Here is a 56,488-nt window from a genome sequence, read left to right on the forward strand (position 1 = left end):
CCCGATACAGGTGATCCGCGCGACGGTGGCCGGGTCGCCGAACAGGTACATGCCCAGCGCTGCGGTGCCGACCGCGCCGATGCCGGTCCACACCGCATAGGCGGTTCCCATCGGCAGTTCCTTGAGGGCGAGGGCAAGCATGCCGACTGACGCGGTCATGCTGATGAGGGTGAGGACGGAGGGGACGAGGCGGGTGAAGCCTTCGGTATATTTGAGCCCGACGGCCCAGCCGACTTCAAGCAAACCCGCGATGAACAGCAACAACCAAGCCATGGAACGGCCTCCTGATGAAAGTACAGGGCCGTCCCTGCAAGCAAAGGTCTCCCTTTGCCGGATGATGATGATTTGGAGGTCGTCCTCGCAGGGGTTATATGGGACCCACGCAGCCGGATCGCAACGCGGCCGATGGTCGCCACTTCGGCCAGTTTCCCGCCCAAAATCCCTTGATTGCGCCCGTTTTCCCTGCCACAGGCACGTTTATGTCCGATATCGCCCTTTCCGCCGACTCAGCCGCGCGTTCCCCGCTTGCCAATGAGGTCGCCCGCCGCCGCACTTTCGCGATCATCTCGCATCCTGACGCCGGCAAGACCACGCTGACCGAAAAGCTGCTGCTGTTCGGCGGCGCCATCAATCTGGCGGGCCAGGTCAAGGCCAAGGGCGAGCGCCGCAACACGCGCTCCGACTGGATGAAGATCGAGCGCGACCGCGGCATCTCCGTCGTCACCTCGGTGATGACCTTCGAATTCCAGGGCCACGTCTTCAACCTCCTGGATACGCCGGGCCATGAAGACTTCTCGGAAGACACCTATCGCACGCTGACCGCGGTCGACAGCGCCGTGATGGTGATCGATGCCGCGAAGGGCATCGAGGCGCGGACGCTGAAGCTGATCGAGGTTTGTCGTCTCCGCGACATCCCGATCATCACCTTCGTCAACAAGATGGACCGCGAGAGCCGCGATGTGTTCGATCTGCTAGACGAGATCGAGAAGACGCTGGCGCTCGACACCACGCCGATCAACTGGCCGGTTGGCCGCGGCCGCGATTTCATGGGCACTTATGATATCGAGACTGGCGGCATCCGCCTGTTAGAGGGCGGCGGCGCCAAGACCGGCGCAGCCGAGAAGATCAAGATTGCCGATCTGGCCGGCCGCAACCCCAATCTCGATGCCAGCGAGGTCGCCGACGAACTCGAACTGGTGAAGGAAGCCTCGAAGCCGTTCGATCTGCAGTCGTTCCGCGAGGGTCATATGACGCCGGTCTATTTCGGCAGTGCGCTGCGCAATTTCGGCGTCGGCGATCTGCTCGAAGGTCTCGGCCGTTTCGCGCCGTCGCCGCGTGCGCAGGAGAGCAACCTGCGCAAGGTCGAGGCCGACGAGCCCCGGATGTCGGCCTTCGTGTTCAAGATCCAGGCGAACATGGATCCCAACCACCGCGACCGCATCGCCTTTGCGCGGCTGTGCTCGGGCAAGCTGACAAGGGGCATGAAGGCCAAGCTGGTGCGCACCGGCAAGAACATGTCGCTGTCGTCGCCGCAATTCTTCTTCGCGCAGGACCGCGCCATTGCGGACGAGGCCTATGCCGGCGACGTGGTCGGCATTCCCAATCACGGCACGCTGCGGATCGGCGACACGCTGACCGATGGCGAGGACATCACCTTCATCGGTGTGCCGTCCTTCGCGCCGGAAATCGTGCGTCGTGTGCGCCTCGGCGACGCGATGAAGGCGAAGAAACTGAAGGAAGCCTTACAGCAGATGTCGGAAGAGGGCGTCGTACAGGTGTTCCGTCCGCGCGACGGCGCGCCGGCTTTGGTCGGCGTCGTCGGCCCGCTGCAGCTCGACGTGCTGAAGGCACGGCTGGATGCGGAATATCAGTTGCCGGTGAGTTTCGAAGTCTCGGAATTCTCGCTGGCGCGCTGGATTTCGTCCGAGGACAAGAAGAAGCTCGAAACCTTCATGTCCAACAACAATTCCGGCGTCGCCGACGACGTCGACGGAGATCCGGTGTTCCTGGCGAAGAACGACTTCTATCTGAACTACACCAAGGAACGCGCGGAAGGGATCGTGTTCTCGGATATCAAGGACGTGAAGAAGCAGGGGTGAGGCGACGCGTTGGACGTCGGCCTCTCGTATGCCGACGCAGATGTCTCCCGACAGAGCCAGGACGATCCGCCGGGTCGCTCCGGCGGATCTCAACCTGCTAGCGGTACGCAATACATGAACCGCTTGAGAGAACCGTATCGCTGAACTCTTAAAGAAAGATTCCTGCGCGCTAGGCGTGTCAGAAAATCTTGTGGGATGAAGCAACGCAATCGGTCGCTGCCCCCAATATAGTTGTCGCGGACTGGATACGAAATTCGTACGACCTTGAGGCACAGCCTCAGGTGCCGGATTCCACAATCCTTTTGATGTTCCCTAATCCCAACTCCGCTTCCTCGTCGATCCGCGCAATCATTTCCGCTGTTGGTGCCTTCGGCCGCGCGGGGTTGCGCACAGTACGCGTGAACTTCGTCCCGCCATCGACCTCGGCGCAGACATATTGCACGACGATCGGGCCGGTGACGCTCATATGCGTCAGGCCGATCCACAGACGCGGGCGTTCGCAGGCGATCACAAGCCAGTCCAGCGCGACCGGGCCCGACCGCGTCGACCAGTGTTCGTGAAACGTGTCGCCGAAACGCATCGGGCGATCCTCGCACTCGATGTCGTGCGAGGAGGGCAGCCATTGCGGCCATGATTTGGGATTGGTGACGTAGTCGAACACAGCTTCCGGCGCAGCCGCGATCACGATGGAGTGGCTGCGCTCGAACGGATGCGCCGGTGTCTTGGGTGTGGTCATGGCTGGCAGTTCCTCCGCGGTCTGTTCGCGCAGTTGTGAACGGTCTTGTTCTTGATGAATGCGCAACGGCGCTGCGTATTGTGTGGAGGCTTTGTCGGGGAAGATGGGTACGCGGGTCAAGCCCGTGTATGACGTATGAGTTGGGCGGTAGACTCTCCCCACGTCTTGGCTGTGCAAAGCGCAAAGCGCGGCTTCGCGAGATGACCCGGCCATCCATCTTCCCTTGTGAGCCGGGCGGCTGACGATGTATTCGCGGCTTTTGACGTCGGGCGTGACGAACCCGGTTCCCGTCAATCGACTCGCATTTGAGGCATTTCCGGTCAAATTTGATAGTGTTCTCTGGCTACGAGGTACCGGTGCCCAAGCCGTGCGTCACGACGACCTGGGCCTATTGGAAAGTTTGAGCGAGATGAATGGGGTCATCGTCAGAACTACGCTCCAACTGATAACGCCGGGAATATTGTTTGTCTTCGGAGCTGCCTTCGTCTGCGCGTGGCTCGTCGAGAAGAAGCGCAACTACCTGCTCTTACTGGCCAGCGCGTGCGTCCTGTTTGCCCTCGGTGCGATGTCGCAGATTTTGAGTTGGCCGCCCGGCGCGGGGCCCAATGCCATCGTCTCGGGCGCGCTCTACACGTCGGCGGTTATCGCCGCCGTGGAGGGCATTCTGGTGCGTTCGGGGAAGGGGCTCGGTCCGGTCATCGATATGGCGATCCTTGCCGGCTTCGTTCTTCTGCTCGCCTATTTCTTTTATATCGATCGCAGTCTCATCGCCCGGGTCTACATCCAGAATTTCGGCTACGGCCTCCTGATGCTGATCGCAGCGGGGCGGCTCACCGCATTGGCGCGCGGGCCTTATGTCGATCGGGCTCTGTTCTGGGTGCTGTTGCTGTTCGGGTTGCATTTTTTTCCGCGAACCATGCTGACTGTCGGATTTTCCGCGCCGATCGACAGAACCGCGTTCAGCAATTCGATGTTTTGGCAAGCACTCCAGCTTTCGCTCGCCGTGCTCGGCGCCGGTCTGGCGCTGGCCATCCTCGCCGCGGCGGTGTCCGACATGATCGACGATCTTCGTCGCGAACGCGATCTCGATCTGTTGACCGGCATCCTGAACCGGCGCGGCTTTCAAGAACGGGTATCCGCCCATCTGCGCAAACACGGACCGAGCCGTGCTGCGCTCGCTCTGTGCGACATCGACAACTTCAAGAGCATCAATGACACCCTCGGCCATGACGTCGGGGACGATGTCCTCGGAGAGGTGGGGCGAATGCTGCGCAACGCGTCGCGCAAACGCGACATCGTCGGGCGGCTGGGCGGCGAGGAATTTGCAGTGTTCCTTCCGGATACGGACGAACAGGAAGCGGTTGATTATGCCGAACGGTTGAGGATCGCGATCGAGCAGAACAGCTTTGCCGTCCCGGGTGGAGCGAGGCAGGTCACTGCGAGCTTCGGCGTGGGGACGTTGCAGCCGGGAGATAGCTGGCCGAGCCTGTACAAACGGGTCGATGGGCGACTTTACGAAGCGAAGCGGACCGGTCGCAACCGCACGATTTCCCGCACGCTAAGCGCCTCTGCCGACGCGCCAGTCGCTGGATCCGGATACGCGCTTCCGCAGCTGCAGAGCCAGGACGGCGCCCGGCTCTGACGTCGAATTCGTTCCGCAAGTATGGGGTGAGTCATCCAGCTTTGCGTCAGACGATTCAGTTGCGATGTATTCCATGTGCTGTGCAGTACGGTCGCTATGTCGGTAATGACTCGCCGGTCTGCTCGCGCACAATATAGTCGGCATACCAATCCGGCCAGTTCTCGTCATGTTTGCCGCCCGTGCGCTTTTCGTGTTCGCCATGGGCGATCGCCGCTCGCCGCAAGGCGGCTGCAAGGTCAGTGGATGAGTTGAACGTCGTGGCACTGGCATCGATGCGTCCCGGCAATCGCGCGGTGATCTCCTGAAACAGCCAGCCGTTGCCGTCCGGGTCGCTGAATGATGCGAAGGAGCGATAGCTGGCCCGCGCGGGATCCGGGCCATTCATCCGAAGCCGTCCGAACAAATAGGGCTCGTCCGGCCCGACATTGACATCTCCGGCGTGGAAGGCGTCGCTCACCTTGACACCGCGGCCGAGCAGGTCCGCACGGGCCGCGTCGATGTCGGAGACGATCAGATACAGACCCTGCGCCGAGCCCGGCGTCGCGGCGGTGACGTTCTTGCCGAAGATGACCGAGCAATCCGAACCCGGCGGCGTGAACTGGATCACGCGATAGTCGTCGCCGACCACGAAGTCGGCGTCGAGCCTCCAGCCGAGATTTGCGTAAAAACTCTTGGCCGTGTCGACATTCGACACGGGAATGACGACGATTTCGAGCTTCATGGTGACGGAAGTATCACGATGCACCTGGGGACTGCTCATGTCGGTCTCCTGAGGTCGGGGTGTGATGATGACGACGTGTGGTGCCGGGCTGTGCGCAGGCGCAACAATGTCTGCAATCGGTCGTCTGGCCGGCGTTCCGTTTGTTGGTCTGCTCGTGCAGTTGTGACCCATCCCGATCTTGATGACGCCACACGCCCATATCATTTCAGGTGAGGGCGCATTTGCAAGGGTGTCCGAATGACACGGAACCTCACGTTATTGTTGATCGTCAGCGTGTTGGTGGCATTCGCTGGCCAAGCGGAGGCGCGGCGGCTGCGCGCGGGCGATGCAGTACCTTTCTCGCACAGGCCGTGCAGCGTGCTTGATGGCGAGCCGTGCACGCCGTCCACCTGTAGCGTGTTCGATCACGGGCCGTGCATTCCCGAGATCGATTATCCGATCGGGCAAAACCTGCAGGTCACCGTGCTAAGCGTGCCGCCGGGCGATCAGCAGGCTCTCTACCGCCGGCCTGATCATGATCTCGATACGATCGGCGACCTGTTCGCTACCTTGCGGTCGTGCTGGTCGCCGCCCGCGACGGACGATGCGCGTGCAGGCATGCAGATGTCGGTGATGTTCTCGTTCAACACGGCGGGCAGGCCGATCGCGCCGCCGCGCGTGACCTTTGCCAGCAAGGATGCGCCGCAGGACACGCGCGACACCTATCTCAAGGCCATCAACGCTTCGCTTCATAGCTGCCTGCCGCTGAAACTCACCAAGGGTCTTGGCGGCGCGGTCGCCGGCCGGCCGATCATGATCCGCTATGTCGATAATCGGGAGTTGGAGAAGCAGTCCGGGAAGTAAGCTGCTTCCTAACCTCGCCCCGCATTTGCGGGGAGAGGTCGGAGTCGGCGCGTAGCGACGGCTCCGGGTGAGGGGCCTTGAATGGCGGGGGCAGGACGCGGAATCTCGGGTCTGCAGTATCGAGATCCGAGGGTGCTTCTTCGTGGCTGGCTTTGTGCCATGCCCCTCACCCGAAACACGCGCTGCGCACGCGTTTCGACCTCTCCCCGCGCAGAGCGGGGAGAGGTTAAGAGAGTGAACCACTGCGCCATCCGCCGCGACGAAGGGGAAGGCACTCCGGAGGCGGCGATGTTTGGACGCAGGCTTGTATTGATTGCGACGACGGTTGGCGTTGTCGGTGCGCTCACTGGCGGCAGCGCGCTGTTGTTCTGGCCCGAGCCCGACAACTGGACCGAGGAAGCCAAGGCCTGCGTCGGCGACAAGTATGTCGGGTTCTGGCAGGACAACGGCAAGTATTCGTTCAAGATGGATTTCGAGAACAACTGCGCCCGCAAGATCGCCTGCGGCATCGACGTCACGGTAACCAACGCCAAGGGCTCGGTGAAGGACCACGGCATGGTGATCATCCCCGCACGCGGCCAAACGCCGAGCGAGGCGAGCTACAGCATTCCGACCTCGTCGTCGTCCGGCATGGCGCAAACCGCGCGAAACTGCCGGTTCGTGTGAGGGGCTTTCTTACCTCGCCCCGCCTAGCGAAGCTTCGCTTCGCGCGGGGCGGGGAGAGGTCGCGCGCATCTCAGCGCGCGGGTGAGGGGCCTTGTACGGCGTTAAGCAAGCGTGGACTCGCGGGTCGTTCAGCGGAACCTGAGGGAGCGTGTTTGTGGCAGGCCTCGAGCCATGCCCCTCACCCGCCGCGAAGACGCGGCGACCTCTCCCCGTAAAGAACGGGGAGAGGTTAGACCTCAATCGATCCTGATCTTCGCCGCCTTGATCACCTCGGCCCATAGCGCTTTCTCGTCGGCCATGCGCTTGCGGAGCTGATCGGGCGTGGTCGGCGAGGGCGTGATGAGCTGCAGCTTCAGCTTCTCGATCACGGCGGGCTCGGCCAGCGTCTGCGTCACCTCGGCATTGATCGTCGCCACCACATCCTTCGATAGCCCGCCCGGGCCGACCAGCGCATTCCAGGCGTCGGACTGCACGTCGATGCCGCTCTCGGTCAGCGTTGGCACATCCGGCAGGAACGGCGAGCGCTTCGCGGTGGTGACGGCGAGGATTTTCACGGCGCCGGTGGCGAGTTGTGGCGTCACGCCGATGGCGGGCAGGCACGCGACCTGCACGTCGCCGCGGATCAGCGCGGTGGTTGCAGCGGGCGAGGACGGATAGGGGATGTGCACCATATTGGCGCCGGCCTTCTGCGCGATCGCTTCCATGCAGAGCTGCGACAGTGTGCCGACGCCGATCGAGCCGTAGCCGAGGCCCTTCGGATCGGCTTTGGCCTTGGCGAGGAATTCCGCGACCGTATTGACGCCGAGGCTGGTCGGCACCGCGAGCACGCTCGGGAGCTGCGTCAGCAAAGTGATCGGCGCGATGTCGGTGTCGGGATTGTAGGGCAGCTTGGCAAACAGCAGCGTGTTGATGGCGAGCGGGCCGCCGAGCGAGATGCCGATGGTCGAACCGTCGGGCGTGGATTTCGCGATGGCGTCGGTGCCGATATTGCCGGAGGCACCTGGCTTATTCTCCACGACGAAATTGGTGCCGGGATGCCGCGTCTGCAGACTGTCGGCGAGCACGCGACCCACGATGTCCGGGCTCGCACCGGCGCCGAACGGCACGATGATGCGAACAAGCTTGGGCGGCCAAACGGGCGCCTGCGCGTGCGCTGCGAAGGGCAGCATCGCGAACAGCAGCGCTGCGAGCGCAAGGTGAAGGCGGGTAGGTGTCGTGTCGTTTCGCAGCATTGCGTGCGTCCCCTGAAAAGTGATACCCGGAAACCCTCTGACCGGCGCCAAAGGCGGCTAAAATCCGCTGGCCGGGCGGGACCATAGTGGGAATTTCAGGGCGGGCAACCCATCCGGCACGCAACCGCCCGGGCGAGAGGACTGAACATCATGGGACTGATCGTGATGATCCTCGGCCTCGTGCTGTTTCTCGGCATTCACCTGTTCATTATCAGGCGCGAGGCGCGTGCGCAGTTGATCGCGCGTCTGGGCGAGAGCGTCTACAAGCTCGGCTTTGCGCTGATCTCCGCTATCGGCCTCGCGCTGATCATCTGGGGCTTCGCGCAATATCGCGCGACCGGCTGGATCAATGTCTGGACGCCGCCGCTGGCGATGAAGCACATCACCGTCGCCCTGATGCTGCCGGCGGTCATCATGGTCACCGCGTCCTATATCCGCGGCCGCATCTACACCACGCTGAAACATCCGATGCTTGCCGGCATCAAATTGTGGGCCGCCGCGCATCTGCTCGCCAATGGCGATCTCGGCTCGATCATCCTGTTCGGATCCTTCCTGGCCTGGGCGGTGATCGATCGCATCTCGATGAAACATCGCGCTGACGCCGGCGGTCCGCCGATCCCGGTGGGCGGTCCGATGAATGATGCGATTGCGGTCGTGGTCGGCGTCGTCGCCTATATCGCTTTGGGTTTCGCCTTCCATCCGGTGGTGATCGGCGTTCCCGTGTTCGGAGCTTAAGTTCATGTCAGTTCAGTCGGCCATTAAGCGCAAGACCGCACCGGATATTCTCGCGCGCAAGAACGGCGAGCCGATCGTGATGCTCACCTCGTATCATGCGCATACGGCCTCATTGGTCGATCGCTATTGCGACGTGATCCTCGTCGGCGACTCGCTCGGCAATGTGATGCATGGCTTTGAGACGACAATCCCGGTGACGCTGGAGATGATGATCCTGCAGGGTCATGCTGTGATGCGCGGTTCGAAGCAGTCGCTGGTCGTTGTCGACATGCCGTTCGGCTCCTATGAAGCTTCGAAAGAGCAGGCGTTTCATTCCGCCGCGCGCATCCTGAAAGAGACCCATTGCGGCGCCGTGAAGCTGGAAGGCGGAGCGCGTATGGCCGAGACCATCGCGTTCCTCACCGAGCGCAGCATTCCGGTGATGGCGCATATCGGTCTGACGCCGCAGTCGATCGCGGCGCTCGGTTCGTTCCGCTCACAGGGCAAGGAAGAGGCCGAAGCGATTGCGCGCGGCGAGAACGTGCCGGGGCCAATTCAGAACGATGCGATTGCTGTCGCGCAGGCCGGCGCGTTCTCCGTCGTCATCGAAGCAGTCGCAGAACCACTCGCGCGAAAGATCACCGAGACGATTCCGATCCCGACCATCGGCATCGGCGCGAGCCCGGCTTGTGACGGTCAGGTATTGGTGCTCGAAGACATGCTCGGCCTGTCGGCGCGGGTGCCGAAATTCGTCAAGCGCTACGGCAATCTCGGACCCATGATCGAGGCCGCCATCGAAGGCTACGCCACCGATGTGCGCTCGCGGGCATTTCCGGGGCCGGAACATGTCTATGGCGGCAAGCCGAAGGGCTGACGCAGGTTTGACGCAAGAGGGACGCAGGATTTCCGCAGGAATTTTGCGGCCCGGCCGGGGTTGAAAGAGCAGGGGCAATGCGAAGGATGTTGATGATGAAGGCCTTGAAATTCCTAAGCTTTGTCGCCGTTTTGGCGCTGCTTCCCGCGGTTTCGCACGCGGAGCCAGCCAAAAAGGAGCGGAAGCCCCATTATCGTGTCGAGGAGCCGCGCCCGGTCGTAAACCCGCTTAACGACACCCGCGGTAATGCGGCGCTGGGCGGCAACAATGCCAATTCGGCCTTCGGCGACAACAGCGCCGGGTCCAATGCCAATGGCCGCACCAGCGGCGGCGCCGGCGGTATGAACTGACGCCTTCAGGCGCCAGCCAAATTAAGCATTTCGGGATAACGCTTTGATCGCGCTGGCTTTGCCTTGCCAGCGCCATAACGCTAGGGTATCGCCGCCGCCATGCCGGAGCGTATATGCCCGGCGCCGCTCGGGGTGAGCGCGGCCCATCGGGGACAGGATACCTTTAAGTGTCTGAATTATTTAATGAAGTCGACGAAGACCTGCGTCGCGAGCAGCTCAAGAAGATCTGGGAGAAGTATTCGCTCCTGATCATCGCAGTCGCGATTCTGATCGTGGTCGGCGTCGGCGGCTGGCGTGGCTACAGCTATCTCGAGGCCAAGAAGGCCGCCGTGGCCGGTGCGGCGTTCGACCGCGCGGTCGAGCTGGCTGAGCAGAACAAGCATGCCGAGGCGGAAGCCGCCTTCACCAAGCTCGCGGCCGAGGCGCCGTCCGGCTACCGCACGCTGGCGCGTTTGCGCGCCGCTGCCGAGGCTGCTTCGCGCGACCCGCAGGCTGCCGTGAAGCTCTATGACGACATCATCGGCGACCGCACCGTTCCAGCACCCGAGCAGGATCTCGCGCGTATCCGCGCCGGCAGCCTGTTGCTGGAGACCTCGCCCTATGAGGCGATGCAGACCCGTCTGGAGCCGGCGACGACCAATACCAGCACCTATCGCCATTCGGCGCGCGAGCTGCTGGCGCTGTCGGCATGGAAGGCCAACAACGCCGTGGCGACGCGGCAGTGGCTGGACATGATGTCCAACGATGCGGAGACGCCGGCGAGCCTGCGCACCCGTGCCGAAGCACTGCAGGCGCTGCTGCCGCCCGCGGCGAAAAGCTGAGCAAGACAAGAGCCGAATTAAAGCTGACCTGAAGCCGATCGTTCAGATCACGAGTTGAGTGAGAAGTCGTCCATGCGCCCGATGCAACGCCTCGTTTCCGCCGCCGTCCTGATCGCGCTGTCCAGCGCGCTCACGGGCTGCGGCAGTATGACCGGCTGGGATCCGTCCGACATGCTCGACTTCCTGGACACCAAGAAGAAGCTGCCCGGCGACCGCAAGCCGGTGTTCCCCGACGGCGTCCCCGGTCTTGAGCAGGGCGTGCCGCGCGATCTCTACAAGGAGAATGTCGAGCGCCAGCGCGCGCAGGAGGCTGCGCCCGTCGCAGCCGCCCCACTGCAGCCGCCGCCGGGCGCGCCGGAGCCGAAGGGCCGCAAGGCGAAGAGCCGTGGCTCTGTTCAGGTCGGCACCGTCCGTCAGGACGGCGCAGCGCCCGCCGATCCCGATGCCGCGCCGACAGAGGAAGGCAGCACGGCTGCCGCACCGCCTCCGCCGCAAGGCAAGAAAGTCGCCCGCCGCCGCAGCACCACCGCGCCGCCGCCGGATGAGCCGGCAGCAGCCGCGCCGGCCCAGCAGGCCACCACACCATTCCCGGCACCAGTGCCGTCGGGTAGTTTCTCGCGCTGAGTTCGCGCGCCCTCTCATTGACAGGCTGTCCGTAAAGGGCGCACGGATCACCTATGTCTTATACCATTGCCATCATCGGCCGACCCAATGTCGGCAAGTCCACGCTGTTCAACCGTCTGGTCGGGCAGAAGCTTGCGCTGGTCGATGACACCCCGGGCGTCACCCGCGACCGCCGCGAGGGCGAGGGCAAGCTTGGCGATCTCGAATTCACGCTGGTCGACACTGCCGGTCTCGACGAAGGCCCGAAGGGCTCGCTGACCGCACGCATGCAGGAACAGACCGAGACGGCGATCGCGCTGGCGGACGCGCTGTTCTTCGTCATCGATGCGCGCATGGGCCTGACGCCGAACGACCGCGCCTTTGCGGATTTCGCGCGCCGCGCCAACAAGCCGGTGCTGCTGCTCGCCAACAAGAGCGAGGGCAAGCACGGCGAAGTCGGCGCGATGGAATCCTATGCGCTGGGTCTCGGTGATCCCATCCAGGTCTCCGCCGAACACGGCGAAGGCCTTGGCGAGCTCTATGACGCGCTGCGCGTGCTGATGCCGGAGCCGGTCGAAGAGCCTGAAGAATTCGACGATGACGACGTCATCATTCCAGAGGAAGAGATCGAGACGCGGCCGATCCGCGTCGCCATCGTTGGGCGCCCCAATGCCGGCAAGTCGACGACCATCAACTATCTGCTCGGCGAAGAGCGCCTGCTAACCTCTCCGGAAGCCGGCACCACGCGCGACAGCATTTCGGTCGAGCTCAACTACAAGGGCCGCGACTTCCGCATCTTCGATACCGCGGGTCTACGCCGTCGGTCGCGCATCGAGGAGAAGCTGGAAAAGCTGTCCGTCGCCGACACGCTGCGTGCCGTGCGCTTCGCCGAAGTCGTCGTGCTGATGATGGACTCGCAGAACAAGTTCGAGGAACAGGATCTGCGCATCGCCGATCTGGTCGAGCGTGAGGGACGCGCGCTGGTGCTTGCGGTCAACAAATGGGATCTGGTCGAGAAGCAGGGCGGCCAGATTGGCGCGCTGCGCACCGATGCCGATCACTTGTTGCCGCAGATCAGGGGGGTGCCGGTCGTAGCGATCTCCGGGCTGATGGGAGAGGGTGTAGAACGGCTGATGAAGGCGATACAGGATGCCTACGCGGTCTGGAATCGCCGTATTCCCACCGCAGGCCTCAATCGCTGGTTCGAGGATGCGATCGACAAGAATCCGCCGCCGTCGGTATCGGGTCGCCGGCTGAAACTGAACTACGTCACCCAGAACAAGGCACGGCCGCCAAGCTTCGTGGTGTTCTGCTCGCGCGCCGATGCGGTGCCGACGAGCTATCTGCGCTATCTCACCAATACGCTGCGCGAAGCCTTCGACCTGCCGGGCACGCCGATCCGCATCACGTTGCGCGAGAAGGCGAACCCGTTCGCGCACAAGCGCAAGCGGCCGAACTGATCGACCAGCAGGAAAAAACGCCGGATCGCGGTGCACGCGATCCGGCGTTTTTATTTTGTGTCCTATCGCTCGCCGGTGAGTCCGAACGGATTGGCGTGCCTCTGCGTCGGCGGACGCTCTGATTTGCGCCACGGCAGGATCATCGACACCCGATCGCGGTAGCGGCGATAGTCGTCGCCGAACAGCTCGACCAGATCGCGCTCTTCCAGAAAGATCCCGACGAAGATGTAGGCGGTGGTGACGGCCGCAAACAACAGATGTCCGACCGTCATGAGCGGCGTCGCCCAGAAGGCGATGATGAAGCCGAGATAGATCGGGTGGCGCACGAACTTGTAGTAGAGCGGTGTGCGAAACACCGGCGCAGATGGCTTCTGGTCAGACAGATTCTGCACCACCTGCTGCACGCCGAACAACTCGAAATGGTTGATCAGGAACGTGCTGGTGAAGACGAGGACCCATCCGAACAGGGAAAGCCCTGTCATGGCCATGGCCAGTTGTGGATTGTCGATCTGCCAGACGATCGCCGGCATCGGGCGCCACTGCCAGAATAGTAGCAACAAGCTCAGGCTCGCGAACAGCACATAGGTGCTGCGCTCGACCGAAGCCGGGACATATTGCGTCCACCACTGCTTGAACGACTTCCGCGCCATGACGCTGTGCTGGATTGCAAACAGCGACATAAGAGCGAGATTGACGAGCACAGCTTCCAGCCACGGAACCTGCGTTCCCGCGTTGATGTCTTTCGGTACCATCATTCCGTCGACGAAACCGATGGCGTAAAGGATCGTGATGAAGAAGATCGCGTAGGACGCGAGCCCGTAGATGAGTGCAATGAAGCGGGTCATGGAACTATCCTTTGCTGGTTGTCTTGTCGATTGAACCAAGCGTTTCCTTAGCCGGCCCGCCCGGGAGGACCCGCGCGCGCTTCGGGTTGCCTGCTGCGCGGCTGGCTGGGGAGGAGAGATGCCTCGGCCACGCGCTCGCCCGACGGCATGATCGGCGATAGATGAATGAGATTCGGCCGCAACTGACAGCGCGCGGGCTGATCACGGCGGATTTGTGCCGCATTGTGATCGGGCAGGCTGCCAGAGCAAGCACTCAGGGCGCCGACGGCGACGAGCACGCCAGCTGTAAGTATCCGAATGCGGAAGCTCACCATTTGTCGGATCGCGCGCATGATGGTTTCCCGGTGCAGCGTATCGATCTGCGCGCGGTGGCCGTCGAAAGCGATCGATTCATCTGCGAGATGTTGAGTCGGGTCCGGTTGGGGCAGCGACACTTGACCCGACTCAAGAGCGGTATCGACGTCTTGCATATCGCGCTGCGCATGCTTGCTACTGAAGAAGCGGTGCGGGTCGGTTCGGAGCGGACTCTCGAGGAACTCGGCCACCGCGGCGCGTGATATTCCTGCCTTGGATAGCGATCTGTCGTCGATGCTGATTAGCCGCGCAATGGCGCGCCGCATCAACAGTGCTGCAATCAAGCGGAAGCTACGATCGGCGGCTTTGGACAGCCGTTTCTTGATCATCATCGTCTCCATCGGATACAATGCGCCACATGCCGCGCATGGTTGGGGCAGCGGACGATGATCGGAGGTTCAGGACCTCACATGATCGAGACACCGCCATCATTTGCAGCGACGCCGGATATTGATCGCGGTGGGGATTTGCTCGCAGATATGCTGCGGTCGATCCGGCTCAGCGGATCGGTATTTCTGAACGCCAGCCTGACCGAGCCCTTCGGCCTCATTAGCCCGAAACATTTCGACGAACGCACTCCGATGGCGCATTTGCGCCATGTCAGCATTTTTCATTTGATCGCGGCGGGCGAATGCACCGTCGAACTCGCCAGTGGCGAGCGAGGCACCATTGCTGCGGGCGACGTTCTGCTGATGCCGTTCGCCGACACGCACAGGTTCTACAGCGGCGACGGCGCGGAGTTGTGTTCCGCGATGGAACTGGTGCGGGCCGGTCCACTATCCGGCATGTGGACGATCGAGCATGGCGGCGGAGGGCGGGAGACCCGCATGGTCTGCGGCTTCATCGAATCGTCGGAACTGCTGCATTCCCCGGTCTTTCGGACCCTGCCGCCGATGCTCATCGATCGCGCTGGCGACGACAAGGTGAGCGCGGTTCTCGCCACGACGGTGCGCGAAATTCTCTCACTGACCGAAGACGCGACGCCCGGCAGTGAGATCATGCTCGGCCGGCTGATGGAGCTGCTGTTCGTGGAGGTGCTGCGTCGCTACGCTGCGGGATTGCCGCCCAGCGCGCATGGCTGGTTCGCAGCACTGAACGATCCCGTGCTCGGGCGTGCGATGTGGCATGTCCATGGCAACCCGGGCCATCGCTGGACGGTTGACGATCTGGCCCGCGAATGCGGCACGTCTCGCACGGTGCTCGCCGAGCGCTTCAACGAGGTGTTGGGCCAGGCTCCGATCGAATATGTCACCAGCTGGCGGATGCAGTTGGCAGCGGAGCGCATGCGAACGGGTGCCGACAGCCTTGCCGTCATCGCCAGCGATGTCGGCTACGACTCCGAAGCGGCCTTCAATCGTGCCTTCAAGCGCGTGACCGGAATAGCGCCGGGTCGCTGGCGTGACGGCGCGAAGTCGGCGAAGCCGTATCCCAGCCCCATGCGCAGAGGCTGACCTCGACTTGAACCGGCTATTCCTCGCGAAATGATCGTGCGATCTGGTCACCGATCGGCTTGATCAGAAAAGACAGGACTGTGCGTTCGCCGGTCTGAATGAAGGCTTCCGCAGGCATTCCGGGAACGAGGGCGAGTTTGCCGAGGCGCGCCAGTTGCTGCGGCAGGATGGTGATCCGCACGATGTAATGGGAAAGCCCGGACTTCTGATCCAGCGTGAGGTCGGCGGCGATGCGGCTGACGCTGCCGTTCAGTTCGGGAGTGGTACGCTGGTTGAAGGCCGACATGCGCAGCACGGCAGGCTGGCCGAGCCGTATCTGGTCGATATCCTGCGGGTTGATTTGTACTTCAAGTGCCAGCCTGTCGCTGTCGGGTACGATCAGCATGACGGTGTCGGCTGGCGAAATCACGCCGCCAACGGTGTGCACCGCGAGCTCATGGACCAGTCCGCTTTGCGGCGCGACAATATCGATCCGCTTGAGCTGATCTTCTGCAGTCACCTTCCGTTCGACATATTCCGCTGTCTGGCCCTCGATGTCGCGCAGGCTGCTGGCGACCTCGCTGCGGAGATCCTGGTCGATCTGAATCATCTGCAACTGTGTTTCGGAAATCTTGCCGCCGGATTGCGCCTGAGCTTCAACGAGCCGGCCGCGTTCGCCGTCGAGGTTTGCCGCTTCGCGTTCCAGCGCCATCATCCGCTGAATGGGCACCAGCCCTTTCTCCCAGAGTTCGCGCACGCCTGTCAGTTCGCGTTGGATCAGGCCGATGCCGCGAATTTTCGCTTCTTCCTGAGCCACGAGGCCGCGCACTTCCTTGCCGTATTGAAGGCCGCGCTCGCGAAGCTGCGCCTTCTGGCCGAGCCGGGCGTCGCGGCGCAGTTCGAACAGTCTGCTTTCGCCTGCCATGAGCTGTGCGATCTCCGGATCGGCGGCGCGCGATCTGATTTCGTCGGGGAAGGCGATGACGCCGACCTCGTCGCGCTCGGCGCGGAGCCGGGCCCGTCGGACCGCGAATTCGTCGAGCCGTTTGGTAACGATAGCGAGATTGGCGCGCGTCTGCGTCGCGTCGAGGCGCATTACAATGTCGCCTGCAGTCACGCGCTGTCCTTCGCGGACCAGAATTTCGCCGACCACGCCGCCGGTCGGGTGCTGGACCTTCTTGACGTTGGTATCGACGACGAAGTGTCCTGCGGCGACGACCGCACCGGCCAGATTGGTTGCCGCTGCCCATCCGCCGATGCCGCCCACCAGCACAACACCCGCCAGCGTGGCGATGCCGAGGTGGCGCAGAATCGAGTGGGAGACCGCCGAGACATTGCTATTGGACATCGCGATCTTCCATATCGTCGTGAGGATGTGTGCTCATTCCCGACTTGTCGGCGGGATTGGCGATCACCCGTAGCGGCGCCGGAGACCGCGCGGTGGCCGCATGGCCCGTCATCGTGCCGCTGCCGTGTGCTGCGGGGGCGGGAGCCTTCAGCGCTTTGCTGAGGACGTCCGCACGCGGACCGAATGCCTTGGCACGACCCCCTTCCATCACCAGGACGAGGTCAACGGCGCCGATTGCGCTCGGACGATGAGCGATGACAATGGCAATGCCCTTGCGCTCGCGGATAGCGGCGATGGCGCGGATGACCGCCGCTTCGCCCTCGACGTCGAGATTGGCATTGGGCTCGTCGAGCACGACCAGGAATGGATCGCCATAGAGTGCGCGTGCCAGCCCGATGCGCTGACGCTGGCCGGCGGACAGGGCGGAGCCGGCTTCGCCGATCCGCGTCTGGTAGCCATGTTCCAGCCGCAGGATGAGATCGTGCACGCCGGCAGCCTTGGCGGCAGCGACGATGGCCTCCGAGTCCGGGTCATCTTCGAAGCGGGAGATATTCTCGGCAATGGTGCCATCGAACAGTTCGACGCCCTGCGGCAGATAACCGATATCGCGACCGAGCATCTCGCGGTCCCACTGGTCGAAGCTGGCGCCGTCGATGCGCACCTTGCCATTGGCGGGTCGCCAGGCCCCGACCAGTGCGCGTGCCAGTGTGGACTTGCCGCTGCCACTATGGCCGATGATGCCAAGAGCGCTTCCGGCGGAGACGGCAAAGCTCAGCCCCGTGACCGTCGGCCGTTTCTGTCCGGGCGGCGCGATGGTGATCGCTTCGACGCGCAGATCGATATGGGCACGCGGCAGTGCCATCGTCTTGGTGGCTTCCGGCATGCGCGTCAGCAATTCATCGAGCCGTGCCCAGCTCTGCCGTGCCATCAGGAACGGCTTCCATGTCGAGATGGCCAGATCCACGGGCGCGAGCGCGCGGCCCATCATGATCGAACTCGCCACCATCACGCCGGCGCTGGCTTCCTGCCTGATCACGAGATAGGCGCCGACACCGAGCATGGTCGACTGCAGCAGCGCACGCAGCGCGCGGGCTACACCGCCTAGGCCTCCCGCCACATCGCCAGCCCGGCGATTGGCCGCCAGATAATCCGAGTTGGTACGATGCCAGCGCGCGGCCATCCGGCCGCCGAGGCCCATCGCGCGCACCACTTCGGCGTTGCGACGGCTGGCCTCCATCAGGGCGTTGCGAAACATGCCATGCTGGACGGTCTCGCGGGCGGGTCCCCTGGAGCGGGCATTGGTGAGAAGGGTGAGGGATACGAGGATGACGGCACCTACGAGGGCCGTAATGCCGATCCAGACATGAAACACGAAGCAGATGGCGAGGTAGAATGGCATCCACGGCAGGTCGAAGAAGGCGGTGGGACCGGGGCTGGACAGGAAGCCGCGTACATTGTCGAGATCGCGCAAGGGCTGCAGGCCATCGCCGGGCAAAGGCATCTCAAGCGGCAGGCCGACGACGGCATCATGCACGCGGCCGGACAACTGATGATCGAAGCGCTCGCCGATGCGCAGCAGAATGCGCGATCGAATGATGTCGAAAAGGGACTGAAAGGCGTAGAGCGTGGCCGCCAGCACACCGAGGCCGATCAGCGTCGAAACGCTGCGGCTGGCCAGCACACGGTCATAGACCTGCAGCATGAACAGCGGCGCAGTCAGCGCGAGCACGTTCACGATGCCGCTGATCACGGCGATCCCCGCGATGGCGGGCTTGAGTGGCGAGATGGCCGCCGCAGCCAATGGCTGCGGCGGACTTCGCTGCGGAGCTTTCACCACGACAGCTCTGCTCAGACGGTGAAGTGGCCGTCCAGGATCAGACCAAGCATGTCTGTCCCGACATAGCCATCGAGCTGGATCGAGTTGGCGCCATCGGTGATGGTGAGCACGTTGCTCTGATCCCACCAGTTGCTGTGGTTGAAGAACAGATCGACATAGTTCGAGATGTTGGTCACGCCCTGCAGGTCGAGGACGTCGAAATCGCCGGTGGCCGCGTGAAAATCCAGCACGACGTCATTGGCCCATCCGTCGGCGAAAACGAGCGTATCGTTGCCAAGGCCGCCAGTGAAGCTGTCATTGCCACCGAAGCTCAGCATGACATCGTCGCCGGCCGTGCCGGTCTGGATGGTGCCCTGTTCGGCAAAGTAGCCGTAAAGGCCGTTCAGGCTGCCATTCTGCGACAGATCGGTGATCGCGGCATCGAAGGCCGACGTCAGCGTTGCGCCGCTGAATCCGATCGACAGACCGGGATCCTGGACCCACAGGTCGGTCGATGAGACATAAGCCAGATTGCTGCCGAGTGTCAGGTTGGTGACCGTGCCATCGATGACGCCCGGCGTATAGGAGAAATCATCACCGCTCACGATGATCGACGACTTGTCGTTATCGACGCCGCCGACGATGCGTGTGCCGGCATACCATTGGTCGGTGGTGTTCTTCACGGCGTTGAAATTTCCGGTGCCGCGATATTCGAAATTGTCGATCCAGTTGTCCAGATAAGCGGGCAGGTTGCTGCTTGCTTCACTGTATGTGATGGTCAGTGCCATTGTCGTTCCTCAGGATTTGGGTTGTCGGGACGTCGTGATCCGGCGGCGCGTCGTGATCAGCTTGCTGGAGATCCTGATGCAAGGGGCTGACGCGACATCAGTGTCGCGTCAGCTGGTCGCGTGGCCAGGAATCCGCAGCGAAGCCTGTTAGACGAAGGCGATATCGCTCCAGTCCAGCGTGCCGCCGCCGTCGAAATTCACGGTGATGGTGCTGGTCAGTCCGTTGGTTGCATCGGCATAGGTGATGACATTGCCGGACAGGCTGCCGCCCGCACTCTGGAATGCCGCGGCATTTGCCCAGCCGAAACCTGCGAACTGAATCTGGTCGGCGTCGTCGAAGAAGTCGGTGATGACGTCGTTGCCCCAGCCCTGGGCAGCGGTGCCCGCGGCGGTGTCGTAATAGTCAGCGCTCCAGAGGAACGTATCGACCAGCACGGCTCCATTTCCGCTCAGCACGTCGTTGCCCGCGAAGCTGAGGAGAACGTCGTCGCTCGTCGTGCCGGTCTGGTTCGTCCCCTGTTCGGCGAAGTAGTCGGTCAGACCCGCGAACGACTGACCGAAGAACGTCCCGCCATCGACCAGCCCGCCATGCGACAGCGAATAGATCGCCTGATTGAAGGTGGTGGTGACGGGCATGTAGCCGCTGCTATTGGTGATGATCAGTTCCTGATCCTGCACCCACAGATCCGTGGCTGGCACATATTCAAGATTATGGCCGAGCGTGAGCGATTCCACGTCGCCGTTGAAGGTGCCTGGCGTGTAGGTGTAGTCATGGATGTTCATGATGACGGAAGGCAGATTGTTGTCGGTGCCTTCGGTATCGACACCGGCCGACCATTGATCCTGGCCAGTGAACGAGGTGGAGAACCAGCCGTTTCCGTTGTAGGTGAAGTTGGCGTCATACGACGCCAGATATGTGGCGAGGTCGCTGCTTGCTGCCGTAAGCTGAAGATTGAGTGCCATTCTCGAAACCCTTCTCTGCTTGTTTTGCCCGCCTTGTGGTGGGCCTCCATCCACGCCAATGGGCGGGGAATTTCTAGAACTTGTAGTTCAGCGACATCGTCGCTGTACGGCCCGGCGCGGCGTAGAAATTGGCGCCGACCGCCGGCGCATAAGCGAGATCGGTGACATTGTTCACGGCGAAGCGTAGCTTGGTCGTTTCGTCGAAGCTGTAGGATCCGTAGATGTCGTAGACGCGGTAGCCCGACATCTCGTAGCCGCTGCGCAGCGAGCCGAGGGCAGGGACGGTCTTCGACACGTCGACGATGCGTGTGCCCAGCGTCAGTTTCTCGTCGAGCAGCCGGATGCCGGCATCGAGCGTCACGCGCAGCTTCGGCTGCTCGAAGATGACGGCGGCGCCACGGCCGGCATTGATAGGCATGTTCCTGCCTGACGGGGTCGTAAAGCTGTCGGCGAAGTCGGTGTCGATGCGCGTCACCGTGCCGCCGATATAGAAGAATCGCGCGTCGTAATTGGCCTCGATCTCGACGCCCTTCATGCGCGTGATGCCATCGAGATTTACGAATGAATCATATTGCCTGGTGTTCACCGCCGGGTTCAGGATGTAGCCGAAGCTGATGTAATCGGTGATCTCCCGATAGAAACCGACGGCCTTGAAGCGGATGGCGTCGCGCTCGGTCAGGATGCCGTTGGCCAAAACATTGAAGCCGGCTTCGTAGGTGTCGCCGCGCTCCGGACGCAGGAACGGGTTCGGCGCGTAGCCATTGATTTCATTTGCATCGTGGCCGCCGTTCAGGAACGATTCCATCACGGTCGGTGGCCGATAGCTCTTGGAATATTTGGCAAAGGGTTGCAGCCACTCGACCGGCTGGAAGGCGACCGTGAAGCTTGGCAGCCACGCGCCGCCGGACTTGTCGATATCGACATCATAGGGGGTGTAATAAGCCGGACCGTAGATCGGCTCCGTTACAGCAGCCGACCCGAGGGAGCAGCCGCGCCGATTGCAGAATGGCGCCACTGCGGCCTTGATGATTCTCACGCCGATCTGGTCGTACTGCGGGTCACCAATGACCGTGGTCTTGCCATAGAGATGATGCCAGTCGTAGCGGATGCCGCCGGTCAGCGTGACCCATTCCGCTGGCTTGAGAGTTGCGCTGCCGAAGCCGCTGACCACATCGCGGTTTCCGCTCGGCGTGCCGCCGGTCAGCAGGCTGGAATAATCGACACCGTTGGGGCCGAGGAATCCGCGCTGCAGCGTCGTCTTGCCGTCGTCGGTGAAGGCCTCCAGCCCGTAATTGAGCGCCAGCGCGCCGATGCCGGTCTCGAAACGGCTGGTATTCTCGACGCTGCCGCCCAGCGTCGAGAATACGAAGTTCGATGGTCCGGTCAGCGCAACGGCGCCGTCGGAGACCGTGTCGTTCTTGAGGTGGTTGTAGTAGAGCTTGGCCTTCAGATCGACGATGTCATTGCCCGGATTCCAGTCGAGCGCTGATGTGAACGTATCGTTGGCGACCTGCTCACTGGACTTCAGGATGCCGCCGCGAGCGATCGTGTTGTCATAGTTTCCGGTATTGTACCGGGAATCGTTATGCAGCCAGCCGATCGTGATCTTCACGTCTTCGGTCGTCAGCGCCTCGGCCTTGAGGATCGTCGAGAACACCTCCTGGCCGGAGAATAGGAAGACATTGCCATCATAGGCCGTCGTGCCGCCGCCGATGGTGCCGTTCTTGCCGATATCGTAGGCTCCGATGTTCTTGTAGCTGACGCCGCCGAGCACCGAGAAGCGCTCCGACACGCGGACGGCTGCCGCCGTCGAGCCGTCGAAATTATACGCGTTGGTGCCTGTGGTGGCATTCACCACGCCGCCATACTGGTTGCCGGGCTTGATCAGATCGTCGGCAATAAAGGTACGGAAATTGACCAGGCCGCCAAGTGCGCCGGCGCTTCCAACGCCCGACGTCGTGCTTTTCTCCACGTCGATCTGGCGCAGGAAGGCAGTGTCGACATAGGTCCGCTGCGTCGCACCGTGGCCGCTACGCTGAAAGTTCTGCCGCGCACCATCGATCATGGTGGTGATGCGGTCCTGATCCTGCAGGCCGCGGACATTGACGCTGATGGCAGGGTTCTGCGCCGCCGAGCGATTGGCATAGACGCCGGCCACATTGTCCAGGAGATCGCGCGCGTTGCGCGTCGGGCTGCTCTCGATCGCCTCGCGGGAAATCACGCTGACCGCGGCTGGGCGCTGATAGACCCAGTCCGGCGTTCCCTGATAGCCGGAGCCCGTCGTATTATCGTTCCTGGTGGCGTCGACGACGATCGTGTCGAGCTGGACGCCGTCAGCGGAGGAGGGAACGGGACCTGCACGGCTCTGCGACGGATCGATCAGCAACGCGGCTTTCGGGCCGGTGATGCGATACGTAATTCCCGTGCCGGCCAGGAGCTGTGCGAGCGCCTGGGCCACCGTGTAATTGCCATTCAATGGCCGGCTGCGCATGTCTGGTGCGAGCTGGATCGTATAGAGGATGCGCCAGCCGCTGCTGGCGCCGAGATCCGCAATTGCCGCTGCAAGAGGTTTGGCGGGAATGTTGAGCGGGTAGGTCGTAGAGGCGGTCGCCGTTGCGTCGACACTGTTTTGGCCAAAGGCCGGTATTGTCGTGATCAACGGCAACATGCCGATCAGCCCGCCCGCCACATGGCGAGCGACGCCCCGTCTACCCCCGAACCGCATTACGCACGAACTCCGCTTTCTCGTTGTTTGCTGTGCGCCGACCCAGCGCCGCGAAGAGCTTCTGCTCTTCATCCAGTTCAACGAGTCACGAAATCAAACCCACATCAGGTCTATGGGTGTTGCGGTTTAGAATTCCGGTAAACAGCGGAGGAGTTCAGTAGATAACGGTCACCCAGGGGGTGAGATGGGCGACGTTGCCCTCGATCATGCCGGCAATGGCTGTGAGGCTTTCATCGACATTCGCAGTCGGAAACGTGCCGGAGACGAGCAGATCGCTGAAGCGGCCGCGGATGACAATGCGGCTTGATGTCTGGCGCTGCAGGGCTTCGACGACCCGATGCAGCGGGACGCGGTCGAAGACCAGGCGGCCGGATATCCATGCGAGCCTGGCGTCAATGTCTCCGGTTTCGACGGTGCCGAGCTTTCCGCCGGACACGCGCACATGCTGGTTTGCCGATAGCTTGACGGTCGCATCGCGATCCTCGCCGGCGACCGACACCAGTCCGCGCTGAACTGTCACCTCGACACCATCAGCCGTCCGGTCGATATTGAAGGCAGTCCCGAGCACGCGGATTTCGCCTGCGCCGCTGTCGACCGTGAAGGCCGTCTGGTCTGGCTTTACATCGAAAAAGGCCTGGCCACGGCGCAGAACGACCCGGCGTCGACCATCCTTGAAGTCCAGGTCCAGGGCAGTGTCGGCACCGATGTTCAGGCGGGAGCCGTCCGGCAGGTCGCGGGCCATCACCTGACTACGCGCAGTGACAATATCTGCCTGCCAGTTCTCAAGCATCGATGGATTGATGACCCAGATGACGCAGGCTGCAGCGATCGCTGCGGGCAATGCCGGCCACCATCTCATCTGGCGCCGGGCAGCGATGTTGCCGAGACGATGGTCGCGTGCAGCCAGCCGAATGGCAGGCTCCTCAAGCTGCTGCCAGATCGCCGCTGCTTCGCGATAGGCAAGTTGATGACGATGATCCTCATTGAGCCATTGCCAAAAGGACGCTTCGTCGGCCTCAGTTGTCGTCCCGTCGCGTCGGATGAGCCAGAGATCAGCGGCGGCGCACTGTGCTTTCGTTGGCCGGTCGCCAGGTTTCATCAGCAATTCCTTCGATCGATCGAAAAGGCGATGCGGGAATGCTCCTGCCGTTAGAAGCGTTCCAGCTACTCCTACCTTTACAACGAACGACGAGAAAGAACCCACATCCATTTTAGCGGAAATCTTTGCTGGCGAGATTGAGATGATCGGCCACGGCGGCGCGGCAGTGCTGCATGGCGCGTAGCAGATGTTTTTCGACGGCACTCACGGAAATGCCGAACCGCTGTCCGATCTCCGCATTGGATTCGCCATTGACACGTCGGCGAATGAAAATTTCGCGGGTTCGGGTGGGGAGCTGCGCGAGCGCGCGATCCAGTGCAGCGACGGCTTCGCGCGCCTGCAATGCTGCGTCTTCCGATGGCTGCCCGGGGCTGAGCTGTTCAGGCAGTACGTCGGCGAGCATATGATGCCGCCGCGATGCCGTCAGGTTATGGTCGATCGCGGCGTTCCGGGCTGCAGCGTAGAGGACGCGCTTGTTGTCTTCATCCGAGCCGTTAGTCCCGGCGGCAAGCACCCGGGCGAAGACATCCTGGACGATCTCCGAAGCCACTTCACGATCGCGGACCCGGCGACGTACCAGCGTTTCGAGATGAGCGCGATGTGATGTAAAGAGCCTCGCGATCGTGCTCTTCCAGAGGGTCATGATGTCACGCGTTCGAACAAGACGGGATTCGATGCGTTGCGGTGATCATTGAGAACGGGACGATAGCTGACCCATACAGACGATAGGTTGTCTGCATGACGAGATCGTCGACCATGTCACCGACGGCGCCAATGTCGCTATCGGAAATCTCGCTCATCACCGGTTCCTGTAGTCAGGATATTCCTGATTGTCCGGCAGAGATAGACGGTACCACTGTCCAGCTCAAGTTATTGATGAGGACGTGATATAGAACGGCTCGAAATTCACGGAAGCCCGGCCATGCGAAGTGCCGGCACGGGATATTCCGACACTCAGGCCGCAGCCACGATCACGTGTGCCTGAATTTTAGCAGCAACCTCGCCGTTGCCATGTCTGCGCGCAATTTCAGATGCTGCGTAGTCAGTTGCAGCTTCCAGTTTTCCCGCGTCTCTGGCTTCGATTTCGGTGCGAAGAACAGTTCCCTGACAATAAGCAACGGCCGGAAGGCGCGGCGAGGATGCACGGCTTTGTTCGGCTCTCGTCTCGATCATAACATGGGAGAAACCTGCGTCCTCCAGCTCGCGACGGATCAGTGCCGTATCGTGGTAACCGTGTGGCGTGCGCGCCAGAAAGCGCGGCGGATCGTCCGGGAAAATCTTTGCGAGAGCATTCGTCACATCGTCAGCAAATACATTGTCCTCGATGCGATCCCATACATTGAATAAAAGATGTCCTCCGGGCTTCAGAACTCGCTTCGCTTCGCGGTAGGCAGATGGGCGATTAGGAAAGAACATCGCACCGAACTGACAACACACGAGATCGAAGGCCGCATTTTCAAACGGGAGCGCCAGAGCATCCGCTTGTCGCCATGTGATGCGATTGTCCGGTGCTTGTCGCGACGCGGCGTAGTCGAGCATCGGCTGGTTGAGGTCGGTGACAATATAGCTTGCGCGTGGGGATAATTTGGGCGTCAACGCGCGGGTGACAACCCCGGTGCCCGCGGCGATTTCAAGAACGGCGCCTGGCGAGAAAGACGCTGCGCGTTGTGCGAGATCTGCGGCGTAGGGCTCGAAAATCAACGGCACCATATAGCGGTCGTAGTTTTCCGGAATCGAGCCAGCGAATAACTTGTCCGTTTCCAGCATTGCTATCACCCGTCGTCCGTTTGATGGCGCGCGAGACTAGCATGCATTGTCGGCGTCGTCCCGAAGGGCGAGAGCCGGGCCAGGGCCATTGCGTTTGGCTGAACGTCAGTGATTCAAATTCCCAGACCGGAAGCGCGAACGATGCGGCTGTCCAGATGATGGACGGCTCCATTGTTCGCATGCATCAGCATGGGGCGTGCATCGTCGGGACCGGAAACAGACGATCTGGCTATAACTCTTAGCGACAGCTACTTCAGCGCATCCGAGACCAGCCTGAATTTCTGGATGCGCTTTCCGGTGTCGACTTCGGCTGTGTAGACATTGCCCTTGGCATCGACTGCCATGGCGTGAATCCAGTGGAACTGGCCGGCCTGGCGGCCATTACGGCCGAAGGTGCCGACGACCTTGCCGTCGTCGCGATTGATGACGCGGATCTCGTTGTTCTCGCCATCCGCCGTCAGCAGCCATGTCTGTTTCGGGTCGGGCCACACCGCGAGATCCCACACCGCGCCATTTCCGAGCGTGGCCTTCTCGTAGAACCACTCCTTCACGAAGCTGCCGTCCTTCTTGAACACCTGCACGCGGTTGTTGATGCGGTCGCAGACATAGACGAGGCCGTCATTGGCGAGCTTCACGCAATGCACGGGATTGCCGAATTGTTGTGCCACCGGCGCGTTCGGATCATAGGCCGCCTGCTTGTCGTCATTCGGCTTGTTGCCATAGGCACCCCAGTGCCGCTTGTAGGCGCCGGTGGTGGCGTCGAACACGATGACGCGGCGGTTGCCGTAGCCGTCTGCGACATAGATCTCGTTGGCATCCTTGTCGATGGCGGTCTCGGCGGGCTTGCCGAGCTGGGTGGTGTCGTTGCTGCCCTTGCTCGGCGCGATCTTGCCGATCTGCATCACGAATTTGCCGTCGGTGGTGAATTTCAGGATCGCATTGTCGTTGTCGAGATTGCCACCGACCCAGACGAAGCCTTTCTCGTCGACTTCGATGCCATGCTCGCGGCCGACCCATTCATAGCCTTCGCCAGGACCGCCCCATGAGCGCAACAGATTGCCGGCGGCATCGAACTCCAGCACCGGCGGCGCTGAGACGCAGCACTTCGAACGCGGCGGATTGAGTGCCGCGCCTTTCTCGTCATCGGTGAGCGAGCGCGGGCGATGGATCACCCAGACGTGGCCGTCCTTGTCGGTCGTGATGCCGCCGACCTGGCCGAGGATCCAGTTGTTCGGCAGCGGCTTCGGCCAGGACGCGTCGACCTCGAAGCGGGGGATATCGGCGGCGCGGGAGGAGGGAGGTGCGAGGGACAGCGCGGCGAAAGCGAGGGCTGCTGTTGCAAGTGCACGCAGTGACCGCGCGCGATGAGTTGGCGATGCCATGACGACCTCCCTGATTGCCGGTGCGGGTTGTCCCGCTTGGGAGGAAGTGAAGGCTTGAGATTGGGAAGAGTCAATCCTGTGCACTCTCGGTCGTCATGCCCGGACTTGTTCCGGGACATCCACTCCTTGGCCGCAACGTTAGACGTGGATGGCCGGGACAAGCCCGGCCATGACGGAGTGAGGGTCGTTCACGAAATCGTCACGACGGCGCGTGGAAGCCCATCACCTTGCCGGTCTTGTAGTCATAGAATTTCCCGGTCTCGGTCCAGGACGGCAGGCAGAGCGGCACGATGGTCTCGGCAACTTGTGCCGGCGTGTCGAGCGTTTCGGGATCTTCGCCGGGCATCACGATGGCGCGCATATGCGTGCGCACGGGACCGGGATTGAACAGGTTGACGCGGATATTCGTGGTCACGGTTTCATTGGCCCAGACGCGCACCAGCGTTTCCAGCGCAGCCTTGGAGACGGCATAGGGGCCGCGATAGGCAGAGGCCTTGCTGGCGGTGCCGGATGTGACGAACACGGCGCGGCCCGCATCGGACTGCTGCAGCAGTGGCTCCATGCAGCGAATGAGCTGGAAGTTCGCGGTGAGGTTCGCGGCCATGGTGTCGTTCCAGGCCTTCAGCTCGATATGGCCGAGCGGCGACGACGGGCCGGCCACGCCGGCATTGCCGACCAGAATGTCGAGCTTGCCGTGGCGCTCGTGCAGAGCGGCGCCGAGCCGCGACAGGCCGTCGAGATCGGTGATGTTCAGCGGCACCAGCGTGGCGCTGCCGCCCTCGGCACGGATCGCGTCGTCGAGTTCTTCAAGGCCACCCTGGGTGCGCGCCACGGCGACGATGTGCGCGCCGCCCCTGGCCAGCGCCAGCGCTGTGGCATAGCCGAGGCCGCGCGAGGCGCCGGTGACGAGGGCGATGCGGGAGGCGAGGGGAAGGGTCATGGCGCGGCTCATAAATCTCAGGCGTCATCCCCGCGAAGGCGGGGATCCATACACGGGAGGGTTATGATGCGGAAAGGTGGTCGTGTCTAATCCAGAGCCAAACAAATTAGATCATGGCTACGGATCCCCGCTTTCGCGGGGATGACACCCGATAAGACTGCGATCAGCTCGCCTCAGCCAGCAGCGAGAGCTGCCGCGGGGCGTCGATCTCGCTCATGTCGGTGAGTGGGGTCGGATAGTCGCCGGTGAAGCAGTGGTCGGCGAATTTCGGATGGGCGGGATCGCGGCCGGGTTCACCCATGGCGCGGTAGATGCCGTCGACCGAGACGAAGGCCAGCGAGTCGGCGCCGATCAGGTCGCGCATTTCTTCCAGCGTATGCGTGGCGGCGAGGAGGCCGGCGCGGTCCGGCGTGTCGATGCCGTAATAGTCCGGATGGGTGATCGGCGGCGAGGCGATGCGGAAGTGGACTTCCCTGGCGCCGGCGTCGCGCATCATCTTGACGATCTTCTTCGAGGTGGTGCCGCGCACCAGACTATCGTCGATCAGCACAATGCGCTTGCCTTCGATGGCGGCGCGGTTGGCCGAATGTTTCATGCGCACGCCGAGTTCGCGCACGCTCTGGGTCGGCTGGATGAAGGTGCGGCCAACATAGTGATTGCGGATGATGCCAAGTTCGAACGGCACGCCCGAAGCGCGGGAATAGCCGATCGCGGCAGGCACCCCGGAGTCCGGCACCGGCACGATCACGTCGGCTTCCACATGGGTCTCGCGGGCGAGCTGTTCGCCCATCGCCTTGCGGGTGTCGTAGACCGAACGTCCGCCGACGATCGAGTCCGGACGTGCGAAATAGATATATTCGAAGATGCAGGGGCGCGGCGCTTGCGGCGCGAACGGCTTGTGGCTCTGCGCGCCGTTCTCATCGAACACGATGACTTCGCCAGGCTCGATGTCGCGGATGTACTTGGCGCCGATGATGTCGAGCGCGCAGGTTTCCGAGGCGAGGATCGGCGAGCCGTCAAGTTCACCCAGCACCAGCGGGCGGATGCCGAGCGGATCGCGGGCGCCGACCAGCTTCTTGTTGGTCAGCGACACCAGCGCATAGGCGCCTTCGATGGCGCGCAGTGCTTCAATATAGCGGTCGATGAAACGGTTGCGCTTGGAATGCGCGACGAGGTGCAGGATGACCTCGGTGTCGGTGGTCGACTGCATCATGGCGCCGTTCTTCACGAGCTCGCGGCGCAGGGTCAGACCGTTGGTGAGGTTGCCGTTATGGGCTACTGCAAAACCGCCGGCATTGAGTTCGGCGAATAGCGGCTGGACGTTGCGGAGAATGGTTTCGCCCGTGGTGGAGTAGCGGGTGTGGCCGACGGCGGCGGTGCCGGGCAGGCGCTCGATGACTTCGCGGCGGGAGAAGGTGTCGCCGACGAGGCCGAGGCGACGTTCGGAATGGAAGCGCTTGCCGTCGAAGGCGACGATGCCGGCCGCTTCCTGGCCGCGATGCTGGAGGGCGTGGAGACCGAGCGCGGTGATCGCCGCCGCATCGGGATGGCCGTAGATACCAAATACACCGCATTTTTCGCGGAGCATGTCGCCGTCGAGATCAGGATTTCGCATGGTGGTGCTCGCGTCGTCGGAAGGGCTCTGCATCGGATCCATCGCGCCTTTCAGGTGTCGCGAGAAACTAAGAACGCCTAGCGTCCCGCCGGTTTGCCATCGATCAGCTTTTTCAGGCTGTCGCGGGCAGGTTTGGAATAGCCTTCCGCGGCGCCGGGCGCTGCGGGCTCGGCGTCGGTCGTATCCTCATCGGGTTTGTTTTTCTTGAACCTCTTCAAGATGGTGTTTTCAGGGTCATCCGGCAAGAGCGCCATCAGCCAATCGCCGGTTCCCTGCAGAACGACGCGCGATTTGGCACCCGTGACCCAGTCCGGACGCTGCTTGTCCGGGACCAGCCAAGAGAAGAACAGGAAGGCGACGACCACGATCAGGAGGCCGCGGGCGAGGCCGAACAGGAAGCCCAGCGTGCGGTCCAGCGCGCCAATGCGCGAATCCAGGATCATGTCGGAGATGCGGACGGTGATGATCGAGACCACGATCAGCGTGCCGATGAACACGCCGGCCACCACCACGATGCTGGCGACGGTATCGTTGTTGAAATAAGTTTTAGCGGTCGGGAGCAGCTTCTGGAAAGCAAACAGAGTGACCAGCGCCGCCGCACCCCAGGCCGCGATCGACAGGATCTCGCGCATGAAGCCGCGGACCATGGCCAGCAGGCCGGAGATCAGCATGACGCCGAGCAGGACAAGGTCGAGAATCGTGATCGGCATCGGCTGGTCAGGTCCGCTCGTGAATCAGAAACCGCGAATCGGCACAGGCTGCCGCTTCAGGTGACGGTGATATGGCACGTCTCGCAAGGCCGGAAAACCGCTATCGGCCGCAAGAGCACACCTGATCACACCATTGTTCCGCTTTCGGCAGAGTGCCTTAACGGAGCGTGTTGCACATCTGCGCAGTCTGTCGCGCGCGCATTCTATAGCGGCCGCGGCAGCGCAGGTCACGTCGCTGTCAGCCGTCCTGGCGCTTGAATCGCGCTGGTACGGTATTTTTCTCGGCATCTGTGCTTTTGTTGTTGTCGCGCGTGGGTTTGACGCCGCGCGCAGCGATATCGGCGACCAGCGAGGTCAGGCCGCCGATGGTATTCAGCGACAGTCCGGCGTCGCCGCCGGGGTCGCCGCGTGCCGATTCCGGCAGCACTGCGCGGCCGAAGCCGAGTTTTGCCGCCTCTTTCAGCCGCGCCGAGGTCTGCGCCACCGGGCGCACGGCGCCGGACAGCGAGATTTCGCCGAAATAGACCGCGTCGGTGGGCAGCGGCGCGTTGCACAGCGACGACACAAGTGCTGCGGCCGCGGCCATGTCGGCGGCCGGCTCGTTAATGCGCAATCCGCCGGCGACGTTGAAATAGACGTCGTAGCCCGACAGCTTGACCCCGCAATGGGCCTCCAGCACGGCCAGCACCATGGACAGCCGGGAGGAATCCCAACCCACCACGGCGCGGCGCGGCGTGCCTAAAGTCGTCGGCGCAACCAGAGCCTGCAGTTCCACCAGCACCGGGCGGGTGCCCTCCATGCCGGCGAAGACGGCGGTGCCCGGCGAGCCGAGATCGCGATCGGACAGGAATAGCTCGGACGGGTTGGAGACCTCGCGTAGCCCGAGTCCGGTCATCTCGAACACGCCGATCTCGTCGGTGGGGCCGAAGCGGTTCTTCACCGCGCGCAGGATGCGGAACTGCTGCGAGCCTTCGCCCTCGAAGGACATTACGGCATCGACCATATGCTCGACCACACGGGGCCCAGCGATCTGGCCGTCCTTGGTGACATGGCCGACCAGGATGATGGTGGCGCCGGATTTCTTGGCAAAGCGAATGAGCGCCTGCGCCGAGGCGCGGACCTGGGTCACGGTGCCGGGCGCGGATTCCACCGTGTCGGTCCACATGGTCTGGATCGAGTCGATCACGATCAGCCGCGGCACAGTGCCTTCGGATAGCGTGGCAACGATATCTTCGACCGAGGTTTCGGACGCGAGCTGCACCGAGGCGTCTGCGAGGCCCAGACGCGACGCGCGCAGCCGCACCTGCGCCACCGCTTCTTCGCCGGAGATATAGACCACGCGGTGGCCGGCGCGCGCCATCAGGCTGGTGGCCTGCGTGAGCAAGGTCGATTTGCCGATGCCGGGATCGCCGCCGATCAAGAGCACCGAGCCGCGCACGAAACCGCCGCCGGTTACGCGGTCGAGCTCGCCCATCCCCGAGGCAATGCGCGGCGCATCGTTGCTCTGGCCCGTCAGGCTTTCGAGATTGAAGGTGCGCCCCTTGCGCTTGGAGCGCGCGCTGACCGGAATCGTAGTGACGCCGGTGGTGTCCTCCTCGGCCAGCGAATTCCACTCGCCACAGGCGTCGCACTTGCCCTGCCACTTGTTATAGGCGGCACCGCAGTTCTGGCAGACGAAGGAGAGGAGGTTCTTGGCCATTGGCGGAAGGAATCGCGGCTGTGGGTGTTTTTGGTTTGTTCTCTTGGTCTACGCGGTTGAACGGGGCATTTGCAAGTTTCTTCTCGAAGGGGTCGCCAGCCTCGCCGGGTGGGACGCATCGACCGGCACATGGGCAAGGTCTATTCGGTTGCCAAAATTCCGATGCGCGAGAACTGGTCGGCAATGTCGGCCTGGATCGCCTTTGCCGCAGCGATGCCGGAGGTACAGCCTCTGCAATGGTCCTTCTTCAGCTTGGCGATTGCTTACGCTCGCTAGACGCGCCGCGAGCAGAATCCAGATGCAAGCAGTGGTGAGCAATCGAGGCTGCTCGACCTACCAGCTGAGCCGCAGTCCAGCGCTTCGCGAGTCCAATTTGTTCCGCGCAGGAGCTCGCGTGGAACTGCCGTGCGACGAATCCTTCATTAACCTCCGCCCGATAGCCTCACCGCAGTGACGTCAGCGTGAGGTGTGCCGTGCGTATTTTGATGATCGTGCTGGGTGCAGCGACGCTGGCGACGCCGGTACTTGCCTCTGACTACCGTGATGCGCGCTATCGCGCCGGCCCCGCGCGCTATCCCATCATGATGGATACCGGCATTCGCGCGCCGCCGCCGCTTTACTATGTGGAAGCGCCGCCGCGTTATGTGCGGGATCTGAGAACGGGCGAACCGGGCCAATGGGTGGTTCGCCAACCGAGTGTGTTCGAGCAACTCTTCGGGCTGCCCCACGACGGTTATTAGGTTGGCTGCTGAGGCCGATTGATCTCACGTCGGGCTCTGCGGTGAATCCAGGCGCAGTGCAGCTGTATCTGCCTTGGCATCCTCATATGTTGCCGTCATCAAATCTTAAGCACGTTCATCAAGGTAAATATCAGGACCGCGTTGACCGGTGGTGGTGCTTGGCTGAGTGTCGCGCATCAGAGCGATACGAACTCATTTCAAACAAGCTCGCCACGGGGTCTCATCATGAAGAAATTGATTGCTGCTGCGCTGTTCGCCACTGTCGCCGGAATGGCGATGCCCGGTGTTGCCTCGGCGGGTTGCTATAACTGCTACACACCGCCGCCGTGCCAGACCTGCTATCAGCAGCAGGTGGTGCCGCCGCAGTATCGCACGGTCGAAGAGACGGTGATGGTCGCTCCCGGTCGCACCGTCGCGCGCCGCACGCCAGCGCAGTACGAGACGGTGATGGTGCCGAAGACCGTGATGGTCGCGCCTGCGCGCGTCGATTACGAGCGCATTCCGGCGCAATACGCCACGCAGCAGCGTGTCCAGATGGTCGCTCCGGCGCAGGTCTATTACGCACCGGTGCAGCAGGGCTGCTCGACCTGCAATCGCGGCTTCAGCTTCGGCTCAAGCTACGGTTACTAAGCCGCGGATAGCTCAGATTTTCAGGATTGCGATCGGCCACCTCAGGGTGGCCGATTTGCGTTTGGGGGAGGCCACCGGTGGCGGCGGCGGTCATCTCCCTGCGGTGATGACCTCTCCGCACAACTCGCCGTCAGCAGCACCATTTCCAAATGAAACTGCGGCATCGAGGTCGAATTCGGAGAGCGGGACGGGCCGACCGAACAGAAAGCCCTGGACGAGGTCCACGCCTGCAGCCTGCAGATATTCAAATTGCTCTTCGGTCTCGACACCCTCCGCCGTCGTTGCGATGCCAAGACCATGGGCCAGCGCAAGCACCGAGGACACTACCGCTGCGCAATCGCGGCGATTGGGAGCGCCTTGTGCGAAGGATTTGTCGATCTTGATCCTGTCGAACGGGAAATTGGTCAAATAACTCGCCGTTGAATAACCAGTGCCAAAATCATCGAGCGCTATGGAGATGCCGAGATTCTTCAGTTGCCGTATCGTCCCCAGATGCGCCGTTGCGTTCTCAAGAAGAGCGGTCTCCGTAATTTCCAACTCCAGCCGTTCAGGCGAAAGACCCGTCTCCATCAGAGTATCCAGCATGACGTCGAGCAGCTTTCCCTTGCTGACTTGAACCGCTGAGATGTTGACCATGATCTTGAGAGCCGGCCACGACGCTGCATCCGTGCAAGCCTGGTGCAGGATCCACTCGCCAAGAGGAAGGATCAGCCCCGTCGCTTCCGCGAGTGGAATAAATTGATCGGGAGCGATGAGTCCTTTCGACGGATGCCGCCAGCGGACCAGTGCCTCAGCGCCGCGGATCTGCCGCGTCTTGGCGTCAACCACCGGCTGGTAGTGCACCTCGAATTCATTTCGCGCGATCGCGTCCCGCAGTTCGTTTGCCAATATCTTCTGCGAGTGGGCAGCCTCGATCATTTCGGACTGGAACAGGCGGAAATCGTTTCGCCCGCCCGTCTTGGCGTCGTAGAGCGCGAGATCTGCTTTTCTCAACAGGTCCTCGGGATCGACGCCCTGTTCCGGAGCCAGGGCAATTCCAATGCTGATCCCGATGCTGGCCTGGTGGCCGTTGAGATCAAATGGCTGAGCAATGGCATCGATGATCCTGAGGGCAAGCACGATTGCACCCTCCTGCGGATTGGGTCCTCCGTCCTGGATGATCGCAAACTCGTCACCCCCAAGGCGGGCCAGCACATCGGTTTCGCGAGTCGATGATTTTAGCCGTTGAGCGAACTCAACGAGCAAACGATCCCCAGCGGGATGTCCCAGCGTGTCGTTGACGGTCTTGAATCTATCGAGGTCGAGCATGACCACGGCAAAGCCATCGTCATGGCGGCTAAGACGCTGGCTCGCCTCCTCAAGTTTCTCGGTAAACAGTGTTCGGTTGGCAAGTCCCGTGAGCGCATCATGACGCGCCAGATGAACGATCTCGGCCTCTGCGCGCCGCCGTTCGGTGATATCTTCGTGCGTTGCAACCCAACCGCCGTCTTTCATCGGCTGTCGGGTGACGAGTATCAATCGCCCATCCGCAAGTTCATCGACCCTGGCCGAGCTTGAATCTGTCGAATGCTGGCCCAATTCAGCTATTTTTTTCCTGATGGCTGGTTCGCTCGTCCCGCCCTTGAGAATGCCACGAGAGACGCGATCGGCGATGATGGCCTCATGAGGCGTCCCGACTTTCAACAAAGCCGCAGGCAACTGGTATAGTTCCGCATAACGATCATTCCAGACAACGAGCCGTTTCGCTCCGTCGAACATGCAGAGACCCTGCGACATGTTGCTCAGCGCAATGTCGAAGCGTTCGTTGGTCTGCTCCAGCTCCACGGCTTTCGTGGCCAGCAACTGCTCCCTGTGTTTTTGCGCCGTGACATCTTCATGAGTCGCCAGCCACCCTTCGGTCGGCATCAGATGGCGCGTCATCGAAATGAGGCGCCCGTCGACAAGCTCCTGGACCTCTTTCTCCAGTTTCAGTTTGGCGTCGACAAGGACATCCGCAGCCATTTCGCAATTTGTTCGCTTCGCCCGGCGATATTCAATGATTTGCCGCAGCGTAGTCCCTGGCTTCACCTGTTCCTCGCTGAGGTGATAGATTTCCGCATAGCGCGCATTTGAAAGAATGATCCTCTGCTCACCATCAAACAGCGAAAGACCCTGCGACATGTTGTTCATCGCGGCGTCGAAGCGCATGTTGATCCGCTCGAGTTCAGCAGCTTTATCAGTCAACAAACGCTGTGCGCGTTTCTGCTCGGTGATGTCTTCATGGGTTGCGACCCATCCGCCATCCGCAATCGACCTGCGTTGAATTAAAATCACGCGACCGTCGGCAGTCATAAAAATCTGTTTTTGCTTCGTCGGAATCTCCTGAACATCCCCCTCGATGGACAAATCGTGCTTTCCGCGATCTTTGAGGGCCTGCAGCATGAGAGACAAAGGTGTTCCGGGCCTGACGAGTTCTTCCGGGAAACCGTACATCTCGCGGAAGCGGCCATTCGAAACCACCAGATTCTTGTTCGCGTCAAACAGGCAGAGCCCTAGCGACATGTTGCTCAAGGCAGCATCGAACTGCATGTTCGTTCGTTCCAGAATCCTAGTTTTCACGGCAAGACTATTCGTCTGGCGCAAAATCCTAAACGTGCCGAACAAGATGACGGCAACGATCATGGCGACGAGCGGACCCACCATGTAAAGGTGCTGGCGCCATGGTCCCAGCACCTCACTGCGGGCGTATGTGATGACCAAGACCAGCGGCAGTCCGGGTACAGCCTTGTACCCCGCGAGGCGCGCGATGCCGTCGATAACGCCTATGGTCTCGTAGGTGCCCGCTTCCGATTTTGGCAGATATTCGGAGACGAGCGGGCTATCCGCGAAAGATTTTCCGATGGCTCCTTTTCTCGCGGGCTCTCGCGCAAGAACCCGCCCCGTGCCCGCGCGATGCAGCAACAGCACGGATCCGCCCTTGCCGACATCGATCGCGCGATAGACCTGCGTGAAATGTGTCGGGTCCAGCGGCGCAGTTACGACCCCTGCGAAGCTGCCGTCGGCGTTGCTTAACCGGCGCGACGCCGCCGTCAACCATTTGTCGGTGACAGCCGAGGGATAGGGGGGCGCAATAAACAGCCGGCCATCGGCCTGATCGCGTTGAGCGGTGAAGTGCAACATGTCGGAGATATTGCTTCGCGGCGGCGTGCGATCGTAGGAATGCGCCAGAAGGTTACCAGCTGCATCTGTCCAGCCGACGGCAACGACGATCGATGAGGCCTTCTTGAGAAGACGCAACGCGGTATTTGCGGCTTCGGGCGTTGCATACTTTCCCGAAAGGTTATCTTCGCGAATTCTCTCGGCTTCGAGCAGTGTTCGATCGATCCCCTCAAAGGTCAGCGCCGTGTGTTCAGCGAGAATCTCGGCGATGTTCAGTGCTGCCTTTCTTGCCTCAGAGAGCGCCGCATGATGGCGCGCCTGCAGATCCACCAAAAACACAACGATGATCGACGTCGCAAAGAAGACGCCGAGCACCACCAATGAAAATCCTGGCAGCCGGGCCAGTCTTCCATAGAACGCGCGCATGAAGCGTCCAGTAGTCGTTACAAATGAAACAAATGAAATTCCGGATTTCAGCGTGGATGACGAACCTTAATAATAGGTTGGAAATATTGGCTTTACTGTACGCGGCGAGGCAAAGGATTATGTTGCACTGCGCACGTTGGAAATGCGGATTCGCGAGATACTAATACCTGTTGCTGGTTGATCGCCATCTATGAACATCAGTCGTACGTACTTGTAAGTAATAGATACAACTTTAAACAGCGCCAGTTTCCAGCGGCCTGCAGTCCGGTTGAGTCTGCAATTAGCGGGGTAGCGGACATATTTACCGCGATTTGTGAGTCCACTCCCTAGATCAGCGCCATGCCTGACAGCACCATGCTTGCGCCAGCCAGAAGCATGATCCCGTCCATGACTAGGCGGAACGTCTTGACGCTCAGTTTCAGTACGTAGCGTTTGGCGATGAACGCGCCGGCCATCAGCGAGGCGCCGGCGATCAGGCCTTTTACAAGCACGTCGAGATCGAGCGCGCCAAACCGCTGGAAGGTGACAGACTTGCTGAGATACAGGCCGAGCGAACTCGCGGCTTCGGTGGCGAGGAAGGCACCCTTGGCGAGGCCGTAGAACAGAAACAGCGGCACGCTGAGTGGGCCGCTGGAGACGACGATGCCGGTGAGATAGCCGATGATTGCGCCGCCAAGTGCGAGTTGCCACAGGCTGATGGTGAAGGAGCGCCGCGCCAACCAGTGGCGCAGTGGCACCATCGCAATGAAGAACAGTCCGATAGTGAGATCGACTACATGCGACGGCAGCACCAGCAGCGTGCGTGCGCCCAGGGCTGCAGCTGGAATGCCGGTGAGCGAATAGGCGGCGGTGGCGCACCAGTCGACCTCGCGCCACCAGGCGAGGATGCGCGACAGGTTGGCCATCACGGCGGCTACCGCCATGATCGGCACGGCTTCCTTCGGCCCGAATTGCCAGACCAGCACCGGCATCAGCATGATCGACGAGCCGGTGCCGACGATCCCGGAAATGGTGCCGGCGATAAGGCCGACCGTGCAGACGAAGATGAAGTTCACGACGCGGCTCTCCAAGCGCGAGACGTTACAAGAGCGCTCCAGTCGTGTAGGTGCAACCGATCCGATGGGAGACGGCGATGCCAGTCACAAGAATAGTCACCGGAGAATGGGCGCAGGGCCGCGAGATCGAGGTCATCGAGGCCGTGCAGTCGGCGATGCTGGCGGCGCTCAAAATTCCCGACTGGGACCGCGACGTGACGGTGGATACCTATAGCGAGACGCAGCGCATCGTGCCGATCGGGCGCTCGCAGCGTTTCACGCGGGTCGAGATCACGATGTTTGCCGGCCGCTCCATCGAGGCCAAGCGCAGCCTTTACCAGACGATCGTGCAGAACCTTGCGGCGCTCGGCGTGCCGGAACTCGAGATCAAGATCGTGCTGAACGAGCAGCCTTTGGAGAACTGGGGCGTACGCGGCGGCTTGCCGGCCTCCGAGATCGAACTCAGTTTCAAGGTCGACGTCTAGGACGCAGCAGCGGGCTCCGCGGCGGCGGTGCCGTCGCCGCCCTTGTAGACCCGCATGTAGCGTCGGCCGAGGCTGGTCAGCACCTCATAGGCGATGGTACCGTAGTGATGCGCGAGTTCGTCGACAGTGATGCCGTCGCCGATCAGCGTTGCCAGATGGCCGCGGCGGGCGGCGTTATGGGGCAGGTCGGTGATATCCACCGCGAGCAGATCCATGGAGATGCGGCCGGCGATCTGGCAGCGCTGGCCGGCGATGATGACTTCGGCGCCGCGGGTACCATCGCTGCTGCCGGCAGCGCGGAAGTAACCATCGGCATAGCCGGCCGCGATGATTGCAAGTCTGGTCGGACGCCGCGCCACCCAGGTGGCGCCGTAGCCGACGCTGTCGCCGCGCTCGACACTGCGGGTCTGCAGGATGCGCACTTTGAGATCGACCACAGGCGCCATCGGATTGTCGGCTTCCGGCGTCGGATTAACGCCGTAGAGCGCGGCACCCGGACGCATCAGATCGAACTGATAGGCCGCGCCGAGATAGATGCCCGACGAATTCGCGAGGGATGCCGGCACGCCGGAGAACAGCGAGGACGCCTCGCGGAAACTGGAATATTGCCGGGCGTTCATCGGATTGTGTAGTTGTTCAGCACAGGCGAGGTGGCTCATCACCAGCGTGAAGCCGTGATCGCCCGAGCCGAGGCGCGGGATCAGGCCCTGGACGTCAACCAGGCCGAGGCCCAGCCGGTTCATACCGGTGTCGATATGCACCGCCGCGCCGCCCTTCCAGCCGGTGCGGCGGCAGAACATGTCCCATTCGGCGAGTTCGTTGAGATCGCCGATCACCGGCTGCACATTGATGGCGGCCAGCGCATCGCCGGAATTCGGCGGAAAACCGTTCAGGAGATAGATCGCGGCTTCGGGTGCGGCCGCGCGGGCGGCGCGAGCTTCGTCGAAGGTCGCGACAAAAAAGGTCTTGCAGCCCGCCTTCGCCAGCGCGCGCACCACGGGGGTGATGCCGCAGCCATAGGCGTCTGCTTTCACCGCTGCGCCGCATTCGGCGGGCACGCCGTGTTTTTCGAGCTTGCGCCAATTGGCGACAATGGCGTCGAGGTCGATGGTCAGCATGCCGCTGGCGTCTGCGGGCAACTCCATATCCGCGGGAGTTGTTGGTTTGGGGGCGGAGACGCTGTTCATCGAAATGTCCTGGCACAGGGATCGTGTGATGGGATCACACGATCGAATTCTGCGCCGCACAATATGCGCGCGTCAGAGACGGTTCAACCGCACCCGCGTCACTCCTGCGGGGCGCGGAACTGGGCGCCACCGGCGAGATCGCTGAAGCGGGTGAACTGGCCTTCGAACTGCAGGTCGACGGTGCCTGTGGGGCCGTGACGCTGCTTGGCGATGATGACTTCGGCCTTGCCGTGCGCAAGATCCATCTCGAGCTGCCATTTCTCGTGTTCGGGCGTGCCGAGTCGCGGCTCCTTGGCCTGCAGATAGTATTCCTCGCGATACACGAAGACCACCACGTCGGCGTCCTGCTCGATCGATCCGGATTCACGCAAGTCGGACAGCTGCGGATGCTTGTCTTCACGATTTTCGACCTGACGCGAGAGCTGCGACAGCGCCACTACCGGGCAGTTCAGTTCCTTCGCCAGCGCCTTGAGGCTGGTGGTGATCTCGGTGACTTCCTGCACGCGGTTGTCGGAGCGCTTGCCGGAGCCCTGCAGCAGCTGGATGTAGTCCACCATGATGACGTCGAGGCCCTTTTGCCGCTTCAGGCGGCGGGCGCGGGCGGTGAGCTGCGAGATCGACAGGCCGCCGGTTTCGTCGACGTAAAGCGGCAGGTTCTGCAGCTTGATGGTGTAGTCGCGGATCTTGTCGAATTCGGCTTGGGTGATGCCGCCGCGGCGGATCGCGCTGGAGGAAATCTCGGTCTGCTCGGCGAGAATACGCGTGGCGAGCTGTTCGGCCGACATTTCGCAGGAGAAGAAGCCGACGACGCCGCCATTGATGGTTTTCATGCTGCCGTCGGGCTGCACTTCGGACTGATAGGCGGCGGCGATGTTGTAGGCGATGTTGGTGGCCAGCGAGGTCTTGCCCATGCCGGGGCGTCCGGCGAGCACGATCAAGTCGGAGCGCTGCAAGCCGCCCATGCGGGCGTCGAGGTCGCGCAACCCGCTGGAGATGCCCGACAGTTTGCCGTCGCGCTGATAGGCGTTGGCCGCCATGTCCAGCGCGGTGGTCATTGCCTGGGAGAAGCGCTGGAAGCCGCCGTCATAGCGGCCGGCTTCGGCCAGCTCATAGAGCCGGCGCTCGGCATCCTCGATCTGGGCGCGGGGAGCGAAGTCCACCGGCGCGTCATAAGCGACGTTGACCATGTCCTCGCCGACATTGATCAGCTGGCGGCGGATTGCCAGTTCGTAGATCGTGCGGCCGTAATCCTGCGCATTGATGATGGTGGTGGCTTCGGCGGCGAGGCGGGCGAGATATTGGCCCACGGTCATGCCGCCGAGATCCGTGTCGGTCGGCAGGAAGGTCTTCAGCGTCACGGGTGTGGCGATCTTGCCGGCGCGCACGATGGCAGCGGCCGTTTCGAAGATGGTCTGGTGGATCGGCTCGAAGAAATGCTCGGCCTTGAGGAAGTCCGAGACCCGGTAGAAGGCGTCGTTATTGACCAGGATCGCGCCCAGCACGCCCTGTTCCGCCTCGATATTGTGCGGCGCCGACCGATAGGCCGGGGTGCCCGCCTCGGGGGTGAGCTTGAGAACGTTCGAATCGAATGCGGCCATGGTCTCTATTGGGTCTTCCGAATTGGGCGGATGAACGGCGTGGTCACGCGGGCGTCGGCGACTAAGCGCCTGACGGTCTCCGAGTGGAAGGACGAAGCGGCCTTATGCACGATTCACACATCAAGGCGGGGGAATTCCGGCCGGTGGCGCGCATTGCGCTTGACGCTTCCACCGCAGCAAGGGGAGGGGTCTGAATCATTGCTTAAGGAACCCGGAAAAATTGCGCCCCGCGCCTGAACCGGATGGCGATCTCTCGCACTTATAAGAGAGCCAGCCGCTGGCAGGCACGGCAGTGCCGGAACCCCACGGGGAGCCGGGCGTTGGCTTCAAAACGAATAAGAGGCGAAGGATAGATCCATGAGCCAGCGTCACCAGCATCCCAATGCCGGAACTCAGGCTGCCGGAACCGACGGTTCTGCGTGGTTGTCCACACTGATCGACACGTTCGAGCGCACCGCGCAGCTTGAAAATGTCCCATGCGATACGAAAGCGCTCTCCGCCGCCAAAGCGCGCCTCCAGCGCCCCGCCATTTTGCGGCCACGGCCTGTCTTGCGCCGCCGGCAGGCGACGCTCCTATTCCAGCACTAAACCAGCCTATTCGCCGGCAATTTGCAGACGCGGTTGCTGGGTCCGTTCCCTGGCTCGAAGCCGATCTTCCTCCCGCCCGATATAATCCCGCGTGAACGGCACCACGTCCTGACGTTTGGTGAGCTGGATCTGGAAGTTCATCACGTTCTGCATGCGAAACGACATTTCGGACGCCGCCAGATAGAACTCCCACATCCGCGCAAAGCGCTCGTCATAGAGCCGCACGGCTTCCTCGCGTCGTGCCATGAAGCGCTCGCGCCATGCCTTGAGCGTCTCGGCATAATGCAGCCGCAGGATTTCGATGTCCGAGACCAGTAACCCGGCCCGTTCGATGGCCGGGAGAACTTCCGACAAAGCGGGGATGTAGCCGCCGGGGAAAATGTACTTGGCGACCCATGGATTGGTGATACCGGGTCCCTCAGGGCGGCCGATGGAGTGCAGCACCATGACGCCGTCCTCTGTCAGGAGTTCAGCGCATCGCTTGAAGTAGGTGTCGTAGTGGTCGACGCCGACATGTTCGAACATGCCGACGGAGACGATGCGGTGGAATGGACCGGGGATGTCGCGATAGTCCTCGAGCAGGAATTTTGCGCGGTCTTTGAGGTTTTTCTCGCCGGCCCGGGCATTGGCGACCTGCAGCTGTTCGGTGGACAGCGTAACGCCGGTGACATTGGCACCGGTCATCTCTGCCAGATAGAGACCAAGCCCTCCCCAGCCGGAGCCGATGTCGAGTACGCGTTGGCCTTTTTCGATGAGCATCTTGGCCGCGAGGTGGCGCTTCTTGGCGAGCTGGGCGTCGTCCAGGGTCGCGTCCGGTCCTTCGAAATAGGCGCAGCTATATTGCTTGTCGGCATCCAGAAACAATGAGTAGAGCCGGCCGTCCAAATCGTAGTGATGGGCAACGTTGTTGCGGGAGCGCTTGCGGGGATTGAACTGCTGGGCGTGGCGCAGGACGTAGCGGAGCCACCATTGCAGCTTGGCCCAGCGGGGCGCCATGTCAGGCTGGTTCAGGGCGATGGCGAGCAGGTCGGCAATGGTGCCACGCTCCATAACGAGGAGCCCGTCCATGAATATCTCGCCGAGTGCCAGTTCGGGATCGAGAAGTAGTCGGCGTTGGGCGGCTTTGGTGACGAAGCGAGCAGAGACGGGAGGCCCGGAGCCATCACCGAAGGTGAATTGTTGGCCGGAGGCCGTAGTGAAGGTTATTGCCCCTCGGCGAATGTACTGACTCAGGAAGAATCGCAACAGACGGTCCATCGAAATCACCCCAATGATCCGATCACGCGCAAACTGAAGCAACAGCGTAACTTCCCGCCGTGCACGAGATCAACTGTCTCCCTAGCTCTTGAGTAAAAGATAGTAGTGGTGCACCGCCTGTGCCAATGCGCACGCTGCAATGCCGCTATCCCGATTGTTCCGATCACATCGTTGCGATATGTCGATGCTTCCATTCACGTCACAATCGGATACAAGGTGATCCGCGTGATTAAGCTAGCCACATCAGGAGATTGAAATGTTGAGCCGAGCGCTCAGTTTAGCGACGGTGATGCTCCTGATTGGCTTCGCGGCAGTCCCGGCACAGGCCCAAAACCTCGAAGCCGGAAAGTCACCCTCCCAGATTTTCGCGGGCGGCTGTGCCGTGTGCCATAAAAGTCCGCGCGGGCTGCTGAAGACGGTGGCACCCGGTCAGTTGCCGGCCTTCCTGCGCCAGCACTACACCACAAGTACAGATATGGCGGCGTCGATGGCCGCTTATGTCGTGTCCAACGGGGCGGCCGACCGCCGTCCTGCCGGGGATAACCTGACGCGTCAGGGCCGTGAACTCACGACCGAGCAGAAGCCGGCCCCGGCCGATGCCAGGCCCGGTGCTGCGCCGCCGCCCGAGGCTCCGCCGCCGGGACGCCGGCTACGTCCGCAGGAGGCCGCCAAGCCCGATGCCGATGTTGCACCAGCTCAGGCCGAGCCCGGCACGCGCCAGGGCCGCAATGCCCGGCGACAGGCGCGCCCGGCGACAGACAATCCCGAAGCGAAGCCCGATGCGGCCAAGCCCGTAGACGCACAGTCGCCGGCTGCCGCCGAAGCAGAGCGTCCCGCGCAGAAGCAAAAGCTTGGCAAGAAGGGACGCCGTCATCAGGAAGAGCCGCCGAAGGCCGAACCTGTAAAGGACGAGCCCAAGGTCGAACCCAAGTCTGAGCCGAAGGCTGAGCCGAAGGCTGAGCCGCGGCCGGAGCCGGCCAAGACCGAGCCTGCGAAGCCCGCTGAAGAGAGCAAGCCTGAGGCGAAGCCCGAAGCCAAGCCTGAGACGCCGGCACTTCGTCCAGATCCCGTTCCGTCGGTCACGCCGGCACCGAAGGCGCCTGAAGGGGAAAGCCGTCCGGCGCCAGCCGAGCCGGCGCCTCCTGCGCCGGCAGCCCCTGCGTCTCCGCCCGCAGCAACGCCGGCCCCGGCACCTGTGGCTCCAACGCCTCCGCCAGCCGCAGCTCCGCCGCCAGCGGTCGTGCCTCCCGCAACTCCGCCAGTGCCCGCGCCGACTCCTGTGGCTCCAGCTGCGCCTTCGCCCGCACCGGCCGCGCCGCCACCACCGGCGCCTCCGGCCTCGTCAGGTCCGCCGGTGCCGCCGATCTCGCAGTAGTAGATCAGCCGTCGTTTGAGTGACGATACAAAAAAGCCCGGCCAATCTGGCCGGGCTTTTCTCGTTTGAGCAGAAGCTCTGAGGCGCGTGGCTTAGCCGTTGTCTTCTTCGGCGTTGCCCTGTGCGTCCGGATCGAAGAACTCGCCAGCGGCGGCCAGTGCTTCGGCGGCTGCGTCCTGATCTTCCTGACGGCTCGAGATGTCTTCGCCGCGGTTGATGCGCTCGGCTTCGTCGGCCGAACGGGCAACGGTGACGCTGACGCTGACTTCGACTTCCGGATGCACGGCGATCGAGATCTTGTGCTGGCCGATGGTCTTGATCGGCGCGTCGAGCAGCACCTGGCTGCGGGCGAAGGTGACGCCGTCAGCCTCGAAGGTGGCGATGATGTCGCGCACCGACACCGAACCGAACAGCTGACCGGTTTCCGACGCCTGACGGATGATGACGACGTTGCGGCCGTCGATCTTCTCGGCAACCGTGGTGGCTTCCGCCTTGGCCTTGATGTTGTTGGCTTCGAGGTCAGCCTTCATGCCGTCGTACTTGGCGCGGTTGTCTGCGGTGGCGCGCAGCGCCTTGCCACGCTTCAGCAGAAAGTTGCGGCCGTAGCCGTCCTTGACGCGGACGACTTCGCCCATCTGGCCGAGCTTGGCGACGCGTTCGAGCAAAATGACTTCCATAATCGTTCTCCTTTAAGTGTTGAGCAGGTGTTGAGTTGAGGTGAGTTGGTCAGGCCACCGTCGAAGAAGGTGGCTTGCGTGCGAGAAAACGTTGGCGAAATCCGAAGAAGGCATCGGCGAGGCCGAGGCCAACCATGGTGAGGATGGGCCAGCCGAGGACGAGCACCATGGCGTAGGTCAGACCGAGCACCATCACGCGGCTTTTCATGCCCATGGTCAGCGTATGCAGCGCGGCGAAGCCGGTGAGGGCATAGGCCATCATCAGCGCCGAGGTGACGATCTGCGAAAAGATGCCGACGATGCCGCCCATGAAGGACAGCGCGATGGCCAGACACAGCGCGACCATCGTCATCGGCGGCAGTGCTGCGGATTTCAGCTCAGGCCACGGCCGATTCAGCCGGCCCGATGTCACGATGATGCGGCCGGCGAGCCAGAGATTGAGCGTCAGCGTCATGATCGCGACGATGGCGGCGGCAGCCGGAGCGATCGTCACCAGCGCATTGATGACCTGCTCGGAGTCGCCAGCGCCGCCGCGCGATCCCAGGATGCGGGTCAGAGCGCGGCGCAGCGCCGAGACGATAGTGTCGCCATCGGTGCCGAGGGTCAGCAGCGCGCCCATGGTCGTGAATGCGGCGAAACCCGCTGTCCACAGCAGCATACGGCCGACCGGATACCATTCGACCACGGGCGGTGTCGCGGCTGCGCCATTCACGCCCGGCACTTCTGCAGTCACTGGACGGCCGAGCAATGCGAGATGGCCGAGCCACCATGCGGGCAGTGCCACGGTGAAGACGAAGGCGGCGAGATAGGGCATGCCGAACAGCAGGCCGAGCGAGGTGCCGGCTGCGATGCCGCCGATGGCAGCAGTCACCGGACCCCAGCCGAGAGCGGCCACCATCAAGGGCAGCGGCGCGAGATAGAACAGCAAAAGGGAAATCAACGCGCCCGAAATGATCGAGGCGAACATCAGCGCTGAGGCAGCGCCGGCGGCAAACGCGATGAGAAGACTTGCGATCATCAGCTGTCCCGCCCCCTTTGAGCGGTTAGAGGCACTTGCCCCAACCATCGGCGACCGGACGACCCGGAAGCCTTATGAGAAATAGAAGCGACCGGCGGCACGAGGCCGCCGGTCGAAAACCGCCTTAGCGAATAACGTAGGGGAGCAGACCGAGGAAACGCGAGCGCTTGATGGCGCGGGCGAGTTCACGCTGCTTCTTGGCGGAGACGGCCGTGATGCGGCTCGGCACGATCTTGCCGCGCTCGGAGACGTAACGCATCAGCAGCTTGGAATCCTTGTAGTCGATCTTCGGCGCGTTCGGACCCGTGAACGGGCAGGTCTTGCGACGGCGGAAAAACGGACGACGTGCACCAGCTTCAGCCATTATTCTTACTCCTCAACCGATGCTGCTTCGTCGTCACGCGGACGACGCGGACCACGATCACCACGGAAGCCACCGCCTTCACGGTCGCCACGGAAACCGCCGCCTTCGCGGTCGCCACGGAAGCCACCGCCACGGTCGTCGCGTTCACGATCACGATCAGCCTTGCGCATCATGGCGCTCGGGCCTTCCTCGTGCTCTTCGACGCGGACGGTCAGATAACGGATGACGTCTTCGCTGATACGCTCCTGGCGCTCAATCTCGGTGACCGCCGCGGACGGGGCATCGAGGTTCATCAGCACGAAGTGCGCCTTGCGATTCTTGTTCATGCGATAGGTCAGGGAGCGCACGCCCCAGTTTTCCATCTTCACGACCTTGCCGCCGAGACCTTCGACGATGCCGGTCATCTGGGTGGTGAGGTCTTCGACCTGCTGTGCGCTCGCATCCTGACGTGCGAGAAATACATGCTCATAAAGAGGCATGGCTGTCCTTTCCAAGGTTAGCGCGTTTCCCGGCGGCAAGCCCTTCGAACCCTTATGGAAAGGACTCGATATTGCTCAGAAGGCGGGAGCACGGGACGACGGACCAACTGGCCCTATCGCAACAAACCTGTGTGTGATTTTGCTGTGACCGTCCGTTCAGCTCCCGGCCGGGATCTGCGGATCGGGGCCTTATACGGATTTTCCCAGTAATGGCAAGCGAAACAGGGGCCAAATGAGCGGATTCCGGGAGCGGGCGGGAACCCGGATCGTGGTGCATCCTGGGCGCTGCGGCTTGACATTCCCCGTCGTGCCAGTGTCTTACGGCGCACGTTTGAACGAGTTTAAGCCAAAAAACATGACGGGGCGTCAATGACCGCAGCATTTACCTTTCCGGGGCAGGGTTCCCAGGCGGTCGGCATGGGCAAGGCGCTCGCGGATGCATTTCCCGCCGCTAAGGCCGTATTCGACGAGGTCGATTCGGCCCTCAACGAGAAGCTCACGGGAATCATCTGGGATGGCCCGGCCGAGACGCTGCAATTGACCGAAAACGCCCAGCCGGCGCTGATGGCGGTGTCGCTGGCGACCATGCGGGTGCTTGAGGTCGAGGCGGGCATCTCGCTGGCCAAAGACGCCGCGTTCGTGGCCGGTCATTCGCTCGGCGAATATTCGGCGCTGGCAGCGGCGGGAAGTCTCTCGGTCACGGATGCGGCCCGCCTGCTGCGAACCCGCGGTCTGGCCATGCAGAAGGCCGTGCCGGTGGGTGTCGGCGCTATGGCGGCGTTGCTCGGCCTCGATTACGAGACCGCCGTGGCCGTTGCTGAAGAAGCTGCACAGGGCGAAGTGTGCCACGCCGCCAACGACAATGGCGGCGGTCAGGTGGTGGTGTCCGGCAACAAGGCTGCGGTCGAACGCGCGCTGGAGATCGCCAAGACCAAGGGCGCCAAGCGTGCGATGTTGCTGCCGGTGTCGGCGCCGTTCCATTGCAGCCTGATGCAGCCCGCCGCCGACGTGATGGCGGAGGCGCTGGCCAAGGTCACGATCAACAAGCCTGCGGTGCCACTGGTGTCCAACGTGCTGGCCGCGCCAATCTCGGATCCCGATGAAATCCGCCGCCGCCTGGTCGAGCAGGTCACCGGCACCGTGCGCTGGCGCGAATGCGTATCCTATATGGCAGGCCAGGGCGTGACGCGTTTCCTAGAGGTCGGCTCCGGCAAGGTGCTGAGCGGACTTGTCAAACGCATTGCCGAAGGCGCCGTCGGCGTCGCCGTCGGCGGACCCAATGACATTGCCGCCGCCAAGGATGCGCTCGCAGCAGCGCGTTCGGCGTAAGCGGCCAGAGGAGAAGACAAGATGTTCGATTTGACAGGCAAGACGGCGCTCGTGACCGGCGCGACTGGTGGCATCGGCGAAGCCATCGCCACAGCTCTGCATGCTCAGGGCGCGACGGTGGCGCTATCCGGAACGCGCAAGGCGGTTCTCGAAACGCTGGCTGCGAAGCTCGGCGATCGCACGCATGTGCTGCCGTGCAATCTTTCCAACGCCGCTGAGGTCGAAGAGTTGGTGCCGTCAGCCGAGAAAGCCATGGGCCAGCTCGACATCCTCGTTAGCAATGCCGGGATCACCCGCGATAATCTGTTCGTCCAGTTGAAGGACGAAGACTGGGATGACGTAATCAACGTCAATCTGACCGCGACCTTCCGCCTCGCACGCGCCGCAACCAAGCTGATGATGCGCAAGCGCTTCGGCCGCATCATCGCCATCACTTCGGTGGTCGGCGTCACTGGAAATCCCGGGCAGGGGAATTACACCGCAGCGAAAGCCGGCCTGATCGGCATGATGAAAACGCTGGGGGCGGAATACGCCAAGCGCAACGTGACGGCCAATTGCATTGCACCCGGTTTCATCGCAACGCCGATGACCGATGTGCTCAATGACAAGCAGCGCGAAACGATTCTGACCAAGGTGCCGGCAGGGCGTCTTGGCTCGCCGGAAGATATTGCGGCAGCTGCGGTCTATCTGAGCTCAAATGAGGCGGCTTACGTCACCGGACAGACGATTCATGTCAATGGCGGCATGGCGATGATCTAAGCGTCGGGGGAACCCCAACGTCGTGATTTAATTGAGGTTTGGACAGTCGCCGGGCTATGTGGCCAAGCCAAATGAAGTATGGTAACCGAACCTCCAACGGTGGGGCAAAGAAGGCCATTGCAGGAATTTGAAACCCTGTATATTGGCGGGGACGAGCCTGCCGTTTTCGCGAGGCTCCGTCCGGGACGACGGGGTCAATCCAGAGACGCGCAACTGCGCAAGGTTTAACGAGTTAAACGCTCCACGATGGCTCGTATCGTCTGCGGACGGGCCCAATGTAACAAGCACGAGGTTGATATGAGCGAGATTGGCGAGCGAGTGAAGAAGATCGTGGTTGAACACCTTGGTGTTGAACCCGAGAAGGTGGTCGATGCCGCGAGCTTCATCGATGATCTCGGCGCTGACAGCCTCGACACGGTCGAGCTCGTGATGGCGTTCGAAGAAGAGTTCGGCTGCGAAATTCCGGACGATGCCGCCGAGACGATTCTGACCGTCGGCGACGCAACCAAGTTTCTCGAGAAGAACGCAAAGAGCTGACACCTTCGCGCGACACATTTTGAAGCCGGCCGGATCGCGTTTGTGCGATCCACCGGCTTCTTGCTGTGACGCGTAGGCATTGCTCAAAGGCATTGGCTCAAGGATGGGCCATGGAGGTACGACAATGAGGCGGGTGGTCGTCACAGGCCTTGGCATGGTGTCGCCACTTGGCTGCGGCGTCGAGCCGACCTGGAAGCGCATCCTCAACGGTGAGAGCGGCGCAAAGCGGATCGATACATTCGATGTATCCGATCTCACCAGCCAGATCGCCTGTGTGATTCCACGCGGCGACGGCACGGGCGGTACCTTCAATCCCGACCAGTGGATGGAGCCGAAAGACCAGCGCAAGGTCGACGACTTCATCATCTATGCGATGTGCGCCGCCAAGCAGGCGCTCGACGATGCCAACTGGCACCCCGACAATGAAGACGATCGCTGCGCCACCGGCGTGATGATCGGCTCCGGCATCGGCGGTCTGTCCGGCATTGCCGATACCGCATTGCTTCTGAAAGAGCGCGGCCCGCGCAAAGTGTCGCCGTTCTTCATTCCTGGCCGCCTAATCAATCTCGCTTCGGGATATGTCTCGATCGAGCACGGCCTTAAAGGCCCCAATCACTCCGTCGTCACCGCATGTTCGACCGGCGCGCACGCGATCGGCGATGCCGGCCGTCTGATCGCGCTCGGCGACGCCGATGTCATGGTCGCCGGCGGTACCGAGTCGCCAATCAGCCGTTTGGCGATGGCCGGCTTCGCGGCAGCACGCGCGCTGTCGACCAATTTCAACGAAGCGCCGGAGAAAGCGTCGCGGCCCTACGACAAGGACCGCGATGGTTTCGTCATGGGCGAGGGGGCCGGCGTCGTGGTGCTCGAAGAGTACGAGCACGCCAAAGCGCGCGGCGCACGCATCTATGCCGAGATCATCGGCTACGGCATGTCGGGCGATGCCTACCACATCACCTCGCCGACGCCCGATGGCGATGGTGCGTTCCGCAGCATGAACGCTGCGATGAAGCGCGCCGGCATTGCCGCGGCCGACATCGACTACATCAATGCGCACGGCACCTCGACGCCACTCGGCGACGAGATCGAACTCGGTGCAGTTCAGCGGCTGCTCGGCAATGCCGCGTCGAAAGTGTCGATGTCGTCGACGAAGTCGTCGATCGGCCATCTGCTCGGTGCGGCCGGTGCGGTCGAGGCCATCTTCTGTGTGCTTGCGATTCGGGATAACATCGCGCCGCCGACGATCAATCTCGACAATCCGTCGGTGGAAACTGCGATCGATCTCGTCGCATTGACCCCGCGCAAGCGCGAGATCAACATTGCCTTGTCGAATTCATTCGGTTTCGGCGGTACTAATGCGTCCGTGATCCTACAGCGCGTGGCTGGTTAGAGAACCTCCACCGTTTCGCCGTATTCCGCGCTAATTCCTACACTGGGCGTATGTTATTGACGGGGATCGTGTTTGTCCCCGTCACGATTGAAGCGACAGGATCAGGTACTATCGATGAGTGAGAGGCCGCCCATTTCGCCGAGGAGTCCGCGTGCCGCGCTGGAGCCGGAGCAGGTTCCGCCGCCGCCGAAGCGTTCCGATCATGCGCGTAATCCGCTCGTGGTTGCCGGTAATGCCATCATCACCATCATTATCGTCGCCATGCTCGGTGCAGGTGGCGCGTATGTCTATGGTCGCCAGGCGCTGGAAGCGCCGGGACCGCTGCAGGAAGAAAAGGTCGTCAATATCCCCGCGCGTGCGGGCAAAGGCGACATCGCCGAAGCGTTGCTGCGCGAAGGCGTGATCTCAGCCAATCGCTGGGTTTTCATCGGCGCCGTGTTTGCGTTGAAGGCCAGCTCGGAACTGAAGCCCGGCGAATATCTGTTCCAGAAGAACGCCAATCTGCGCGATGTCATCGGCACCATCGTCGAAGGCAAGGTCGTGCAACACTCCATCACGATTCCCGAAGGCTTGACCTCCGAGCAGATCGTCGCGCGTTTGACCGATAGCGACATCTTCACCGGCTCGATCCGTGAAATGCCACGCGAAGGCACGTTGTTGCCCGAGACATACAAATTCCCCCGTGGCACGCCGCGCGACCAGGTGATCCAGCGCATGCAGCAATTGCAGAAGCGCGTGCTGGCCGAAGTCTGGGAACGCCGTAACGCCGACATTCCGGCGAAGACGCCTGAACAGCTGGTGACGCTCGCCTCGATCGTCGAGAAGGAAACCGGCCGCGCCGATGAGCGCAGCCGGGTGGCCGCCGTGTTCGCCAACCGCTTGCGCCAGAAGATGAAGCTGCAGTCGGATCCGACGATCATCTATGGCATCGTCGGCGGCAAGGGCACATTGGGCCGTCCGATCAAGCGCAGCGAGATCCAGCAGCCGTCGCCCTACAATACCTATGTGGTCGAAGGCCTACCGCCAGGCCCGATCGCCAATCCGGGCCGTGCGTCGCTCGAAGCGACCGCCAACCCGGCACGCACCCGCGACCTCTTCTTCGTTGCCGATGGCACCGGCGGTCACGCCTTTACCGAAACCTACGACGCGCACCAGAAGAACGTCAGCAAGCTGCGCGCGCTCGAGAAGGCCGTCCAAAACGACGCTGTCGAGCCGCCGGAAGAGGCTACTGCTGCGCCTACCGGAGCGGCGACGGATCCTGCCGCCGCGACGGGTACAAGTCCGGTCAGGCCCGCCGCACCGGCCAAACAGCGTGCCCGTACGGCTCCTGCGCCAGCCGCGCCGGCCCGTCAGGGCGCTGCGCAGTCGACGGGTACACCGCCGGTTGTCCAGCAATAGGCCGTACCACCAAGCCCTGTGCTGGCTTCTGCTTCGAATTCCCCTTGGCCTGAAAAGGCCCTAACCTGAGCCGGTTCGCGCCTTGCGAATCTTACTCGTATTCTTTGGAGACGTTCCGCGATGGCGTTGTCGAGCATGACCGGCTTTGCGCGAAGCCACGGCACCAGCGGGCCTTACAGCTTCGAGTGGGAGCTGAAATCCGTCAACGCCAAGGGCTTCGACCTGCGCTTCCGGATGCCCCCGGGTTTCGACGAAGTCGAGGCGGTCGCCCGCAAGCGCGCCACTGAAGTGCTGTCACGCGGCACGGTTTACGCGAACCTCACCGTTAAGCGCAGCAACGCGGCCTCGACCGTGCGGATCAACGAAGAGGTGCTGAATTCGGTGCTGCGTATTGCCGCCGAATTGGCCAGCAAGATCGACGCCGTCGCGCCGAGCGTCGATGGCCTGATGAATATCAAGGGCGTGATCGAAGTGGTCGAGCCCGAGGCTGACGAGGCCGAGGACAAGGCGGCGAAGGCTGCCGTGGCCGCAGCATTCGAAGAGGCCCTCACCGCGCTGGTCGCCATGCGCAAGCGTGAGGGCATGACGCTTGGTGACATCCTGTCCCAGCGTCTGAATGAAATCGAGGCGCTGTCGAAGAAGGCCGAGGCCGCGCCCGGCCGCAAGCCGGAAGCCATTCGTGCACGACTTGCCGAACAGATCGCGACGTTGCTGGAAGCCTCGGATCGTTTCGATAGTGATCGGCTAAGCCAGGAAGCGCTGATGATGGCAACCAAGGCCGACATCCGCGAAGAGCTCGACCGCATCGCGTCGCACATTTCGCAGTCGCGCGAGATGATCAAGAAAGGCGGTCCGGTGGGACGGCGGCTGGATTTCCTGTCGCAGGAGTTCAACCGCGAGGTTAACACCTGCTGCTCGAAATCCAACGATCTGGAATTGACCAGCACCGGCCTCGAAATGAAGAACGTGGTCGAGCAATTCCGTGAACAGGTACAGAATCTGGAGTGACCATGTCCGGGGGCAGCCGAAATTTTCAAGAAGCTGGCTTTGACGGAGTCGAGCGGCGCGGGCTGATGTTCGTGCTGTCATCGCCATCCGGTGCCGGCAAGACGACGCTGACGCGGCTGCTGATCGACCGGATGCCGGGGCTGCAACTGTCGGTCTCGGCCACGACGCGCCCGATGCGGCCCGGCGAGGTTGACGGCAAGGACTACATCTTCGTCGACAAGCCGCGCTTCGAGAAGATGGCCAAGGGCAATGAACTGCTCGAATGGGCCACGGTGTTCGATAACCGCTACGGCACGCCGCGTGCGCCAGTGGAAGCCGCGCTCTCAGCCGGCAATGACGTGCTGTTCGATATCGACTGGCAGGGTACGCAGCAATTGCGCGAGAAGGCGCGGGCCGACGTCGTCAGCGTCTTCATCCTGCCGCCCTCGGCGGCCGATCTCGAAAAACGACTTCATACCCGCGCGCAGGATTCGGACGAAGTGATCCGCGGGCGCATGAGCCGCGCCAGCCACGAGATGAGCCACTGGGCCGAATACGACTACATTGTCATCAACCACAATGTGGAAGAGGCCTATAGCGAGGTGCAGTCGATTCTCAAGGCCGAGCGCCTGAAGCGCGAACGCCGCACCGGCCTGACATCTTTCGTGCGCGGATTGCAGCAAGAACTCGAAGGCTAACATTATGCAGGCATTGTTCTGGAATGAGCGCACGCAGCAGCTCAGCGATGGCGCACGGCTATTCGATCCGCTGGCGCTCACGTGGCGTGATGATGCCGTGGAGCAGGGTGGAGAAGCTGTGACGGCTTCCGAGGCGTTGCTGCGGCTCGCAGTAACGCGCAAGCTGCGCCGCGTGCCGATCGGCATCATCGGGCCGCGAGACGCGACACAAGCGCAACGCGATCTCGCCGAACAGATGGGCGCAGCATTGGCGCGCCATGGCCTGCAACTGTTGTGCGGCGGCAAGAACGGCGTGATGGAAGCTGCGTGCAAGGGCCACGCGCAGGAAGGCGGCATGCCTGTTGGTCTGCTGCCCGATGAGGAATGGCACGCAGCCAATCCCTATGTTGCGATCCCCATCGCAACGGGCATCGGCCCCGCACGGAATGCCATTATCGCGCGCGCATGTCTCGTGCTGGTCGCGATTGGCGGAGGTGTCGGGACACTCTCGGAGATGGCGCTGGGACTACAGTTCAATCGTCTGGTGCTGGCGATGGCCGATGCGCCAGAGGTGAATACGGTCGAGCGCGTCGCTGATGTCGATGGCGTCATTGCTCGCATCGCAGCACGCCTTCTCGCAAATGCATAACTTTGCCGCTCTGTCATAAAACTGATATGCCGCCGTTATACTGAGGCGCAGACTTCAGCATCACATTTGACAGGGGACATGGCTCGTGCCGTTCGTCGCGATCGCCTATCTGATTTTTCTCGCGGCGCCAGTCCTGTTGTTGTTCGTCGGCTCTTTTGGAGAAGTCTGGAGCGGGACGCTGCTGCCGTCAGGCTTCACCTGGCGCTGGTATCAGGAAGTCGCCGGCGATCCCAGCTTTCGCCGCGCTTTCATCACCAGCCTGAAGATCGTCGCGACCACCTGCATTCTCAACATCCTGATCGGCCTGCCGCTCGCTTACGCCATTCATGCCGGCGCGCGGGGTGGTGTGCGGCTCGCGGCGCGGATCGTCACGCTGATGCCGATTGCCGTGCCCGAACTGGTTCTGGCTTTCGGCTTCATCCTCGTCTTCTCGTCGGACGCATTGCCGTGGCTCGGCAGTTTTTGGCTGCTGGCGGCGGGGCACCTCGTATTGACGCTGCCCTATACGGTGACGGCTCTTGTCGCCGATATGGATCAGCTCGGGCTCGCCGAATATGAGCACGCAGCCGCAACGCTCGGCGCATCGTTTCCGGCACGTATGTGGGACGTCACACTGCCGCAGCTGCATACGAGCCTGCTGTCCTGCATGCTGACAGTGGCAGCGCTGTCGATCGGTGAATTTCAATTATCCAATCTGGTCTCTGGCTTTCTGTCGCGCACCTATCCTGTGGTGCTGTTGCAGGCGTTCTATGGCGCGACGGGCTTTGCCTGCGCGGCCACCGTCGTATTGCTTGGGCTTGCGATGATCGCATCGCTGACCAGCGGGCTGACGGCGCGGGTCACCGGCCGGCGTAAAGTGGGGGCAGGCGCGTGACGCTGCGATACGATCAAGTGAGCTACAGCTATCCCGGCACGAGCACTGGTGTGTTCGACATTGCCCTGGAGATCGGCCGCGGCGAATTGCTGGCGATCATCGGCGCGTCGGGGTCGGGCAAGTCGACGATTTTGAAATTGCTGGCGGGATTCCTCAAGCCTGACACCGGGCGCATCCTGATCGATGGCAAGGATGTCGGAGCGTCACTGCCCGAGGCGCGTCGTCTGGGTGTCGTGTTTCAGAACTATGCGTTGTTCCCGCATATGCGGCTGTGGGAAAACATCGCCTATCCACTGAAGGTGCGCGGTATCGCCAAGCAGGAACGGCGCGCGCGGGCCATCGAGATGCTGGGACGTGTCGGCATGGGCAAGCGCGCGGAAGACTATCCAGCGGAATTGTCGGGCGGTCAGCAGCAGCGCGTCGCGCTCGCGCGTGCGTTGGTGTTCGAGCCGCAAGGCCTGCTGCTCGACGAGCCGCTGTCGGCGCTCGATGCGGGGTTGCGACTGGAAATGCGTGACGAAATTCTGCGTGTGCAGCGGCAGGCAGGAATCGCGACATTGCTGGTGACGCATGATCAGGAAGAGGCGTTGTCGATTGCCGACAAGGTCGTGATGATGCGCGACGGCCGCATCGTGCAGATCGGCACGCCG

56 protein-coding genes (2 of these 56 running past the window's edge) are annotated in these 56,488 nt (G+C 62.3%); 27 read left to right on the plus strand and 29 right to left on the minus strand.

The genetic code is table 11. The annotated features are described in order from the left end of the window. Positions 1-273: the 5' portion of a quaternary ammonium compound efflux SMR transporter SugE gene (sugE, locus tag CHC01_RS08475; RefSeq protein WP_068731015.1), read on the minus strand. 42 nt of this gene lie to the left of the window's left edge; only the first 273 of its 315 coding nucleotides appear in the window; the start codon lies at positions 271-273; its stop codon lies off the left edge, out of view. Between the two features lie 206 nt (positions 274-479). Here sugE and CHC01_RS08480 point away from each other — a divergent pair, with 206 nt between their 5' ends. After that, a complete protein-coding gene (locus CHC01_RS08480) occupies positions 480-2,099 on the plus strand; it encodes a peptide chain release factor 3 (RefSeq protein WP_089264631.1) in 1,620 nt (539 codons plus the stop codon). 277 nt (positions 2,100-2,376) lie between these two features. Here the strand turns inward: CHC01_RS08480 and CHC01_RS08485 are convergent, their stop codons facing one another. Then, positions 2,377-2,835 carry an SRPBCC family protein gene (locus CHC01_RS08485; RefSeq protein WP_089264632.1) on the minus strand — a complete coding sequence of 153 codons (459 nt, stop codon included), beginning with the start codon at positions 2,833-2,835 and terminating at the stop codon, positions 2,377-2,379. A gap of 244 nt (positions 2,836-3,079) precedes the next feature. On the opposite strand from CHC01_RS08485, the gene CHC01_RS08490 reads away from it, so the two are divergent. Further along, positions 3,080-4,477 (plus strand): GGDEF domain-containing protein, encoded by a 1,398-nt coding sequence (locus CHC01_RS08490; RefSeq protein ID WP_244558274.1) that lies wholly within the window; start codon positions 3,080-3,082, stop codon positions 4,475-4,477. Between the two features lie 94 nt (positions 4,478-4,571). On the opposite strand, the gene CHC01_RS08495 is transcribed toward CHC01_RS08490, so the two are convergent. Further along, the gene (locus tag CHC01_RS08495; protein WP_089263902.1) at positions 4,572-5,237 is read right to left on the minus strand and encodes a VOC family protein; all 666 of its coding nucleotides are present in this window, start codon (positions 5,235-5,237) and stop codon (positions 4,572-4,574) included. Between the two features lie 198 nt (positions 5,238-5,435). Between CHC01_RS08495 and CHC01_RS08500 the strand changes: the two genes are divergently transcribed. Together CHC01_RS08500 and CHC01_RS08505 are read left to right on the plus strand one after the other, a co-directional pair. Then, complete coding sequence (locus CHC01_RS08500) at positions 5,436-6,041, plus strand: UCP034077 family protein (RefSeq protein ID WP_089263903.1); 606 nt, start codon at positions 5,436-5,438, stop codon at positions 6,039-6,041. A 288-nt stretch (positions 6,042-6,329) separates the two neighbouring features. Continuing rightward, positions 6,330-6,707 carry a hypothetical protein gene (locus tag CHC01_RS08505; protein ID WP_141137060.1) on the plus strand — a complete coding sequence of 126 codons (378 nt, stop codon included), beginning with the start codon at positions 6,330-6,332 and terminating at the stop codon, positions 6,705-6,707. 236 nt (positions 6,708-6,943) lie between these two features. On the opposite strand, the gene CHC01_RS08510 is transcribed toward CHC01_RS08505, so the two are convergent. After that, positions 6,944-7,939: a Bug family tripartite tricarboxylate transporter substrate binding protein gene (locus CHC01_RS08510; protein ID WP_089263905.1), complete on the minus strand. Its 996-nt coding sequence runs from the start codon at positions 7,937-7,939 to the stop codon at positions 6,944-6,946. 150 nt (positions 7,940-8,089) lie between these two features. Between CHC01_RS08510 and CHC01_RS08515 the strand changes: the two genes are divergently transcribed. The 6 genes from CHC01_RS08515 (at position 8,090) to der (ending at position 12,761) form a co-directional block, all read left to right on the plus strand. Further along, positions 8,090-8,674, plus strand: a complete 585-nt coding sequence (locus tag CHC01_RS08515) for an NnrU family protein (protein WP_089263906.1) — start codon at positions 8,090-8,092, stop codon at positions 8,672-8,674. A 4-nt stretch (positions 8,675-8,678) separates the two neighbouring features. Beyond that, the gene (gene panB, locus CHC01_RS08520) at positions 8,679-9,527 is read left to right on the plus strand and encodes a 3-methyl-2-oxobutanoate hydroxymethyltransferase (protein ID WP_089263907.1); all 849 of its coding nucleotides are present in this window, start codon (positions 8,679-8,681) and stop codon (positions 9,525-9,527) included. A 95-nt stretch (positions 9,528-9,622) separates the two neighbouring features. Continuing rightward, entirely contained in the window at positions 9,623-9,877 is a 255-nt protein-coding gene (locus tag CHC01_RS08525; protein ID WP_139285817.1) for a hypothetical protein, read from the plus strand. Between the two features lie 167 nt (positions 9,878-10,044). Beyond that, positions 10,045-10,698, plus strand: coding sequence for a tetratricopeptide repeat protein (locus tag CHC01_RS08530; RefSeq protein WP_089263909.1), 654 nt, complete (start codon positions 10,045-10,047; stop codon positions 10,696-10,698). A 72-nt stretch (positions 10,699-10,770) separates the two neighbouring features. Further along, positions 10,771-11,322, plus strand: a complete 552-nt coding sequence (locus CHC01_RS08535) for a hypothetical protein (RefSeq protein ID WP_089263910.1) — start codon at positions 10,771-10,773, stop codon at positions 11,320-11,322. Positions 11,323-11,375: 53 nt separating this feature from the next. Beyond that, entirely contained in the window at positions 11,376-12,761 is a 1,386-nt protein-coding gene (der, locus tag CHC01_RS08540) for a ribosome biogenesis GTPase Der (RefSeq protein WP_089263911.1), read from the plus strand. 62 nt (positions 12,762-12,823) lie between these two features. Here the strand turns inward: der and mddA are convergent, their stop codons facing one another. Together mddA and CHC01_RS08550 are read right to left on the minus strand one after the other, a co-directional pair. After that, a complete protein-coding gene (gene mddA / locus CHC01_RS08545; protein WP_089263912.1) occupies positions 12,824-13,606 on the minus strand; it encodes a methanethiol S-methyltransferase in 783 nt (260 codons plus the stop codon). Positions 13,607-13,653: 47 nt separating this feature from the next. Next, positions 13,654-14,289 (minus strand): hypothetical protein, encoded by a 636-nt coding sequence (locus CHC01_RS08550; RefSeq protein WP_139285818.1) that lies wholly within the window; start codon positions 14,287-14,289, stop codon positions 13,654-13,656. An 81-nt stretch (positions 14,290-14,370) separates the two neighbouring features. Between CHC01_RS08550 and CHC01_RS08555 the strand changes: the two genes are divergently transcribed. Beyond that, positions 14,371-15,411, plus strand: coding sequence for an AraC family transcriptional regulator (locus CHC01_RS08555; protein ID WP_176454534.1), 1,041 nt, complete (start codon positions 14,371-14,373; stop codon positions 15,409-15,411). Between the two features lie 16 nt (positions 15,412-15,427). On the opposite strand, the gene CHC01_RS08560 is transcribed toward CHC01_RS08555, so the two are convergent. The 14 genes from CHC01_RS08560 to radA form a co-directional block, all read right to left on the minus strand. Continuing rightward, entirely contained in the window at positions 15,428-16,738 is a 1,311-nt protein-coding gene (locus tag CHC01_RS08560) for an HlyD family type I secretion periplasmic adaptor subunit (RefSeq protein ID WP_089263915.1), read from the minus strand. Then, positions 16,728-18,572 (minus strand): type I secretion system permease/ATPase, encoded by a 1,845-nt coding sequence (locus CHC01_RS08565; protein WP_502695645.1) that lies wholly within the window; start codon positions 18,570-18,572, stop codon positions 16,728-16,730. The genes CHC01_RS08560 and CHC01_RS08565 overlap by 11 nt, the downstream gene beginning before the upstream one ends. Positions 18,573-18,586: 14 nt before the next feature. Further along, positions 18,587-19,342: a calcium-binding protein gene (locus CHC01_RS08570; protein ID WP_089263917.1), complete on the minus strand. Its 756-nt coding sequence runs from the start codon at positions 19,340-19,342 to the stop codon at positions 18,587-18,589. Positions 19,343-19,489: 147 nt separating this feature from the next. Then, the gene (locus CHC01_RS08575) at positions 19,490-20,305 is read right to left on the minus strand and encodes a hypothetical protein (RefSeq protein WP_089263918.1); all 816 of its coding nucleotides are present in this window, start codon (positions 20,303-20,305) and stop codon (positions 19,490-19,492) included. A gap of 73 nt (positions 20,306-20,378) precedes the next feature. Further along, entirely contained in the window at positions 20,379-22,973 is a 2,595-nt protein-coding gene (locus CHC01_RS08580; RefSeq protein WP_176454535.1) for a TonB-dependent receptor, read from the minus strand. A 211-nt stretch (positions 22,974-23,184) separates the two neighbouring features. After that, positions 23,185-24,129, minus strand: a complete 945-nt coding sequence (locus tag CHC01_RS08585; protein WP_176454536.1) for a FecR family protein — start codon at positions 24,127-24,129, stop codon at positions 23,185-23,187. A 112-nt stretch (positions 24,130-24,241) separates the two neighbouring features. Then, the gene (locus CHC01_RS08590) at positions 24,242-24,772 is read right to left on the minus strand and encodes an RNA polymerase sigma factor (RefSeq protein ID WP_089263921.1); all 531 of its coding nucleotides are present in this window, start codon (positions 24,770-24,772) and stop codon (positions 24,242-24,244) included. Between the two features lie 4 nt (positions 24,773-24,776). Next, positions 24,777-24,929, minus strand: coding sequence for a hypothetical protein (locus CHC01_RS32260; protein WP_176454537.1), 153 nt, complete (start codon positions 24,927-24,929; stop codon positions 24,777-24,779). Between the two features lie 154 nt (positions 24,930-25,083). Then, positions 25,084-25,896 carry a class I SAM-dependent methyltransferase gene (locus CHC01_RS08595; protein WP_089263922.1) on the minus strand — a complete coding sequence of 271 codons (813 nt, stop codon included), beginning with the start codon at positions 25,894-25,896 and terminating at the stop codon, positions 25,084-25,086. Between the two features lie 248 nt (positions 25,897-26,144). After that, on the minus strand, positions 26,145-27,278 hold the full coding sequence (locus CHC01_RS08600) for an NHL repeat-containing protein (RefSeq protein WP_089263923.1): 1,134 nt from the start codon (positions 27,276-27,278) through the stop codon (positions 26,145-26,147). 199 nt (positions 27,279-27,477) lie between these two features. Next, complete coding sequence (locus CHC01_RS08605) at positions 27,478-28,218, minus strand: SDR family NAD(P)-dependent oxidoreductase (protein ID WP_089264634.1); 741 nt, start codon at positions 28,216-28,218, stop codon at positions 27,478-27,480. A gap of 163 nt (positions 28,219-28,381) precedes the next feature. Next, positions 28,382-29,875: an amidophosphoribosyltransferase gene (gene purF / locus CHC01_RS08610; protein ID WP_081421779.1), complete on the minus strand. Its 1,494-nt coding sequence runs from the start codon at positions 29,873-29,875 to the stop codon at positions 28,382-28,384. Positions 29,876-29,910: 35 nt separating this feature from the next. Further along, positions 29,911-30,543: a CvpA family protein gene (locus tag CHC01_RS08615; protein WP_089263924.1), complete on the minus strand. Its 633-nt coding sequence runs from the start codon at positions 30,541-30,543 to the stop codon at positions 29,911-29,913. A 238-nt stretch (positions 30,544-30,781) separates the two neighbouring features. Further along, on the minus strand, positions 30,782-32,242 hold the full coding sequence (gene radA / locus CHC01_RS08620) for a DNA repair protein RadA (RefSeq protein WP_089263925.1): 1,461 nt from the start codon (positions 32,240-32,242) through the stop codon (positions 30,782-30,784). Positions 32,243-32,371: 129 nt separating this feature from the next. Between radA and CHC01_RS32265 the strand changes: the two genes are divergently transcribed. From CHC01_RS32265 to CHC01_RS08630, 3 genes are all read left to right on the plus strand, one after another. Next, on the plus strand, positions 32,372-32,518 hold the full coding sequence (locus tag CHC01_RS32265; RefSeq protein WP_176454538.1) for a hypothetical protein: 147 nt from the start codon (positions 32,372-32,374) through the stop codon (positions 32,516-32,518). A gap of 197 nt (positions 32,519-32,715) precedes the next feature. Further along, positions 32,716-32,982 carry a hypothetical protein gene (locus CHC01_RS08625; protein WP_141137061.1) on the plus strand — a complete coding sequence of 89 codons (267 nt, stop codon included), beginning with the start codon at positions 32,716-32,718 and terminating at the stop codon, positions 32,980-32,982. Between the two features lie 276 nt (positions 32,983-33,258). After that, positions 33,259-33,612, plus strand: coding sequence for a hypothetical protein (locus tag CHC01_RS08630; protein WP_089264635.1), 354 nt, complete (start codon positions 33,259-33,261; stop codon positions 33,610-33,612). 90 nt (positions 33,613-33,702) lie between these two features. On the opposite strand, the gene CHC01_RS08635 is transcribed toward CHC01_RS08630, so the two are convergent. Together CHC01_RS08635 and CHC01_RS08640 are read right to left on the minus strand one after the other, a co-directional pair. Beyond that, positions 33,703-37,176: a bifunctional diguanylate cyclase/phosphodiesterase gene (locus CHC01_RS08635; protein ID WP_089263927.1), complete on the minus strand. Its 3,474-nt coding sequence runs from the start codon at positions 37,174-37,176 to the stop codon at positions 33,703-33,705. Between the two features lie 326 nt (positions 37,177-37,502). Continuing rightward, entirely contained in the window at positions 37,503-38,231 is a 729-nt protein-coding gene (locus CHC01_RS08640) for a sulfite exporter TauE/SafE family protein (RefSeq protein ID WP_089264636.1), read from the minus strand. Positions 38,232-38,308: 77 nt separating this feature from the next. Between CHC01_RS08640 and CHC01_RS08645 the strand changes: the two genes are divergently transcribed. Further along, the gene (locus CHC01_RS08645) at positions 38,309-38,695 is read left to right on the plus strand and encodes a tautomerase family protein (protein ID WP_089263928.1); all 387 of its coding nucleotides are present in this window, start codon (positions 38,309-38,311) and stop codon (positions 38,693-38,695) included. On the opposite strand, the gene alr is transcribed toward CHC01_RS08645, so the two are convergent. After that, on the minus strand, positions 38,692-39,882 hold the full coding sequence (gene alr, locus CHC01_RS08650; RefSeq protein ID WP_089263929.1) for an alanine racemase: 1,191 nt from the start codon (positions 39,880-39,882) through the stop codon (positions 38,692-38,694). The genes CHC01_RS08645 and alr overlap by 4 nt on opposite strands. A gap of 98 nt (positions 39,883-39,980) precedes the next feature. Beyond that, complete coding sequence (locus CHC01_RS08655) at positions 39,981-41,480, minus strand: replicative DNA helicase (protein WP_068731048.1); 1,500 nt, start codon at positions 41,478-41,480, stop codon at positions 39,981-39,983. A 357-nt stretch (positions 41,481-41,837) separates the two neighbouring features. Between CHC01_RS08655 and CHC01_RS08660 the strand changes: the two genes are divergently transcribed. Further along, on the plus strand, positions 41,838-42,068 hold the full coding sequence (locus CHC01_RS08660) for a hypothetical protein (RefSeq protein ID WP_089263930.1): 231 nt from the start codon (positions 41,838-41,840) through the stop codon (positions 42,066-42,068). A 6-nt stretch (positions 42,069-42,074) separates the two neighbouring features. On the opposite strand, the gene CHC01_RS08665 is transcribed toward CHC01_RS08660, so the two are convergent. Further along, positions 42,075-43,325 (minus strand): cyclopropane fatty acid synthase, encoded by a 1,251-nt coding sequence (locus CHC01_RS08665; RefSeq protein WP_089263931.1) that lies wholly within the window; start codon positions 43,323-43,325, stop codon positions 42,075-42,077. Between the two features lie 256 nt (positions 43,326-43,581). On the opposite strand from CHC01_RS08665, the gene CHC01_RS08670 reads away from it, so the two are divergent. Then, the gene (locus CHC01_RS08670) at positions 43,582-44,700 is read left to right on the plus strand and encodes a hypothetical protein (protein ID WP_089263932.1); all 1,119 of its coding nucleotides are present in this window, start codon (positions 43,582-43,584) and stop codon (positions 44,698-44,700) included. 92 nt (positions 44,701-44,792) lie between these two features. Here CHC01_RS08670 and rplI read toward each other — a convergent pair whose 3' ends face one another. From rplI to rpsF, 4 genes are all read right to left on the minus strand, one after another. Next, the gene (gene rplI / locus CHC01_RS08675; protein WP_089263933.1) at positions 44,793-45,377 is read right to left on the minus strand and encodes a 50S ribosomal protein L9; all 585 of its coding nucleotides are present in this window, start codon (positions 45,375-45,377) and stop codon (positions 44,793-44,795) included. A 49-nt stretch (positions 45,378-45,426) separates the two neighbouring features. Beyond that, positions 45,427-46,395 carry a hypothetical protein gene (locus tag CHC01_RS08680; protein ID WP_089263934.1) on the minus strand — a complete coding sequence of 323 codons (969 nt, stop codon included), beginning with the start codon at positions 46,393-46,395 and terminating at the stop codon, positions 45,427-45,429. A gap of 124 nt (positions 46,396-46,519) precedes the next feature. After that, the gene (gene rpsR / locus CHC01_RS08685) at positions 46,520-46,759 is read right to left on the minus strand and encodes a 30S ribosomal protein S18 (RefSeq protein ID WP_002711478.1); all 240 of its coding nucleotides are present in this window, start codon (positions 46,757-46,759) and stop codon (positions 46,520-46,522) included. A gap of 5 nt (positions 46,760-46,764) precedes the next feature. Then, positions 46,765-47,238 carry a 30S ribosomal protein S6 gene (gene rpsF / locus CHC01_RS08690; RefSeq protein WP_068731054.1) on the minus strand — a complete coding sequence of 158 codons (474 nt, stop codon included), beginning with the start codon at positions 47,236-47,238 and terminating at the stop codon, positions 46,765-46,767. 369 nt (positions 47,239-47,607) lie between these two features. Between rpsF and fabD the strand changes: the two genes are divergently transcribed. The 10 genes from fabD to CHC01_RS08740 form a co-directional block, all read left to right on the plus strand. Continuing rightward, positions 47,608-48,567, plus strand: coding sequence for an ACP S-malonyltransferase (gene fabD / locus CHC01_RS08695; protein WP_089263935.1), 960 nt, complete (start codon positions 47,608-47,610; stop codon positions 48,565-48,567). A 21-nt stretch (positions 48,568-48,588) separates the two neighbouring features. Next, positions 48,589-49,326, plus strand: a complete 738-nt coding sequence (gene fabG / locus CHC01_RS08700; RefSeq protein ID WP_089263936.1) for a 3-oxoacyl-[acyl-carrier-protein] reductase — start codon at positions 48,589-48,591, stop codon at positions 49,324-49,326. Between the two features lie 297 nt (positions 49,327-49,623). Next, positions 49,624-49,863 (plus strand): acyl carrier protein, encoded by a 240-nt coding sequence (locus CHC01_RS08705; RefSeq protein ID WP_006020277.1) that lies wholly within the window; start codon positions 49,624-49,626, stop codon positions 49,861-49,863. A gap of 124 nt (positions 49,864-49,987) precedes the next feature. Further along, positions 49,988-51,253 carry a beta-ketoacyl-ACP synthase II gene (gene fabF, locus CHC01_RS08710; protein ID WP_089263937.1) on the plus strand — a complete coding sequence of 422 codons (1,266 nt, stop codon included), beginning with the start codon at positions 49,988-49,990 and terminating at the stop codon, positions 51,251-51,253. Positions 51,254-51,367: 114 nt separating this feature from the next. Further along, entirely contained in the window at positions 51,368-52,651 is a 1,284-nt protein-coding gene (gene mltG, locus CHC01_RS08715; RefSeq protein WP_089263938.1) for an endolytic transglycosylase MltG, read from the plus strand. A 120-nt stretch (positions 52,652-52,771) separates the two neighbouring features. Then, positions 52,772-53,659 (plus strand): YicC/YloC family endoribonuclease, encoded by an 888-nt coding sequence (locus CHC01_RS08720; RefSeq protein ID WP_089263939.1) that lies wholly within the window; start codon positions 52,772-52,774, stop codon positions 53,657-53,659. Between the two features lie 2 nt (positions 53,660-53,661). After that, positions 53,662-54,336, plus strand: coding sequence for a guanylate kinase (gene gmk, locus CHC01_RS08725; RefSeq protein WP_089263940.1), 675 nt, complete (start codon positions 53,662-53,664; stop codon positions 54,334-54,336). A gap of 4 nt (positions 54,337-54,340) precedes the next feature. After that, the gene (locus tag CHC01_RS08730; protein WP_089263941.1) at positions 54,341-54,964 is read left to right on the plus strand and encodes a TIGR00725 family protein; all 624 of its coding nucleotides are present in this window, start codon (positions 54,341-54,343) and stop codon (positions 54,962-54,964) included. A gap of 85 nt (positions 54,965-55,049) precedes the next feature. Continuing rightward, entirely contained in the window at positions 55,050-55,838 is a 789-nt protein-coding gene (locus tag CHC01_RS08735; protein ID WP_089263942.1) for an ABC transporter permease, read from the plus strand. Beyond that, positions 55,835-56,488, plus strand: partial view of an ABC transporter ATP-binding protein gene (locus tag CHC01_RS08740; RefSeq protein WP_089263943.1) — the 5' portion only. 387 nt of this gene lie beyond the right edge of the window; 654 of the gene's 1,041 nt are visible here — the first part of the coding sequence; it begins with the start codon at positions 55,835-55,837; its stop codon lies beyond the right edge, outside the window. Before CHC01_RS08735 ends, CHC01_RS08740 begins: the two co-directional genes overlap by 4 nt.

This window comes from Tardiphaga sp. OK246 (assembly GCF_900188215.1).
Taxonomy (GTDB): domain Bacteria; phylum Pseudomonadota; class Alphaproteobacteria; order Rhizobiales; family Xanthobacteraceae; genus Tardiphaga; species Tardiphaga robiniae.

Bases quoted from the DNA above. Each gene is read 5' to 3' on its own strand.
- panB (WP_089263907.1), top strand. From the start codon at position 8,679: ATGTCAGTTCAGTCGGCCATTAAGCGCAAGACCGCACCGGATATTCTC.
- fabD (WP_089263935.1), top strand. From the start codon at position 47,608: ATGACCGCAGCATTTACCTTTCCGGGGCAGGGTTCCCAGGCGGTCGGC.
- rpsR (WP_002711478.1), bottom strand. From the start codon at position 46,759: ATGGCTGAAGCTGGTGCACGTCGTCCGTTTTTCCGCCGTCGCAAGACC.
- CHC01_RS08505 (WP_141137060.1), top strand. From the start codon at position 6,330: ATGTTTGGACGCAGGCTTGTATTGATTGCGACGACGGTTGGCGTTGTC.
- CHC01_RS32260 (WP_176454537.1), bottom strand. From the start codon at position 24,929: ATGAGCGAGATTTCCGATAGCGACATTGGCGCCGTCGGTGACATGGTC.
- purF (WP_081421779.1), bottom strand. From the start codon at position 29,875: ATGGATCCGATGCAGAGCCCTTCCGACGACGCGAGCACCACCATGCGA.
- CHC01_RS08680 (WP_089263934.1), bottom strand. From the start codon at position 46,395: ATGATCGCAAGTCTTCTCATCGCGTTTGCCGCCGGCGCTGCCTCAGCG.
- CHC01_RS08535 (WP_089263910.1), top strand. From the start codon at position 10,771: ATGCGCCCGATGCAACGCCTCGTTTCCGCCGCCGTCCTGATCGCGCTG.
- CHC01_RS08480 (WP_089264631.1), top strand. From the start codon at position 480: ATGTCCGATATCGCCCTTTCCGCCGACTCAGCCGCGCGTTCCCCGCTT.
- rpsF (WP_068731054.1), bottom strand. From the start codon at position 47,238: ATGCCTCTTTATGAGCATGTATTTCTCGCACGTCAGGATGCGAGCGCA.
- CHC01_RS08490 (WP_244558274.1), top strand. From the start codon at position 3,080: ATGTATTCGCGGCTTTTGACGTCGGGCGTGACGAACCCGGTTCCCGTC.
- rplI (WP_089263933.1), bottom strand. From the start codon at position 45,377: ATGGAAGTCATTTTGCTCGAACGCGTCGCCAAGCTCGGCCAGATGGGC.
- CHC01_RS08705 (WP_006020277.1), top strand. From the start codon at position 49,624: ATGAGCGAGATTGGCGAGCGAGTGAAGAAGATCGTGGTTGAACACCTT.
- radA (WP_089263925.1), bottom strand. From the start codon at position 32,242: ATGGCCAAGAACCTCCTCTCCTTCGTCTGCCAGAACTGCGGTGCCGCC.
- CHC01_RS08635 (WP_089263927.1), bottom strand. From the start codon at position 37,176: ATGCGCGCGTTCTATGGAAGACTGGCCCGGCTGCCAGGATTTTCATTG.
- CHC01_RS08600 (WP_089263923.1), bottom strand. From the start codon at position 27,278: ATGGCATCGCCAACTCATCGCGCGCGGTCACTGCGTGCACTTGCAACA.
- CHC01_RS08670 (WP_089263932.1), top strand. From the start codon at position 43,582: ATGTTGAGCCGAGCGCTCAGTTTAGCGACGGTGATGCTCCTGATTGGC.
- CHC01_RS08500 (WP_089263903.1), top strand. From the start codon at position 5,436: ATGACACGGAACCTCACGTTATTGTTGATCGTCAGCGTGTTGGTGGCA.
- CHC01_RS08555 (WP_176454534.1), top strand. From the start codon at position 14,371: ATGATCGAGACACCGCCATCATTTGCAGCGACGCCGGATATTGATCGC.
- CHC01_RS08605 (WP_089264634.1), bottom strand. From the start codon at position 28,218: ATGACCCTTCCCCTCGCCTCCCGCATCGCCCTCGTCACCGGCGCCTCG.
- CHC01_RS08730 (WP_089263941.1), top strand. From the start codon at position 54,341: ATGCAGGCATTGTTCTGGAATGAGCGCACGCAGCAGCTCAGCGATGGC.
- CHC01_RS08590 (WP_089263921.1), bottom strand. From the start codon at position 24,772: ATGACCCTCTGGAAGAGCACGATCGCGAGGCTCTTTACATCACATCGC.
- CHC01_RS08550 (WP_139285818.1), bottom strand. From the start codon at position 14,289: ATGATCAAGAAACGGCTGTCCAAAGCCGCCGATCGTAGCTTCCGCTTG.
- CHC01_RS08515 (WP_089263906.1), top strand. From the start codon at position 8,090: ATGGGACTGATCGTGATGATCCTCGGCCTCGTGCTGTTTCTCGGCATT.
- alr (WP_089263929.1), bottom strand. From the start codon at position 39,882: ATGAACAGCGTCTCCGCCCCCAAACCAACAACTCCCGCGGATATGGAG.
- CHC01_RS08485 (WP_089264632.1), bottom strand. From the start codon at position 2,835: ATGACCACACCCAAGACACCGGCGCATCCGTTCGAGCGCAGCCACTCC.
- CHC01_RS08560 (WP_089263915.1), bottom strand. From the start codon at position 16,738: ATGTCCAATAGCAATGTCTCGGCGGTCTCCCACTCGATTCTGCGCCAC.
- CHC01_RS08655 (WP_068731048.1), bottom strand. From the start codon at position 41,480: ATGGCCGCATTCGATTCGAACGTTCTCAAGCTCACCCCCGAGGCGGGC.
- CHC01_RS08495 (WP_089263902.1), bottom strand. From the start codon at position 5,237: ATGAGCAGTCCCCAGGTGCATCGTGATACTTCCGTCACCATGAAGCTC.
- CHC01_RS08595 (WP_089263922.1), bottom strand. From the start codon at position 25,896: ATGCTGGAAACGGACAAGTTATTCGCTGGCTCGATTCCGGAAAACTAC.
- CHC01_RS08570 (WP_089263917.1), bottom strand. From the start codon at position 19,342: ATGGCACTGACCATCACATACAGTGAAGCAAGCAGCAACCTGCCCGCT.
- CHC01_RS08510 (WP_089263905.1), bottom strand. From the start codon at position 7,939: ATGCTGCGAAACGACACGACACCTACCCGCCTTCACCTTGCGCTCGCA.
- fabG (WP_089263936.1), top strand. From the start codon at position 48,589: ATGTTCGATTTGACAGGCAAGACGGCGCTCGTGACCGGCGCGACTGGT.
- CHC01_RS08665 (WP_089263931.1), bottom strand. From the start codon at position 43,325: ATGGACCGTCTGTTGCGATTCTTCCTGAGTCAGTACATTCGCCGAGGG.
- mddA (WP_089263912.1), bottom strand. From the start codon at position 13,606: ATGACCCGCTTCATTGCACTCATCTACGGGCTCGCGTCCTACGCGATC.
- gmk (WP_089263940.1), top strand. From the start codon at position 53,662: ATGTCCGGGGGCAGCCGAAATTTTCAAGAAGCTGGCTTTGACGGAGTC.
- CHC01_RS08720 (WP_089263939.1), top strand. From the start codon at position 52,772: ATGGCGTTGTCGAGCATGACCGGCTTTGCGCGAAGCCACGGCACCAGC.
- fabF (WP_089263937.1), top strand. From the start codon at position 49,988: ATGAGGCGGGTGGTCGTCACAGGCCTTGGCATGGTGTCGCCACTTGGC.
- CHC01_RS08615 (WP_089263924.1), bottom strand. From the start codon at position 30,543: ATGCCGATCACGATTCTCGACCTTGTCCTGCTCGGCGTCATGCTGATC.
- CHC01_RS08525 (WP_139285817.1), top strand. From the start codon at position 9,623: ATGAAGGCCTTGAAATTCCTAAGCTTTGTCGCCGTTTTGGCGCTGCTT.
- CHC01_RS08630 (WP_089264635.1), top strand. From the start codon at position 33,259: ATGCCCGGTGTTGCCTCGGCGGGTTGCTATAACTGCTACACACCGCCG.
- CHC01_RS08575 (WP_089263918.1), bottom strand. From the start codon at position 20,305: ATGGCACTCAATCTTCAGCTTACGGCAGCAAGCAGCGACCTCGCCACA.
- CHC01_RS08580 (WP_176454535.1), bottom strand. From the start codon at position 22,973: ATGTTGCCGTTGATCACGACAATACCGGCCTTTGGCCAAAACAGTGTC.
- CHC01_RS32265 (WP_176454538.1), top strand. From the start codon at position 32,372: ATGGGCAAGGTCTATTCGGTTGCCAAAATTCCGATGCGCGAGAACTGG.
- CHC01_RS08660 (WP_089263930.1), top strand. From the start codon at position 41,838: ATGAGCCAGCGTCACCAGCATCCCAATGCCGGAACTCAGGCTGCCGGA.
- CHC01_RS08585 (WP_176454536.1), bottom strand. From the start codon at position 24,129: ATGAAACCTGGCGACCGGCCAACGAAAGCACAGTGCGCCGCCGCTGAT.
- CHC01_RS08645 (WP_089263928.1), top strand. From the start codon at position 38,309: ATGCCAGTCACAAGAATAGTCACCGGAGAATGGGCGCAGGGCCGCGAG.
- der (WP_089263911.1), top strand. From the start codon at position 11,376: ATGTCTTATACCATTGCCATCATCGGCCGACCCAATGTCGGCAAGTCC.
- mltG (WP_089263938.1), top strand. From the start codon at position 51,368: ATGAGTGAGAGGCCGCCCATTTCGCCGAGGAGTCCGCGTGCCGCGCTG.